The sequence below is a fragment of the Faecalibacterium sp. i25-0019-C1 genome (assembly GCF_042854225.1).
Classification (GTDB): Bacteria; Bacillota; Clostridia; order Oscillospirales; family Ruminococcaceae; genus Faecalibacterium; species Faecalibacterium taiwanense.
Genome location: NZ_AP031428.1, coordinates 1,475,801 through 1,533,471, shown reverse-complemented (window position 1 = coordinate 1,533,471; position 57,671 = coordinate 1,475,801). Strand labels below are relative to the sequence as shown.

General features: G+C 53.2%; 51 protein-coding genes, 2 tRNA genes and 3 pseudogenes (2 of these 56 running past the window's edge). 32 read left to right on the top strand and 24 right to left on the bottom strand.

Translation table 11 applies throughout. The features are described 5' to 3' along the window. The 4 genes from uvrB to ACGHUK_RS07625 form a co-directional block, all read left to right on the top strand. Positions 1-984, top strand: the 3' portion of a protein-coding gene (gene uvrB, locus ACGHUK_RS07640) for an excinuclease ABC subunit UvrB (RefSeq protein ID WP_097775443.1). 1,074 nt of this gene lie to the left of the window's left edge; the window shows 984 of its 2,058 coding nt (coding positions 1,075-2,058); its start codon lies off the left edge, out of view; it ends in the stop codon at positions 982-984. Next, on the top strand, positions 971-3,835 hold the full coding sequence (uvrA, locus tag ACGHUK_RS07635) for an excinuclease ABC subunit UvrA (protein ID WP_097777693.1): 2,865 nt from the start codon (positions 971-973) through the stop codon (positions 3,833-3,835). Before uvrB ends, uvrA begins: the two co-directional genes overlap by 14 nt. A 135-nt stretch (positions 3,836-3,970) precedes the next feature. After that, positions 3,971-4,048 (top strand) — tRNA-Pro (locus ACGHUK_RS07630). Positions 4,049-4,291: 243 nt separating this feature from the next. Next, on the top strand, positions 4,292-4,543 hold the full coding sequence (locus ACGHUK_RS07625) for a DUF6061 family protein (protein WP_371292843.1): 252 nt from the start codon (positions 4,292-4,294) through the stop codon (positions 4,541-4,543). Between the two features lie 38 nt (positions 4,544-4,581). Here the strand turns inward: ACGHUK_RS07625 and ACGHUK_RS07620 are convergent, their stop codons facing one another. Continuing rightward, entirely contained in the window at positions 4,582-5,049 is a 468-nt protein-coding gene (locus tag ACGHUK_RS07620; protein WP_055190980.1) for a MerR family transcriptional regulator, read from the bottom strand. 117 nt (positions 5,050-5,166) lie between these two features. Here ACGHUK_RS07620 and ACGHUK_RS07615 point away from each other — a divergent pair, with 117 nt between their 5' ends. After that, on the top strand, positions 5,167-5,706 hold the full coding sequence (locus ACGHUK_RS07615) for a flavodoxin family protein (protein WP_390573931.1): 540 nt from the start codon (positions 5,167-5,169) through the stop codon (positions 5,704-5,706). Then, the gene (locus ACGHUK_RS07610) at positions 5,706-6,458 is read left to right on the top strand and encodes a carboxymuconolactone decarboxylase family protein (RefSeq protein ID WP_390573929.1); all 753 of its coding nucleotides are present in this window, start codon (positions 5,706-5,708) and stop codon (positions 6,456-6,458) included. Before ACGHUK_RS07615 ends, ACGHUK_RS07610 begins: the two co-directional genes overlap by 1 nt. A 120-nt stretch (positions 6,459-6,578) precedes the next feature. Here the strand turns inward: ACGHUK_RS07610 and ACGHUK_RS07605 are convergent, their stop codons facing one another. The 6 genes from ACGHUK_RS07605 to ACGHUK_RS07580 all read right to left on the bottom strand — a co-directional run bounded on the left by ACGHUK_RS07605 (position 6,579) and on the right by ACGHUK_RS07580 (position 14,923). Further along, positions 6,579-8,216: a recombinase family protein gene (locus tag ACGHUK_RS07605; protein ID WP_227624611.1), complete on the bottom strand. Its 1,638-nt coding sequence runs from the start codon at positions 8,214-8,216 to the stop codon at positions 6,579-6,581. Between the two features lie 83 nt (positions 8,217-8,299). Next, entirely contained in the window at positions 8,300-8,764 is a 465-nt protein-coding gene (locus ACGHUK_RS07600; protein ID WP_112120869.1) for a hypothetical protein, read from the bottom strand. 183 nt (positions 8,765-8,947) lie between these two features. Then, complete coding sequence (locus tag ACGHUK_RS07595) at positions 8,948-9,166, bottom strand: hypothetical protein (protein ID WP_080545308.1); 219 nt, start codon at positions 9,164-9,166, stop codon at positions 8,948-8,950. A 760-nt stretch (positions 9,167-9,926) separates the two neighbouring features. Then, positions 9,927-10,082: a hypothetical protein gene (locus ACGHUK_RS07590; protein ID WP_390508988.1), complete on the bottom strand. Its 156-nt coding sequence runs from the start codon at positions 10,080-10,082 to the stop codon at positions 9,927-9,929. 272 nt (positions 10,083-10,354) lie between these two features. Further along, positions 10,355-13,438, bottom strand: a complete 3,084-nt coding sequence (locus tag ACGHUK_RS07585; protein ID WP_390573926.1) for a glycoside hydrolase family 2 TIM barrel-domain containing protein — start codon at positions 13,436-13,438, stop codon at positions 10,355-10,357. Positions 13,439-13,552: 114 nt separating this feature from the next. Continuing rightward, positions 13,553-14,923: an MFS transporter gene (locus ACGHUK_RS07580; RefSeq protein WP_390573924.1), complete on the bottom strand. Its 1,371-nt coding sequence runs from the start codon at positions 14,921-14,923 to the stop codon at positions 13,553-13,555. Positions 14,924-15,172: 249 nt separating this feature from the next. Between ACGHUK_RS07580 and ACGHUK_RS07575 the strand changes: the two genes are divergently transcribed. The 3 genes and pseudogenes from ACGHUK_RS07575 (at position 15,173) to ACGHUK_RS07565 (ending at position 16,441) form a co-directional block, all read left to right on the top strand. After that, positions 15,173-16,036 carry an AraC family transcriptional regulator gene (locus tag ACGHUK_RS07575; protein WP_005941554.1) on the top strand — a complete coding sequence of 288 codons (864 nt, stop codon included), beginning with the start codon at positions 15,173-15,175 and terminating at the stop codon, positions 16,034-16,036. Between the two features lie 7 nt (positions 16,037-16,043). After that, positions 16,044-16,166, top strand: a pseudogene (locus ACGHUK_RS07570) (Tat pathway signal sequence); the annotation flags it as partial. Between the two features lie 26 nt (positions 16,167-16,192). Next, positions 16,193-16,441: a hypothetical protein gene (locus ACGHUK_RS07565; RefSeq protein ID WP_005941557.1), complete on the top strand. Its 249-nt coding sequence runs from the start codon at positions 16,193-16,195 to the stop codon at positions 16,439-16,441. Between the two features lie 105 nt (positions 16,442-16,546). On the opposite strand, the gene ACGHUK_RS07560 is transcribed toward ACGHUK_RS07565, so the two are convergent. The 7 genes from ACGHUK_RS07560 to ACGHUK_RS07530 form a co-directional block, all read right to left on the bottom strand. Further along, a complete protein-coding gene (locus ACGHUK_RS07560) occupies positions 16,547-18,223 on the bottom strand; it encodes a recombinase family protein (RefSeq protein ID WP_390573922.1) in 1,677 nt (558 codons plus the stop codon). Next, a complete protein-coding gene (locus tag ACGHUK_RS07555) occupies positions 18,210-18,455 on the bottom strand; it encodes a DNA-binding transcriptional regulator (RefSeq protein ID WP_117568913.1) in 246 nt (81 codons plus the stop codon). Before ACGHUK_RS07555 ends, ACGHUK_RS07560 begins: the two co-directional genes overlap by 14 nt. Positions 18,456-18,543: 88 nt before the next feature. Further along, on the bottom strand, positions 18,544-18,741 hold the full coding sequence (locus ACGHUK_RS07550; protein ID WP_117466784.1) for a hypothetical protein: 198 nt from the start codon (positions 18,739-18,741) through the stop codon (positions 18,544-18,546). Next, entirely contained in the window at positions 18,725-19,711 is a 987-nt protein-coding gene (gene mobV, locus ACGHUK_RS07545; RefSeq protein WP_015537326.1) for a MobV family relaxase, read from the bottom strand. Before mobV ends, ACGHUK_RS07550 begins: the two co-directional genes overlap by 17 nt. Positions 19,712-19,713: 2 nt before the next feature. Beyond that, a complete protein-coding gene (locus ACGHUK_RS07540; protein WP_015534241.1) occupies positions 19,714-19,932 on the bottom strand; it encodes a hypothetical protein in 219 nt (72 codons plus the stop codon). A gap of 593 nt (positions 19,933-20,525) precedes the next feature. Beyond that, positions 20,526-21,899 carry a phage/plasmid primase, P4 family gene (locus ACGHUK_RS07535; protein WP_390573919.1) on the bottom strand — a complete coding sequence of 458 codons (1,374 nt, stop codon included), beginning with the start codon at positions 21,897-21,899 and terminating at the stop codon, positions 20,526-20,528. Continuing rightward, entirely contained in the window at positions 21,874-22,494 is a 621-nt protein-coding gene (locus tag ACGHUK_RS07530) for a CHC2 zinc finger domain-containing protein (protein ID WP_390573917.1), read from the bottom strand. Before ACGHUK_RS07530 ends, ACGHUK_RS07535 begins: the two co-directional genes overlap by 26 nt. Before the next feature lie 233 nt (positions 22,495-22,727). Here ACGHUK_RS07530 and ACGHUK_RS07525 point away from each other — a divergent pair, with 233 nt between their 5' ends. From ACGHUK_RS07525 to ACGHUK_RS07505, 5 genes are all read left to right on the top strand, one after another. After that, on the top strand, positions 22,728-23,363 hold the full coding sequence (locus tag ACGHUK_RS07525; RefSeq protein ID WP_390573915.1) for a helix-turn-helix domain-containing protein: 636 nt from the start codon (positions 22,728-22,730) through the stop codon (positions 23,361-23,363). Continuing rightward, on the top strand, positions 23,344-24,006 hold the full coding sequence (locus ACGHUK_RS07520; protein ID WP_117466788.1) for a sigma-70 family RNA polymerase sigma factor: 663 nt from the start codon (positions 23,344-23,346) through the stop codon (positions 24,004-24,006). The genes ACGHUK_RS07525 and ACGHUK_RS07520 overlap by 20 nt, the downstream gene beginning before the upstream one ends. A 562-nt stretch (positions 24,007-24,568) precedes the next feature. Beyond that, entirely contained in the window at positions 24,569-24,928 is a 360-nt protein-coding gene (locus ACGHUK_RS07515; protein ID WP_015534245.1) for a PadR family transcriptional regulator, read from the top strand. Next, entirely contained in the window at positions 24,925-25,383 is a 459-nt protein-coding gene (locus ACGHUK_RS07510; protein ID WP_015537323.1) for a DUF1700 domain-containing protein, read from the top strand. Before ACGHUK_RS07515 ends, ACGHUK_RS07510 begins: the two co-directional genes overlap by 4 nt. Positions 25,384-25,386: 3 nt before the next feature. Further along, the gene (locus ACGHUK_RS07505; RefSeq protein WP_015534247.1) at positions 25,387-25,830 is read left to right on the top strand and encodes a hypothetical protein; all 444 of its coding nucleotides are present in this window, start codon (positions 25,387-25,389) and stop codon (positions 25,828-25,830) included. Positions 25,831-26,418: 588 nt separating this feature from the next. Here ACGHUK_RS07505 and ACGHUK_RS07500 read toward each other — a convergent pair. The 7 genes and pseudogenes from ACGHUK_RS07500 to ACGHUK_RS07470 form a co-directional block, all read right to left on the bottom strand. Further along, positions 26,419-26,727: pseudogene (locus ACGHUK_RS07500) on the bottom strand (23S rRNA (uracil(1939)-C(5))-methyltransferase RlmD); the annotation flags it as partial. After that, a complete protein-coding gene (locus ACGHUK_RS07495) occupies positions 26,726-27,634 on the bottom strand; it encodes a DUF4300 family protein (RefSeq protein ID WP_390573912.1) in 909 nt (302 codons plus the stop codon). The gene ACGHUK_RS07495 and the pseudogene ACGHUK_RS07500, both read right to left, overlap by 2 nt. 347 nt (positions 27,635-27,981) lie before the next feature. Continuing rightward, positions 27,982-28,272: pseudogene (locus ACGHUK_RS07490) on the bottom strand (relaxase); the annotation flags it as partial. A gap of 25 nt (positions 28,273-28,297) precedes the next feature. Next, a complete protein-coding gene (locus ACGHUK_RS07485; RefSeq protein WP_390573910.1) occupies positions 28,298-29,233 on the bottom strand; it encodes a hypothetical protein in 936 nt (311 codons plus the stop codon). A 21-nt stretch (positions 29,234-29,254) separates the two neighbouring features. Then, positions 29,255-29,977 carry an AAA family ATPase gene (locus ACGHUK_RS07480; protein WP_005921747.1) on the bottom strand — a complete coding sequence of 241 codons (723 nt, stop codon included), beginning with the start codon at positions 29,975-29,977 and terminating at the stop codon, positions 29,255-29,257. Between the two features lie 33 nt (positions 29,978-30,010). Continuing rightward, positions 30,011-30,397 (bottom strand): DUF2500 domain-containing protein, encoded by a 387-nt coding sequence (locus tag ACGHUK_RS07475; RefSeq protein ID WP_015536783.1) that lies wholly within the window; start codon positions 30,395-30,397, stop codon positions 30,011-30,013. Position 30,398: 1 nt separating this feature from the next. After that, entirely contained in the window at positions 30,399-30,746 is a 348-nt protein-coding gene (locus ACGHUK_RS07470; protein WP_337679106.1) for a DUF6054 family protein, read from the bottom strand. A 283-nt stretch (positions 30,747-31,029) separates the two neighbouring features. Here ACGHUK_RS07470 and ACGHUK_RS07465 point away from each other — a divergent pair, with 283 nt between their 5' ends. From ACGHUK_RS07465 to ACGHUK_RS07430, 8 genes are all read left to right on the top strand, one after another. After that, a complete protein-coding gene (locus ACGHUK_RS07465) occupies positions 31,030-31,290 on the top strand; it encodes a hypothetical protein (protein ID WP_390573907.1) in 261 nt (86 codons plus the stop codon). Positions 31,291-31,496: 206 nt separating this feature from the next. Further along, on the top strand, positions 31,497-33,284 hold the full coding sequence (locus tag ACGHUK_RS07460) for an extracellular solute-binding protein (RefSeq protein WP_337679105.1): 1,788 nt from the start codon (positions 31,497-31,499) through the stop codon (positions 33,282-33,284). A gap of 25 nt (positions 33,285-33,309) precedes the next feature. Then, complete coding sequence (locus ACGHUK_RS07455) at positions 33,310-35,616, top strand: hybrid sensor histidine kinase/response regulator (protein ID WP_390573904.1); 2,307 nt, start codon at positions 33,310-33,312, stop codon at positions 35,614-35,616. Positions 35,617-35,639: 23 nt separating this feature from the next. Continuing rightward, entirely contained in the window at positions 35,640-35,783 is a 144-nt protein-coding gene (locus tag ACGHUK_RS07450; protein ID WP_390573902.1) for a hypothetical protein, read from the top strand. 43 nt (positions 35,784-35,826) lie between these two features. Beyond that, on the top strand, positions 35,827-36,654 hold the full coding sequence (locus tag ACGHUK_RS07445) for a substrate-binding periplasmic protein (protein WP_390573900.1): 828 nt from the start codon (positions 35,827-35,829) through the stop codon (positions 36,652-36,654). Further along, a complete protein-coding gene (locus ACGHUK_RS07440; RefSeq protein ID WP_390573899.1) occupies positions 36,644-39,220 on the top strand; it encodes a response regulator in 2,577 nt (858 codons plus the stop codon). Before ACGHUK_RS07445 ends, ACGHUK_RS07440 begins: the two co-directional genes overlap by 11 nt. A 455-nt stretch (positions 39,221-39,675) precedes the next feature. Next, a complete protein-coding gene (locus ACGHUK_RS07435) occupies positions 39,676-41,538 on the top strand; it encodes an extracellular solute-binding protein (RefSeq protein WP_390573897.1) in 1,863 nt (620 codons plus the stop codon). 5 nt (positions 41,539-41,543) lie between these two features. Next, a complete protein-coding gene (locus ACGHUK_RS07430; protein WP_390573896.1) occupies positions 41,544-44,492 on the top strand; it encodes a response regulator in 2,949 nt (982 codons plus the stop codon). A 223-nt stretch (positions 44,493-44,715) separates the two neighbouring features. On the opposite strand, the gene ACGHUK_RS07425 is transcribed toward ACGHUK_RS07430, so the two are convergent. The 3 genes from ACGHUK_RS07425 to nth all read right to left on the bottom strand — a co-directional run bounded on the left by ACGHUK_RS07425 (position 44,716) and on the right by nth (position 45,906). Then, a tRNA-Thr gene (locus ACGHUK_RS07425) sits at positions 44,716-44,791 on the bottom strand. Between the two features lie 165 nt (positions 44,792-44,956). Continuing rightward, positions 44,957-45,196, bottom strand: a complete 240-nt coding sequence (locus ACGHUK_RS07420; RefSeq protein ID WP_005941717.1) for a GlsB/YeaQ/YmgE family stress response membrane protein — start codon at positions 45,194-45,196, stop codon at positions 44,957-44,959. Positions 45,197-45,216: 20 nt separating this feature from the next. Beyond that, the gene (gene nth / locus ACGHUK_RS07415; protein ID WP_223387547.1) at positions 45,217-45,906 is read right to left on the bottom strand and encodes an endonuclease III; all 690 of its coding nucleotides are present in this window, start codon (positions 45,904-45,906) and stop codon (positions 45,217-45,219) included. Positions 45,907-46,089: 183 nt separating this feature from the next. Here nth and ACGHUK_RS07410 point away from each other — a divergent pair, with 183 nt between their 5' ends. From ACGHUK_RS07410 to ACGHUK_RS07365, 10 genes are all read left to right on the top strand, one after another. Further along, entirely contained in the window at positions 46,090-47,364 is a 1,275-nt protein-coding gene (locus ACGHUK_RS07410) for a replication-associated recombination protein A (RefSeq protein ID WP_390573895.1), read from the top strand. A gap of 48 nt (positions 47,365-47,412) precedes the next feature. Beyond that, entirely contained in the window at positions 47,413-47,805 is a 393-nt protein-coding gene (locus ACGHUK_RS07405) for a transcriptional repressor (RefSeq protein ID WP_390573893.1), read from the top strand. 134 nt (positions 47,806-47,939) lie between these two features. Continuing rightward, entirely contained in the window at positions 47,940-49,319 is a 1,380-nt protein-coding gene (miaB, locus tag ACGHUK_RS07400; protein ID WP_349935188.1) for a tRNA (N6-isopentenyl adenosine(37)-C2)-methylthiotransferase MiaB, read from the top strand. Between the two features lie 52 nt (positions 49,320-49,371). Then, positions 49,372-49,779 carry a YlbF family regulator gene (locus tag ACGHUK_RS07395; RefSeq protein ID WP_390573891.1) on the top strand — a complete coding sequence of 136 codons (408 nt, stop codon included), beginning with the start codon at positions 49,372-49,374 and terminating at the stop codon, positions 49,777-49,779. 112 nt (positions 49,780-49,891) lie between these two features. After that, positions 49,892-52,507 carry a DNA mismatch repair protein MutS gene (mutS, locus tag ACGHUK_RS07390; protein ID WP_390573889.1) on the top strand — a complete coding sequence of 872 codons (2,616 nt, stop codon included), beginning with the start codon at positions 49,892-49,894 and terminating at the stop codon, positions 52,505-52,507. A gap of 43 nt (positions 52,508-52,550) precedes the next feature. After that, positions 52,551-54,689: a DNA mismatch repair endonuclease MutL gene (gene mutL / locus ACGHUK_RS07385; protein WP_390573887.1), complete on the top strand. Its 2,139-nt coding sequence runs from the start codon at positions 52,551-52,553 to the stop codon at positions 54,687-54,689. A gap of 7 nt (positions 54,690-54,696) precedes the next feature. After that, positions 54,697-55,617, top strand: a complete 921-nt coding sequence (gene miaA / locus ACGHUK_RS07380; RefSeq protein ID WP_097777813.1) for a tRNA (adenosine(37)-N6)-dimethylallyltransferase MiaA — start codon at positions 54,697-54,699, stop codon at positions 55,615-55,617. A gap of 5 nt (positions 55,618-55,622) precedes the next feature. Then, positions 55,623-56,936, top strand: a complete 1,314-nt coding sequence (locus tag ACGHUK_RS07375; RefSeq protein WP_243089035.1) for an HlyD family efflux transporter periplasmic adaptor subunit — start codon at positions 55,623-55,625, stop codon at positions 56,934-56,936. A gap of 110 nt (positions 56,937-57,046) precedes the next feature. Further along, positions 57,047-57,511, top strand: a complete 465-nt coding sequence (locus tag ACGHUK_RS07370) for a cell division protein SepF (protein ID WP_044953672.1) — start codon at positions 57,047-57,049, stop codon at positions 57,509-57,511. Beyond that, positions 57,495-57,671 carry the start of a S4 domain-containing protein gene (locus tag ACGHUK_RS07365; protein ID WP_097782147.1) on the top strand. Its footprint extends 642 nt past the window's final position, so 177 of the gene's 819 nt are visible here — the first part of the coding sequence; the start codon lies at positions 57,495-57,497; its stop codon lies off the right edge, out of view. The genes ACGHUK_RS07370 and ACGHUK_RS07365 overlap by 17 nt, the downstream gene beginning before the upstream one ends.

Genomic DNA, 57,671 nt, shown 5'->3' with positions numbered 1-57,671 from the left:
AAAAAAACGCTGGTGGAGTACGGCTTCCGCCTGCCGTCCGCTTTCGATAACCGCCCACTCAAGTTCGAGGAGGTGGAGTCCAAGCTGAACCAGATGATCTTCGTTTCGGCTACGCCCGGCGACTACGAGCGGCAGAACAGCACGCAGGTGGCGCAGCAGGTCATCCGGCCCACCGGCCTTTTGGACCCGCTCATTTCGGTGCGCCCGGTGGAAGGGCAGGTGGTGGATCTGTTGGGCGAGATCAATACCCGCATCCAGCGGCACGAGCGCGTTCTCGTGACCACCCTGACCAAGAAAATGGCCGAAGACCTGACCGACTACCTTACCGAACAGGGCATCAAGGTCAAGTATATGCACCACGAGGTGGACACCTTCGAGCGCATGGAGATCATCAAGGACCTGCGCCTTGGCTCCATTGATGTTGTGGTGGGCATCAACCTGCTGCGCGAGGGTCTTGACCTGCCCGAGGTGAGCCTTGTGGCCATTCTGGATGCCGACAAAGAGGGCTTTCTGCGCAGCGAGACCAGCCTGATCCAGACCATTGGCCGCGCGGCCCGCAATGCCGAGGGCCTTGTCATTATGTACGCGGATGTCGTCACCGACAGCATGGACCGCGCCATCACCGAGACCGAGCGCCGCCGCGCCATCCAGATGGCCTACAATAAAGAACATGGCATCGTGCCAAAAACCATCGTCAAGGCCATTGCAGACAGCATCGAGATCAGCGATAAAGCGGAGAACGCTAAGCTGAACACCCGCCGCATGGGCAGGATGGAGCGGGAGGCCGCCATCGAGCGCCTGACCCGTGAGATGAAGGAAGCGGCGAAGCTGCTGGAGTTTGAACACGCGGCCTTCCTGCGTGACCAGATCGACCGACTGCGCCGGGGCGAGAACCCGACGGTGGACTCTGCGGCAGAAACGGAGCGCAAACAGAATCATTCACAGACACAACGAAAAGGGAGAAAATACCTTGGCAAACGATAAAATCGTCATCAAAGGTGCCCGCGAGCACAACCTGAAAAATGTTAACCTGACCCTCCCGAGGGAAAAGCTGATCGTCATGACCGGCCTTTCCGGTTCGGGCAAGTCGAGCCTTGCGTTCGACACCATCTATGCCGACGGCCAGCGCCGCTATGTGGAAAGCCTTTCCAGCTACGCACGCATGTTTTTGGGCCGCATGGACAAGCCCGATGTGGATGAGATCACCGGTCTGTCACCGGCAATTTCCATCGACCAGAAAACCACCAGCCACAACCCGCGTTCCACCGTGGGCACCGTGACGGAGATCTACGATTATCTGCGACTTCTGTACGCCCGCGTGGGCGTGCCCCACTGCCCGGTGTGCGGGCGGGTGATCAGCCAGCAGACCGTGGACGAAATGGTGGACGCGGTGCTCAAACTGGACGAAGGTACGAAGTTTCAGGTGCTGGCTCCTGTGGTGCGCCAGCGCAAAGGCACCCAGCAGAAAGAGCTGGATGCTGCCCGCCGCGGTGGCTATGCTCGTGTGAAAATCGACGGCAACCTGTATGATCTTGACGAAGAGATCAAGCTGGAAAAGAACATCAAGCATACGGTGGAGATCGTGGTGGACCGCCTTGCCATGCGCAAGGGCATCCGGGGCCGTCTGGCAGATTCGCTGGAAACCGCGCTGGCGCTTACCGGCGGCATCGCCGAAGTGGACGTGATCGGCGGCGATTGTATGACCTTCAGCCAGAACTTTGCCTGCCCGGAGCACGGCATTTCCATCAGCGACCTGTCGCCGCGGCTCTTCTCCTTCAATAACCCGCTGGGAGCCTGCGAAAAGTGTACCGGCCTTGGCACTTTTATGCGGGTGGACGAGGAACGCATCCTGCCCAACCGGAACCTTTCCATCCGTGAGGGTGCCATCAAGGCCAGCGGCTGGTACTATGCCGAGGGGTCTGTATCCGAAATGTATTACCTTGGCCTTGGCAAAAAGTACGGATTTACGCTGGATACGCCCATCAAAGAGATGAGCACCGAAGCGGTCAATGCGTTGCTGTACGGAACCAATGGCGAAAAAATTGAGATGCACCGCACGAATGAGTTCGGCAGCGGTGTGTATTATAATACCTTCGAGGGCATCGTGGAGAACCTTGAGCGCCGCTTCCGCGAGACCAACAGCGAGTGGATGAAGGAAGAAATCGGCAGCTTCATGTCCGGCGTGGAGTGCCCGGACTGCCACGGCAAGCGCCTGAAACCCGTGGTGCTGGCTGTGACCATCGGGGATAAGAACATCAGTGATTTCTGCGAAATGTCCATCCGGGACGAGCTGAAATTCATTGCTGAGAACGAACCGAACCTGACCGAAAAGCAGAAGCAGATCGGCGGCCAGATCATGAAGGAGATCCGGAACCGCCTGCAGTTTTTGCAGAGCGTGGGTCTGGATTATCTCACGCTGGCCCGCTCAGCAGGCACTCTTTCCGGCGGCGAGAGCCAGCGCATCCGCCTGACCACTCAAATCGGCAGTGCGCTTTCCGGCGTGCTCTATGTGCTGGACGAGCCGTCCATCGGCTTGCATCAGCGCGATAACGACAAGCTCATTGCCACCCTGAAAAATCTCCGCGACCTCGGCAATACGGTGATCGTGGTAGAGCACGATGAAGATACCATGCGCAGCGCGGATTATATCGTGGATGTAGGCCCGGGCGCAGGCGTGCATGGCGGTGAGATCGTAGCCGCTGGCAGCGTGAAGGACATCTGCAAGGCAAAGCGCAGTATCACCGGCGATTATCTCTCCGGCCGCAAACGCATTGCCGTACCGCAGACCCGCCGCACCGGCAACGGCAATTACCTTACTGTACGGGGTGCACGGGAAAATAACCTGCGCAATATCGACGTGAAATTCCCGCTGGGAGAGTTTATCTGCGTTACCGGCATTTCCGGCTCCGGCAAGTCCAGCCTCATCAACGAAATTCTGTATAAGACGCTTGCCTGCGAGCTGAACGGTGCGCGTTCCCGCGCAGGCAAATGCGATGGGGTAGAAGGGCTGGAATTTGTGGATAAGGTCATCGGTATCGACCAGCAGCCCATTGGCCGTACGCCGCGCTCCAATCCGGCCACTTATACCGGTGTGTTCAATGATATCCGCACGGTATTCTCCCAGACACAGGATGCCAAAATGCGCGGCTACGGCCCGGGGCGTTTCAGTTTTAATGTCAAGGGCGGCCGCTGCGAAGCCTGTGAGGGCAACGGTATTCTGCAGATCGAGATGCACTTCCTGCCGGATGTGTACGTGCCCTGCGAGGTATGCAAGGGTGCGCGTTACAACCGCGAAACGCTGGAAGTGAAGTATAAGGAAAAGACCATCTCCGATGTGCTGAACATGACCGTGGAGGAAGCAGTGGTATTCTTTTCTAACCAGCCCAAGATCGCCCGCAAGCTGCAGACCCTGTTGGACGTGGGTCTTGGTTATGTAACACTGGGCCAGAGCGCCACTACCCTTTCCGGCGGCGAAGCACAGCGCGTGAAGCTGGCCAATGAGTTGGCCCGCCGTAGCACTGGCAAGACCGTGTATATTCTGGACGAGCCTACTACCGGCCTGCATATTGCAGATGTGCACCGCCTGATCGAGGTGCTGCAGAAGCTGGTAGATGCGGGCAACACGGTTATTGTCATCGAGCACAATCTGGATCTTATCAAGTGCGCCGACCATATCATTGACCTTGGCCCTGAAGGCGGCAGCGCAGGCGGCGAGATCGTGGCCGAAGGCACGCCGGAACAGGTGGCAGAGGTGCCGGGCAGCTTTACCGGCCAGTATCTGAAACCGCTTTTGGAAAAAGACAAGCTCCTGCAAGAAAAAGAGCAAAATAAATAAAGCGCGTACTTTCGCAAAAATCAGACTTTTTACGAAAAAAGCAAAGAAAATTGTAAAAATCTGTTGACAAAACTGCTGTATCTGAGTATAATATCTCATGTCGCCACGCTTCGGTAGGGAAGCGGCGGTCGATATCCGGGTGTAGCGCAGTTTTGGTAGCGCGCTTGAATGGGGTTCAAGAGGCCGTGAGTTCGATTCTCGCCACTCGGACCAAACAAAAATAATCCGAACTTGTTTCCAATAGGAGATGGGTTCGGATTATTTGTTTTCTTCGGAAAATTAGCGTTTGCGAAGCAATGAAAGCCCCAGTGGGGCTTTTAAGCGACGGAACGGTCTGCGTTAGCAGATGGAGGGGCTTTGCCCCGACAAGTTCCATGCAGGTGTCCGTGGAAGATGAAATCCGAAATCATAGATTGACCGACATAAGCCACAATATGATTTCAGGAGGACATGAACATGAAGTACGATGAAAGAGCTTGCAAATTCAACATGGACACCGGGTGCGTGGAACTGCTGCTCCGGGATGGAAGAAAAATTTCCATCGACTGCACCGGGGTCGAGGATGCGTTGAATGTGACCATGGCGCAGAGGTCGGAATTGGACTATCTCATCTATAATGACCCACTGGGCTATGCTGATTTGATTCTGAAGGGTGACCCGGAGGGATACTTGAAAAACGTAACCGGGAGCCATGGGTTAGAAGATTAAGAAAAATGCCGTTCCAAAAGCAACTGGAACGGCATTTCTTATTTTTCGCCATTCGGCATCTTCTGTCCCCGCAGCTCCTGTCGGATGGCACGGAACTGCTCCGGCACGTCCGCATCGGTCATCGCACCGGGGACATCCACTGTCCCAGCGGCTTTGGCGGCTTCATAGAACCAGCACTTGTATTCCACAGTTTCTAGTGTGTGCTGTAACTGCTGGATTTGCTGGGTGAGCACCTCGCGCTGATGCCGGAACATTTCCAGCCGGGTGTCAATGGTGTCGTCTCCCTGCATGGAAAGCTCAATATACTGCCGGATATCCTTGATGGACATTCCGGCTTTTTTCATGCAACGGATGACCTGCAGCCACTCGAAGTCGTTTTCCCGGAACATCCGAATGCCGCCGGAGGAACGCTCCACAAAGGGAAGTAACCCTTCTTTGTCGTAGTAGCGCAGGGTGGAGGCAGGTACGCCCAGCTTTTGTGCCATTTCACCTACGGTATAGATCATCTGAAACCTCCGTTTTTTCAAAAAGCCCTTGACTTAAAGTGCGCTTTAAGTTGTATGATAAAATCAAACTTTATCAACATCATAATGCGGATGCACTCTGCTGTCAAGGAGGTTCCTATGAGCAAGAAGGTATTGATTTTGTCTGGCAGTCCCCGGAAGGGCGGTAACTCTGATATTCTATGCGATGAATTTCTGCGTGGAGCACAGGATGCCGGGCACAAAGCAGAAAAGATCCGGATCGCTGAGAAAAAGGCGGCTCCCTGTTCCGGCTGCTACTACTGCAGCACCCACGGTGGAGCCTGCGTCCACAAGGATGATATGGCAGACATCCTGCAAAAGATGATCGATGCCGATGTCATTGTGCTGGCAAGCCCGGTATACTTCTACTCCATCAGTGCCCAGTTGAAGACAGTAATCGACCGTACCGTGGCACGGTGGCTTGAGGTCAAAGACAAGGAATTCTACTACATCACCACCATGGCAGACGAGGAAAAAGCCTCTGCGGACACTACGCTGACCTGCTTCCGGGGCTATGCAGACTGTGTGGAAGGTGCCGTGGAAAAAGGCGTCCTTGTAGCAGGTGGTGTTTACGAGCCGGGTGCAGTGTGCGGTACGCCTGCCATGGCACAGGCTTACGAGATGGGGAGGAGCGTATAATGGCAGTAAAACAGACCGCAGGGCGGGATGCTCTGGGCGAATTTGCGCCAAAATTTGCAGAACTTAACGATGAGGTACTATTCGGGCAGGTGTGGAGCCGAGAGGATAAACTCTCCCTCCGGGACCGCAGCCTTGTGACGGTGGTGGCACTGATGGCGCAGGGACTGACGGACTCCTCGTTTCGGTATCACCTGACGGCAGCGAAAAACAACGGTATTACCCGGACTGAGATTGCAGAGATCCTGACCCATGCGGCGTTTTATGTAGGTTGGCCCAAAGCGTGGGCGGCTTTCCGCATGGCCAAGGAAGTCTGGGCAGAGGACGCTGCAGAGGATGCCAAGGCAAAGCACCAGAGTGAAATGGTGTTCCCCATCGGTGCATCCAACGACGGTTTTGCACAATATTTCAGCGGAAAAAGCTATCTGGCCCCCCTGTCCACCGCACAGGTTGGCATTTACAATGTCACCTTTGAGCCGGGCTGCCGGAACAACTGGCACATCCACCATGCCGCAAAGGGCGGTGGGCAGATCCTTGTCTGCGTGGCAGGCCGGGGCTACTATCAGGAATGGGGCAAAGCTCCGCAGGAGCTGCATCCGGGCGATGTGGTGAACATTCCCCCGGAGGTCAAGCACTGGCACGGTGCTGCACCCGATTGCTGGTTCTCTCATCTGGCAGTGGAAGTGCCCGGCGAAGACACCTCTAACGAGTGGTGCGAGCCGGTGCCGGAAGAAACCTATAAGGAGTTGCGGTGATGCGTTTTGACGTACACCCAACCACGATGAAACAAAAACAGGGTGCGTCCACCAGCAGAGTTCCCATAAAACAGTATTTGCAAAAGTTCCCTAAATGGGGAAGATTTGGCGTGACTTCGGTCATGCCTTTTCTTTTGCTTCCAGTTCATCCAGAGGGATGTACCCCAGCCCATCGTACTTGATATGGATGTGCTGCACCCGCTTTCCGCTGGACTTATCCGGGGCATCCACATAGATAGCCGACACCAGTTCACGGAGAGCATAGGGGGTGAGTTCTTCAATATGGACGTACTTGTGCGCTTTCTGGACGAACTTTTCAATATTCTCAATTTGCTGTTCCTGTACTTCGATTTCCTGTTGGATAGAGAGGCCGTCCTCTTCCAGCTGCTTCTGCTCGGCATCGTAACTCTGGCTCATCATGTCGAAGCGGGCATCGCTCAGCTTTCCACTGGCGTTGTCCTCGTAGATTTTCATGAACAGCCGTTTGAGATCTGCGATTCGCTTCTCATTTCGGGCAAGCTGCTTCTTCAGGACAGTCAGCTTTTCGCTGCTTTCCACCCGAAGCTGTTCCTCCATGACCTTGCGGAAGTAGTCTTCATGGCAAAGGATGTAGTCTGTCACCTGCTGGATATGGTTCAGCACACGGCCTTCCAGAACCTTTACCCGGATGAAGTGTCCCTTGCACCTGCTCCCGTTCTTCTTGTGCAGAGAGCAATCAAAGAAGTCTTGACTGAAGTCCCTGTTATTGGACGAACCATATTGCATCTTGGAACCGCAGTCAGCACAGTAGACCATACCGGAGAAAATGCTGCTCTTGCCTGTCCGGGTCATGCGGTGACGCTGATTACGAATCTTCTGAACCTTTTCAAACACATCATCGTCGATAATGCGCTCATGTGTATCCGAGAAGATAGCCTGATTTTTCACAGGATTCAGATGTTTCTTTTTATCCCAGATAGAGTTAGTATAGGTCTTGAAGTTGACTGTGCAGCCAGTGTACTCCCGGCGTTCCAGAATCAAACTTACTGCTCTTTTATCCCAGCGATAAGGGTCTTCCGGGGCAGGTGCGTTTGTACTCCGGCCATGGCTCAACTTGTAGGCGGTAGGAGTCAGAACTTTGTCCACCCACAGTTGGTTTGCAATTTGGGTCGGGCCACGGCCTTCCATGCACATGGAGAAGATGCGCTTCACGACCGCAGCCGCTTCCGGATCAACAAGCCAATGTTTCGGGTTCTCCGGGTCTTTCACATAGCCGTACGGCACATTGACCGTCAGCGGTACTCCACGCTCTCCCTTGGCCTTCTGAACGGCCCGAATCTTGCGGCTGGTATCGCGGGCGTAAAACTCGTTGAACCAGTTCTTAATGCCTGCAAAATCGTTGTTTATGCTGTTCGGGTCAATGGTGTCATAGTTGTCGTTAATGGCAATGTAGCGAACGCCATACTGGGGAAAGGTAAAGTTGGTGTACAGACCAGTCAAGGCGGAATTGCGCCCCAGTCGGGACAAATCCTTTGTGATAACGATTCCTATATGTCCCGCTTCAATCTCGGTCAGCATACTCTGGAAGCCGGGACGGTCATAGTTCGTGCCGGAGTAGCCATCATCCACAAAGAACACCGGGTTCGGAAAGTGATTCTTCTTAGCGTATTCCAGAAGAATAGCCTTCTGGTTCTCAATGGACAGGCTTTCGCCGAGCCGTGCGTCCTCTTGCGACAGTCGGCAGTAAAGTGCGGTGATTTTATTCGTTGCTCCAGACATTGTTGTGTCCTCCTTACTCTGTGGAGCAACTGTCGGTACAGGATTGGTTACCGGGTCAAGTATAGCAGAATTGGACGCAGTTGTCATTCGTCTGCACCCTCATCTTCAAATTTTTGCTGGGCGTTCTTGGCAACAATGCGCTCCAGCTTCTTCAAAAAGGACTCCTTGCCCTCATAGCTGCCGGTCACGGTGTAGGTGGTGTGACCGACTTTCTCCGTGGTGGTCAGTTCTGGAATCCAGAAAGCGGACAGGTTCTTGACATGGAGGTTGCCGTTCTCGTCCACATAAGAGCTGTGTTTCTTCTGCTCTTCGGTCAAGGGCTTCCGCTTGAAATAGATTTCATTTTCGGAGATGTTCACAGTCTCGCTGGTCTGCTCTTTCGGGGCATCATCATACAGCTGTGCGAAAAATGCCAATGCATCTTCGGGTGGTTCTTCCTCCATGAGCTGCTCGAAAACTCGCTGTTCCTCTGCCGAGAGGTTATTCCATGCGGCTTCCAACTCCTGCTCGTTGGCTGCGTTGACGAAGGCTTCGATCTCTTTTTTCATGGTGCATCCTCCTTTGGCTGCGAAAAGCGGATTTTCAAAAAGTATGGGTTTTCGTGAGAGCAAGAATCGTCCCGTGGCCACAAATTTTCAATTCTTGAAAATTCTTGCCCTTTTGGGACAGCTTCTTGTTGGGGCGTGCCTGCCCCAAACCCTGCTTAGGAGTGAGTGCGATATACTAGGAATTTATTTATTGCTTGCATCGGTTTTGTCGTTTCCCTTTTTCTTACGAGACAAACCTAAACAAAGATGCGTCGAGCCAAGGCAAAGAAATGATGAACCAAGACACAACCATACAACAGCCATAGAATTATCATTTCCACTTATGAAGCTAATAAGTGAAGCCATATATAACAGAGCAGAAGCTGCATAGAATAAGATAGATTTCTTGGTTTCTTTTTTCATAAATAATCGCCTCCACAAATCGATTTGTTGAGTCAATTATACCACGTTCTTTATCGAAATTACACCCTCTACATGGGAGAACTTGGCCGATTTACTGCGTACGTGCGTACCCATCTTCCGTATACACGTATGCGGCGATTTGCCCGAAACGCACTCTATACAGCCGTTCCCCCTCGGAGAGCCCACTACACTTTGCAGACCACAGGGATGAAAGTGTCATAGTGGGTTATTACACTTCCGCAGAAGTGCCTTCTCCTCGCCGCAGACAGCCGGGTGTGCCTTTTGTGAGAGCTTTCTGTGCGGCGAATCTACATCGCCCACAGGCGATGTAAGCAGGGATTCCAAAGGGGCGCAGCACCCTTGGCACACGACTTTGGTACAAAGTCTAGTGTGTTACACCTTTCCAGAGGTGTATACGTTCCTGAAATGCAAAAAGTCCCATATCCAATACCTTGACGGTGCGGACATGGGACTTGATGCTTCCTCGGCCTAGCCGGGTACTCGTAACCAATCCTGACAGGCAGTTGCCGTGTCATTTCTCGAAAACTGTTTTACGAATACCCAGCACCCGGACGCACCCTGCCAAAAGCCACAGACGATAGCGATATGTACAACAGGGAGTTCCCCAATGGGAACTTCCTGTTTTTCGTTGTTTGCATGATGAGCCTGCTTTGCCCGCCATAGGCAAGCTCGCGTTTGCGCAGCGCAGCGGAGCAATGAAAGCCCAAGTGGGGCTTTTAAGCGACCGAACGGTCTTGCGTTAGCAAGATGGAGGAGCCTCCGCCCCGACAAGTGACCGCTGTCCTTCCTCGCTGTTCCAGCAGGCAAGGATGGCCGGGTAGAATGCCCGCGCCAGACGGTCAAAGACTTCATCGGGATAAGGGGAAGTATTTGTGGACTTTTTCTTTTTGTTCAAACGCACGCTCCTTTGATCGTCCCACCGTGGCAAAGTCGGGCGAGAAAATCAAAGTTCCAATTTTTATCAGGCGCAGGGGCGCGGATAGTTTCCGCCCTGCACTTGCGGCTGGTGGCTCATTGATGGCTTAAAGCAAAAAGCTCTAGGCTTAACCCCTCTTCTTTGCGGATCTTTCTGATCCGCTCTCCAACAAGGGATGCTAGTTCGGCTGGTTCAGATTCAGGCTGATCTTTCGCTTTTTTCACAGAGAACACATCATTTGCGGGCAATCATCAGATGCCACGGAACGTAAAGGTGAACTCCACAGGCTTGGTTACATCAGGAATATACTCCGGGTGGACATTGGCACCCCAGCTGTCATCGCCGCCAACGCCCATCTGCTCGCCCATAGCACGAATCACCGTGTAATGGACCGGGGGCAGCTCGTAGGGATGCTTGGCACTCTCCATTTCATGGGGAGTGTAGGGCAGCGCAGAGAAGAACATGGGCTTTGCGGCATCCGCGGTAAACAGCAGCCCGCGACCCTTGCGGTCCACTACCTTTGCCCAGCGCACAGCGGTCTTTGCACCGCACTCCTGCGGCACAAGGTACTGTGCCATGTTGTCTACGACCTTGTTCTGGTAAATGCCCAGCTTTGCACCATGCTGACGATCCCAGTAGGTCTCCGCAGGGCCGTTTCCGTACCACTCCACCGTGTCGTAGTCAGCGTCGATTTTGAACAGTACGCCGAACTCCGGCATTGCTGCAAGTCCTTCCACCGGGTCATAGTGCAGGGTGGTCTGGATGCGGCCATCACCGAACACACGGTACTGCAGGCTGCACTCTGCTGCGGGGCTGGTCTGGAGGTTATAGAGATAGGTCACGACCACGCTGTCGGCTTCCACCTCGCAGGTGGGGTTCTGGAGGATGGTACCGCCATGAACAGACGGAATCTCCTTGCCGATGCCCTTGGCGGTAGCGTACAGGCTTGCCAGCTTCCACTGACCGCGAACGCCGCCCATGTTGTTGCCGCAGTCGTTGTCGGTGGGAGCGCGCCAGAAGTTGGGACGGGGAATCTCCTGAATCATCTCTTTGCCGGCATAGCGGTAGGAAGTCAGGCCGCCGTTCAGATCGGAGAACAAAACATCGAAATTCTCACCCCGGACACCGATGTTGTGTGTACCGTGCGTAACGGTAAACGGCGTGACCTTCTTGCTGGGAATGGAACGGACCACAGCGATCACTCCCTGTCCAAAGGCGACTTCGTGACCCTTCTTTGCCCAGCTGGTGTCCTCCTTCAAACGGAAGCTGATGGTCACTGCATATTCACCGGGGAGCGCAGGAACCATAAACGGCAGCGGGAAGCTGGAACGCTCTTCGGGAGCAACATCAATATTGGTCAGTTTCTGCTGCTGATACAGCTTTCCATCACGGTGCAGCAGAGCAATGCAGTCGAAAGCATCCGTAGAGGTGAACAGGTTCTTATTCCAGACTTCGAAGCCAGAGTTGTCGATGGAAATGGCGATGTTCTGATAGCAGAACTTGACCTCCTGCATCTTGGGAGAAGGAGCACGGTCACCACCGTAGGCAATGCCGTTTCCGCTGAAATTATAGTCGGTAGGACGCTCACCGAAATCGCCGCCGTAGGCTTGGAACCACTTGCCGTAGCGGTCTTTTTTCCAGATGGACTGGTCGATGTAATCCCAGATAAAGCCGCCCTGATAGCCGCAGTCCTTCTGGTCGGCAAGTTCCGTGTACTTGTATAAAGCACCGTTGGAGTTGCCCATAGCATGAGAGTATTCGCACTCGATATAAGGCCGCTTATCGCCCTGTGCCAGATACTCTTTAATGTCCTTGACCGTGCTGTACATATGGCTCTCGATATCGGTGGTTTCGAGGAAGCGGGGATCGTTGACCACACCTTCGTAATGCACCAGACGGGTGTCATCAAAGCGGCGGACCATCTCGGCCATCTGGAGCAGGGTCTCACCGCCAAACGATTCGTTGCCCAGAGACCAGATCAGAACAGCAGGATGATTTTTGTCACGCTGGTAAGTGGAATTCATGCGGTCAAACAAGACAGCTTTCCACTCCGGCTTATCATTGGGCAAAACGCCCTCGATGCCGCGAATGCCCGCCTGATGGATGTCCCATGTGCCATGGGATTCCAGATTGTTCTCTGCGATCAGATACAGACCATACTCGTCGCACAGGTCGTACAGTGCATCCTGATTCTGGTAATGGCTGGTACGGATGGCATTGATGTTGTTCTGCTTCATGGTGATGATATCCCGAAGCAGTTCCTCATGGGTGTGTACGCCCACAGCACGACCCGTAATGGAGCTGAACTCATGACGGTTGGCACCCTTGAACACGATGCGCTTGCCGTTGAGCAGCATCCGATTGTTCTTCAACTCGAACTTGCGGAAACCGACTTTCTGCCCGGTCACCTCTACCAGATGGCCTGCATCGTCCAGCAGCTCGATTTCCAGTTCATACAGAGCCGGGTCCTCTGCACTCCACAGGTGGGGATTCTCCACCGCATGGCTGAACAATGCAGAGCCGCCGTTCAGTGCGATTTTTTCGGAGAACACTTCCAGCTCACTGCTTCGCAGGGTCAGACGGGCCGCGCCCTTACCCTCCACCTGCAATGCAACTTCCAGCGTGGAATGAGTAAAATCATCCCCGGCAAACAGCGTTTTGACGGATATATCTTCCAGATGCACGGTGGGGATGGCGTACAGCCACACGCTGCGGAAGATGCCGGAGAAGCGGAAGAAGTCCTGATCTTCGCACCAGCTGGAGGAAGTCCACTTGAACACCTGCACAGCAAGTTTGTTCACGCCCGGCTGGAGATAGGGAGTCAGGTCGAATGCGTGTGCGGAGAAGCTGTCCTCGGTGTAACCCACATAAGACCCGTTCAGCCAAAGAGCCATGCCGCTTTCCACACCCTCGAACTCGATGTGGACGGGCTTGCCCTGCATGGATTCCGGCAGCTCGAAGTATTTTACATAGCTTGCCACCGGATTGAACCGCTGCGGGATCTCACCCGGCTGTACTTCTTCACGGCCATCCCACGGATACTGAATATTCGCGTACTGGGGAATGTCGTAGCCCTCCATCTGGATGTGTGCCGGAACATGAATGTCATCCCAGCCGCTGCAATCGTAATCTGTCTTTTCAAAGCCGGGGATGGCACTGGTGTAGTTCTTTGCGTAGGCGAATTTCCAGATACCGTCCAGCTTCATCGCCAAAGAAGAGGAGCCTGTCCGATATTCTTCGCGGGAAGCGTAAGTACGGAAACTTGCATGAGCATTCAGCACGTTTTCCTTGAAAAAGGTGGGGTCTTTTACTTTTGCAAAATCAAATGCAGCCATAGTATTTCCTCATTTACCTTTTATAATTTTATAATATTTCTCCAGCCTCCCCGGAGGAATCGCTGGATTCCTCCGGGGAACAGCAGATGAAGGAGAAATGATAATGGCTTGTTATCAGACTGCTGCACGCAGCTTTTCACTTGCTTCTTCGACCTTCATACGAGAGAGAATGAAGGTGATGATGGCATCCAGAGCAAACGGAATCACCAGATACATGATCTTCAGCATATTGATGCAGGAATCCGGCTGAACGGTCAGAGCGCTGTCAAAATGGCTTGCTGCCAGCAGCCAGCCGGTGATGGCAGTACCCAGACCGCCGCCCAGCTTCACACCGAGAGAAGTGCAGGAGTACATCGTGCCATCCACGCGCTTATGCTTCGTCAGCCAAGTATATTCAGAGCAAGCAGCAATCACAGCGTTCATATCGCCCTGCCAAGGACCCTGACCAAGAGCTGCGATTGCAGTAAAGAGCAGCATCAAGGTCACATTGCCGCTGCCCATGTAACCAGCTACAGCAACCAGTGCACGAGAAATCGTTGCCAGAGTATAGCTCATTACATTCAGCTTATACATTCCATTCCACTTTGCAACCAAGGTCGGGGTGAACACCAGTGCGATGATCAGAGGAATGTTGATTGCCCAAGAGAATACACCGAACAGATTCTGGTTGCCAAGGATGTAGGTTGCATAGTAGGTGCCCATGCTGATCATGGCACCGTAGATCTGCTGCAAAATGTAGGTGACGCAAATCATCATATAATATTTGTTACCAGCAAGCAGCTTTGCAGCCTGAACCAGATTATACTTTTCGTCCTGCTCGATTTCCTTTTTGTCGGTGGTATCCACCAATTCGCCTTCCGGCAGTTCCTTCACAGAGAAAACGGAGAGGGTGTTGACAAGCAGACCGATGATGGCGTAGATGATTGCAACAGTGCGCCAACCGGCAGCACCACCGCCCAATGCCGTAACAGCACCCAGCGTGATGGACTGGATGAGCAGGCTGGTGGCAAAGGCGAACATGAAACGCCAAGAACCCATCTCGACCTGTTCGGCACTGTTCTTCGTGACGAGAGCAGTCAGTGCAGAGTAAGCAATGTTGTTGGCAGTGTAGAATACAGCGTTCAGCAGAGTATATGCGATCAGGAACCATGCGTACTGTGCAAACTGTCCCAGATTGGTCGGGATGGCGAAAATTGCCACCAGCGTAATGGCACAGCCAATGTAGCCGTACAGCATCCAAGGACGGGCTTTGCCCATCTTAGAATGCGTTTTGTCAATCAAAGAACCAAAGAAAATGTCCGTCACACCGTCCAGCAGTTTGGAAACTGCAATCAGAGTGCCGACAATACCGGGGTTCAGGCCAACGGTGTTGGTCAGATAGATCATGACGAAGGAGGACAGGAATGCATACACCACGTTGCCTGCAATATCGCCTGAACCATAGCCGACTTTATTATACCACTTTAGATAACGTTTCTCAGTCATTGTGCTTTCTCCCATCTTGCTTGTTTTGTGTGGGCGCGACCAATCTGCTGCGCACTTCAGACTGGAATTCTCATTACGCAAGTTGCCCAAATCTCTTGCGTTCCGTCTGAAAATATTATAGAATCTAATGGAACGAAAAGATATAGACAAGATGGAACAGAATATGCACAAAATCAAAGAGTTTGTAATTTTTTGATAGAACATTTCCCAAATCACTGTAAAATCTCTGAAGATGAGGAGGACGCAGGGATGTATTTCAACTCAGGATATTTGAACAACTCCCGTTTGGATTTCAAAGACTACTCAAAGCCGCTGGTCGTAGGCAGCTGCGGCACTTATCGCTTGAAAAAACGCCCTAAGCTACCTACTTTTTGGGCAAAGGGTCGCAGAGACTATCAAATCCTCTATGTGGCATCTGGTAAAGCACACTTCTGGTTCGATGGTGTTGAGGAAGTGGTGACTTCTGGACACATGGTGCTGTATCAGCCGAAAGAAATCCAGAAGTATGTCTACTATGTAGAAGATCATCCAGAGGTGTTCTGGATTCACTTTACAGGATACGATGTCAAAAACATCCTGAACTATCACGGAATACCCTTGGACAAGCACGTTTTTTACAGCGGCACACTGCCGGATTACAAAATGCTGTTCCGAAAGATCATCCGGGAACTGCAACAATGCGAATATGGCTATGAAGACTATATTGCTTCTCTCTTCAACATCATTCTGCTTTTAGTAAGCAGGCAACAGCAGGAAAGTGAGAAAACAACGACAAGCATCCCCGAAGAAATCGAAGCCGCCGTTGCCTACTTTAACGAGAATTATAATACAAAGGTCAGTGTGGACGATTACGCAGAATCGCTGCATATCAGTACGAACTGGTTTATCCGTAATTTTAAGCTGTACATGAAAATAAGCCCTGCACAATACATCCTGTCCCTTCGGATGGTAAATGCACAAAGCTTATTGGAGAACACCGAATACAATATTGGAGAAATTGCAGAGATCGTAGGGTATGATAACCCACTCTATTTTAGCCGGGTATTCAAGAAAGAGTATGGTGTCAGTCCGGCACAGTACCGAAAGAATCTGGAAGAATCCACTGAAAAATGAGAAAGATTCCTTGATTCAGACGTTCCTGCCTGTTGAGATGTACCTGACATATCAAGTTGACGGCGAACCGTTGGAACAGCTCCCGAATGGATACAGCGACCATTATGTGCCGGATGGCTTTGTACGAGATTAGAGTGTATACAAGGAGGTCTCTTTATGTTAGAGCATTTTTTCAAATCGCTAGTTGCAACAGTTTCTGACCCTTACCAATGCAATCGCATCACAGATGCGTTGGCGGCAGCTGGAATTAAATTCTATTGTAAATCCAAAGATGTCAATCGGCATAACACATTTGATCAAGCAAGAATTGGAACCCTCGGCATAAAACCGCAGTATGTCACAGAGGTGTTTGTGGACAAAGAAAATGCTGATATGGCTCTGCACATTATACATACCCTGTCATAAGCCCGGAGTTCCCCTGCGAACAAAACATTCCGATATAAAAAGGACGCTGCCGCCTCTGGGTAAGAGGTTGCAGCGTCTTTTTGGTATCAGAGGGCGAATGATCTGTCAGATTGGACGGCTTCCAACGAATAATATACTTTCGACTATTGTTTCATTTTCCAAGGGCAATTCTTTCACTTCTGTTCCATTCACCGGGACAGGGAAGTTGAAGATAATCTTCCTAATCCAGTTGCCATCCGGCTGCTTTTCCGGGAATAACTCAATCCGCTCAATAAACGCCCGCATGAACTCCTTCCGCTCCACTTCGGAGGCTGCTTCATAGACCTGATCGAATGCCAGCAACAGGCGGTAGATATTATCACCCGAAATCTTCTCCTGCCGGATACTCCGTATCTGGCTTTGCACATCGTCAATCTGGACTTCAATCTCATCTATTGCGCCATATTGCTCGTCATATCGGCGCTGCAAATCAGAAATTTTCCGGTCATAATACGGGTCATTCACATCTAAACCGTCCATCTGCCGTTCCAGTCGGGCCTTTGTGCCTAATGTCTGCCGAAGCTGCGCCTGTAATGCTTCCAGCTGCTTCTCCAAATCGTTCGTATCGACAGCGGAGCCGATTTTCGCCTTGATTGCATCCGCAAACCGTGGGTCACTGACCATAGCAGAGATGATTGACGCTACCATGCGGTTCATTTCCATCTGCTCAATATTCAGCCGGAAGGTACACTCGTGGCCTGTTGGCGTCACCGTATTCTTGCAGTAATAGTAATAGCGGGTCTTTTTGTCCTTGCTGTGGGCTTTCGCAATATTCCCGTACAGGCTTTTGCCGCAGCAGGGGCATTTCAGAATACCGGACAAGATATGTGCGTGGGTAGGGTCATTGACTTTCTCACGCCGGTAAGCATTGATTTTCCGTTTTTCCTGCGCGAGGTTCCAATCTTCTTCTGAAATGATAGCCTCATGCTTCCCCTCGTACACAGGGAACTCCGATTGCTCAACTACGTGCATCTCATTCCGTGTGCCGATCTTCTTCTCTGTCCGGCGTCTGCCATAGGCGATTTTTCCCATATATACCGGATTATCAATGATACTCTTCACAAAGCTGGCAGAAAAACCGGGAATGGTGCCGTTCTGCCTTAACTTCTTCACAAAGCCCTGCCGGTTCAGATATTTTGCCACGCCACTGACACCGTCGTTGGTGTGAATATAGCGGTCAAAGATGGTGCGGATCACGTCCACTTCATCCTCAGCAATCAACAGTTCGCCTTTTTCAAGGCGGTATCCATAAGGGGCAAAGCCACCGTTCCATTTTCCTTCACGGGCTTTCTGCTCCCGTCCGGCCATCGTCTGTGTCCGAATATTTTCACGCTCTATCTCTGCCACCGCAGAAAGGACAGAAATCATCAGCTTGCCGGAATCTTTGGAACTGTCAATGCCGTCTTCCACACAAATCAGATTGACACCGAAATCCTGCATCAGCTGCAAGGAATTCAGAACGTCAGCGGCATTCCTGCCAAACCGGGACAGCTTGAACACCAGCACATATTCCACACCGTCTTTGCAGTCCTGAATGTCTTGCAGCATCCGCTGAAATTCGTGCCTGCCCTGAATATTCTTGCCGGAAAAGCCTTCATCAGAATATTCACCAGCCACTACCATATCTTCGTATTCAGCGTATTTCCGCAGTTTGTCTCGCTGAGCATCCAGACTATATCCGTCCACCTGCATGGATGTAGATACCCGTGTGTAGAGATAACATTTTGTTTTAGTTTTCTTCATGCAGGCCGCCCCTTTCTTCCAGCTCTAAACATTCATCCGTTACTTTCTTCTTCGCCAGACCTTCATTCTGAATGTAGTACTCCAACAAACGGAGTACATATTCCGGCGCATGGCGGTTATCCAGTTCCCATTCTGTCACAGTCCGATAGGGAATCTGAAAATATTTACAAAATTCCTTGCGATTCATGCCAGTGCTTTCCCGCAATTCTTTTATTTTGGTTTTGCAGTCCATTTCATTTACCCCATAAAGCAAAAATACACGTTGCGTATTTATTATAGCATACGCCAAACAAATACGCAACGTGTAAATTTAATTTATATCAAGCGGCTTTGTCAAATTCCTGATACACAGGAACGGGTTGCTTTCCTGATGCCGCAGACTGTGTACGGCCATCCTTCTCAGTCTCCTGCATCTGCCCCAACAGCTGTGGCCCGTACTTCTGCAACAGCCGCGCCATCACATCAACACAGCGGTCAAATGCCGCATTATATTTCGGATCATCATAAACTTTGCTCAATAGGCCGCTCCTTTCCTCTATGGCTGCTCTGCGCATAGATGTTCAAAACTTCTGCCGGTATCTGTTCCAAAATCGCCACGGCACTGTCATAGTCGCGCCGCAGCTTGAGGTCTTCGATCTGCTTTAGGGTGCTGACCTTCTGCGCCGATGCAAGAGATTCTTCCAGTTCGGCATTTTTCGTTTTCAACTTTTTGTTTTCGGATGCTGTTTTCGTGAAGGCTACGCCATATTTCCGCAGCAGTGTGTCCATCTTCTCCACGCTGGGAATATAGGTATCCAGAATCTTGCAGATTTCCTCCGCCCGGCTTTTGGCGTTAAAGGGATTGATTCCAGTGAGCAGATCCTCCAGTTTGCTTTTCTGTTTGGTCAGTCTGGTCATCTCCTTAAATACGCGGGGCGGGATATGGTCGCGCCCGGTCAGGCTGGCGCTCTCGCCACGCTCCAAATCTGGAAACTTCTTGACCATGTGTTTCCAAAACTCATCCTGCCACCAGGTCAGCTTCTTTTTATTGCCCATGATGTCTTTGGCGCTGAGCCTGCCATCCTCCGTCAAAGGGACAAAACAAAGGTGCATATGGGGCGTTTTCTCGTCCATATGCACCACGGCGGATATAATTGTCTCTTTGGACTGATGCTGTTCCAAAAAGTGCAGAGCTTCCTCGAAAAATACCCGAATTTCCGCCCGTTTCTTTCCCTTAAAGAACTCCGGGCTGGCTGTGAACAGCGTCTCGATCATACGGATACTGTCTTTCCGGGTACGGCATCCGGCAGCGGCAATTTGCCTCTCTGACTCGGCCCGGTACTTGCCGGGCGGTTTGACCAGATGGAAGTTGTACTTGCTTCGGCTGGTATCCACATCGGGATTACTGGCGTACTTTTCCTTTGTGCGCTCGTTATGGGCCTCGATATTGCCGATTTCAGGCCCCTTATATTTGGCAAATCGCATAATCGCGTATTGTGCTTTTTCCATACTCAATCCCTCCGTTTCTGCCAGACAATGTCATATCCCAGCACGTCAGCCAACTCCACGGCCTCCCGATACCGCAGCGATTCCCGCTGCAATTTTCCGGAAAGATTGGATACGCTGTCGCTCCACCCATACTCATCGTGCAGCTGGTCAACGACTTCCTGCATGGTGTAACCGGCGCGGATGATCTGCGCCTTGATTTCGTTTCGGATACTTGACTTCATAAAATATATTCCTCCATTTTCGCAAGTGAAGCCCTTTGTCACTTGATAGATAAAACATGATTTTCGGTTGCGTCATAAAAAGAACCGGCTACGCTGGGGAGCGCACCGGCTTTGGTCAATGGTGAAATTTGTGCAAATGCTGTTTTGCGATAGAAATGATTCCCTGCGTATCGTTGGTCAACGGCGGAATATTCGACTTCACAGAAATGCGGGACTTTTCACTGTTCGGGCTGTATTGTCACAAAATGCTGCAATCTGTACGTCGTTCCGTGAGCCGCCATCCGGCGAACTGTATACGGATAAAAGAGAAACATTTCGCTGTTTTGAGATTGCTCTAAAATATGCCTGCAAAATCACCGCTTTTACTGACCGCTTCAGGTGTGGTCAAAATGACCACACCTACTTCACAGCACAAAAGCGCGAAGAATTTCACGGTTCTGGTGGTGGACAAAATATCCATAACCACTTTTACACATCAAAATAGGTGTACCCAAAATGGGCACGACCACTTTATCCAAATGAAGCGCCTCTACAATATATGAGGTAACAGGGTCAATCGCTGCGTACATACGTACCGGCGACCAGATCGGAAATCAATCCCGCCAGTCTTCCGGTACGTACGTACACTGTGAAGCGTCCGTAAACTCGTTTATATGCGGCCTTGCCACTGCCTCGATCCCCATAAAGCCCCATACCCGGCGTCCTGCCGAATTGGTAATCGTGTTGCAGTGTTCCAGATTGTACTTACCGCAGGCTGCCACCAGCGCATCGCTGAAGCTGCGGCGTTTGAGTGCAGTCAGGCTATTTTCCTCGCACCACATCCGGTAAATGTCGTAGCAATCCTTTGAACTGATGGACGCATCCGCTTTCAGCCGGATATAGCCCTCGGATTCCAGAAAATCAAACACGTTATTGTTGTCCCGCTTGACGGCCTCCCGGTTCTCTTTGGTGCGCTGGCTCTCGGTGAACTTGAAGTTGTTCGCTACCAACCGCTGCAATCCCGCAAAAGCCCACAGCAGAATGCCCTCCACCTCGGCCTTCATCTTCTCTGCCAGGTCGGGATCATCCACACGGTCGGCAGGTTTCTCTTTGGCGGTCAGCACCAACTGCCGCCGATAAAAGCCATCACTGCGGTCAAAGAGAGCCTGCAAGTCGCCATTGCTGAATGCCAGCAGCCGGGCGCACATCCATCCCTGATAGCTCTGCTTGCCTTTACGCTCCAAATCCATTTTACCCTGTGCGGTGACGATGGATTTGACATAGTTGGTCTGCCGCAGGGCCTCCATCCGCATATCATCATCGACACACAGCAGAATGTGTTCCAGATCAGCGCGGGCAAAACGGTTCTCGGAAATTTTGCCGATGCTGCCGTCCTTCATGTTGCTGCCGAACAGGGCGGACAGCACCGCGCCGATCTGGCTCTTACCCTCGCCGCCATTGCCCTTAATGACCATCATGCGCTGTCCCTTGTTGCTGGGGATCAGGCAGTAGCCGATATATTCCTGCAAAGTGGGAATGTCCTCCGGGTAAAGAAGCCCATCCAGAAAAGCCAGCCAGCGGGTCGGCGTGGGCGCATCGGGATTGTAGGCCACCGGCAGGCGGCAACACACGATGTCCGGTTTTCCCTCCGTAAAGGAGCCATCCAGAAACAACGTGCCGTTTGCCAGATGAATGCGGTCAGCCTCCGGCGGGAAATCCTCTACCAGCGCCGCCAGCTTCATCAGCTCCACGATATTGCTGATTTTGCGGGGGATATTGCTGACCGCACAGCATTTCAGTTCCTCAAAAATTTCTCCACGCAGTGGCAGCTCATCGGTCACGCGGCCATCAGGCGTGAAAAAAGCCCCGTTTGTGTAGATGATTTTGTGTCTGCCGAGAAAATCATCACAAAACAGGGCTTCATTGATACTCTTGCCGTCAAACCAGATGGGCTGGTTGGCCTCACGCGATTGCTCGTTCTTCGCCACGGTGCTGCACCTCCTTTTCCAGACGTCTGAGCCGCTGCTCCAGCGCGGTGATAGTGCCGTCCTTCAGCAGCATATCCACCGCTTTCACACGCTGCTTCAGTTCCGCAAACATGAGAACGTCCAACAAATCATTTACATACTCGATCATATGACAGGCTTCCACAAAGCGGTCATCCAGTTCATCCTCCGGCGATTGCGGGGCATATTCGACCTTCCAGCGTTCCAGCAGATGCAGATAATCGCAGAGCACCCGCTGGCAGTGTATCTCATCGTTGCGGAAAGCCCGCGCCAGCGGATAGGGCTTTTTCAAAGCCATCGCTGCCGGGGGCTTGTCCGGGTCGATGCCAAAGTCATAGGCCAGCTTCTTTGCGGCCTCGTAGCTGCTCAGGCCGAACAGCCGCGCCACAAAATCGATCACATCCCCGGTAGCCCCGCAGCCAAAGCAATAGAAATAATCCCTGTTCAGCTTCATGCTGGGATGCCGGTCATCGTGGAAGGGGCAGCAGATCATATCGCCCCGGTTGACCTTACAGCCGTAGCATTCGGCGGCCTGCTTCACGGTGACAGCGGATTTTACAGTTTCAAATAAATTCATAGGCTTTGTCCTCCATTATTTATTGACGGTATCTGCCCGTCTGCCTGAATATACGGGGAAAAAGCCTATAAACCGAAAAATCCGCTAAAAGTGCAAGAAATGAAAAAACGCCGCCCTGAAATCTTGCAAAAATGCAAGACCTCAGAGCGGCGAAGCCAGCGGAAAGCATTTGCCCGCGCTGGTTTTATCAGGTATAATGGATAAAGAGAGTTTTCAGAAGAGAGGTGCGTCACATGGAGGGAGCCTATCTGCCCGGCAATATCCGGCAGCGGATGCAGGAGCTTATGAAGGAACATAAAATTACCCAGGCACAGCTGGCGACCCGCATCGGCAGCACCGAGAGCGCCATCAGCCGGTTTGTCAGCGGTAAGACTGATAAGATCAGCACAGAACATTTGCTCCGCATTGCGAAAGTGTTTGAAGTCTCCACAGATTTCCTGCTGGGGGAAGTCAACACGCCCGACCGGACAAATTTTGATATTGAAGAACTGGGCCTGTCGGTGCAGGCGGCCAGAACTGTCAACCGGCAGAAAGTTCCCGTATATCAGGCAGACCTGACGATGATACAGAACACATTTATGGCGGCGCTGCGGGAAGTGAAGAAAGAGATCGGCAACGATTTCACAGCAGCGCAGTCCTTGACCAAGGGCATCACTCAGCAGATGTTTACCGAACTCACCAAAGGGGCGGATGTTCATACTCCGACCATCACGCCCGAAATGATTTCCGCCGCCGTCACCCAGAGCGCAGCGGGGATGGACGGTGTGCAAAAGGAAGCATTAGACAAGTTCGGTCAGGCGCTGACGGAATTTCTCCAATCCACCTTAGACCACGCGCAGGAGAAGCAAAATGCCGACCCGGAGCAATGAGCAGCTGTGCAGACTGGCACAGAAAGGGGATACGGCTGCCCGTGACATTCTGCTGGAAAAGAATCTGGGATTCATCCGAAAAATTGCGCTGGAGCAATACCGAAACATGGGGCTGGATGAAAATGATATTGGAATTGATTTGGATGATTTGATGCAGGAGGGAAGTATCGGCCTGCTGAACGCGATCCCTTTGTTTGATGCCGGACGGGGCATGAAATTTCTGACCTATGCAGCACCGGCGCTCCGCAACGCCATGACGGACTGCATCCGCGCCGCCCTCGGTTTATTTGAGCAACGGATGGTGGATAAGAAAGACGGCCCCGGCTTCCAGAGAGTATATCTGGATGACGTTCTCTCAGAGGATGAACGGATGCTGCGGATCGAAGCCATAGCCGACCCTCACACCCAAACGCCGGAGCAAATCTATATCCAAAAAGAGCAGCTGATAGAATTGTATGCGGCGCTGGACAAGCTGACAGCCAGAGAGCAGACCTATCTGCTGTACCGCTATGGCTTTACCGATGGAATCGAGCACCCGCTGATCGGCGCGGCACTCCATTTCCATCTCAGCGAGAGCTGGACAAAGAAGGTGGAGGGCGAGGCGATGGACAGCCTGCGCGGAAAGCTGCCGTGGTGGTTCTGATACGATGGGAAGCAGCGGCTGACGGGGGCTTTGATATACCTTTGTTCCGCAAATGACACGGCTGACAGACAGTGCTTGCCCGCACCGCCTGCCAGCCTTTTTCTGTCGCTTATGCTGCCCCGCAAGGGGCAACCTTTCCCGCCAGAACGCCGCAACTGTGGCCACACTTTTCAGGGTGTGCTACAATTCCGGCTGCCATCTGCTCCACAAAGGTATAACACACTAGACTTTCCTACGGAAAATCGTGTGCCACGAAACCGCCGGTTTCTTTGGATTCTTCCGGTCAAAGGGGAACACTATCCCCTCTGAACACCCCAGACAAAGGAGAACGCTGTTCCCTTTTGGAATCCCCTTGCCAATAGGGATGCTACCGCCCTATTGAATGATTTAGATAAAAAACAAAATAAAGCATAGTTCGCCAGCACACCGCTATTCTGTCATTACCTTACACAGACATCTTGTAACTTTTTCGTTAAGCCTATTGACTCTGATACTTCGGAAGAGATATAATATAGTTGCTACTTAGCGATCCTAAATAGCAAAGCTAAAGAGAGGCGACGATATGAATAACAAATATGTCCAGCAATTCAAAAAAGGCTCTCTGGAAATGATACTTTTATGCCTAATCGGACGCAAGGAGACTTATGGATATGAAATTATAACTGAATTGAACAATAGTGCGTCTGTTTTGGGATATGCGAAAGAGGGAACCATTTACCCCATTTTGTATCGTTTGCAGGAAGCAGAACTAATCAAATGCCGATTGGCTCCGGCTGCGGCAAATGGCGGCTCAAAAAAGTATTATTCTTTAACGGATAAAGGCAGGAATGTACTTGATGAACTAATCTTATTTTGGTCAAGCTATGAAAACTGCGTAAACGGCTTTATAGAAAGTTATCAACAAGCGAGGGTATCCAAATGAAAGAACAATATATCAAACAGGTTGAAAAGGAACTATCTTTACCACGCAAAATGAAAAAAGAGGTTGTACGTGACTTGAATGAAGTTTTTGCGTCTGCTATGGAGCATGGAGAAACAGAGCAGCAGATTATCCAGCGTTTGGGGACGCCAAAAGAATTTGCAGACAGCACCGCAGAACAGTTTGGCATTGATAACACCAAATCGAAAAAAAGGAACGGTATCATTTCTACTCTTGCTGCGCTTGTTATCGCGGCTGCTGCCTTTTCGGTATATGCTGTTACACAATCAGGAAAAGTACCAGAAGGAGCAATCGGACAAGCCGACGCGACAACAAATATACAGATTGAGGGCGCGTTTGCCTTTGATATTTCGCAAATCCTTTTGGCTATTGGGTTTGCAGCAACAGCTATTGCTCTTTTGTTAATTATCCGAACCATACACAAAAACAGGAGGTAACCAATGAAGAAATATATTTCTGTATTCACAATCATGATTATGATTTTTTTGGCTGCGTGTTCTAATCAAAATACCTCATCTACACCGACAAGCAATGAGAACAATACGCAATCTAATAGTGTTACAAAATTGGACGAGGGTGTTTGGCCTGAGAATGAGTACACAGAGGGGCTTCCTGTTGCGCCTGGTACGGTTGCATGGGCTACACTTGATACAGAACATGAGAATTGTAATATCAACCTTACCGGTATTAGCGAAAACGACTATAACGAGTATATGGAGCTTTTGAACCAAGAAGGCTTTTCCGTAATTGAAAATGTGTCAGAGGAAATCGAGGGAGAAAACTATGTTTCTATCGGGACACTTTTATCAAACGACGAAAAGTGGTTAAGTATCAGCTACATACCCAATAGTCTAACTATCTACATTTCCTTTGACAATAACTGAAAGAGATCACGGAATAGCAAAGCCAGCCGAGCCAGTCAACGGTCAAGATGAACGGCGCAAGCGCCGCCGTTGACAGCCCCGCCCGCCTTTGCAGATAGGCAATCAAGGGACGACAGCAAGGAGTGCTGCCGCCCACAGTATTATCAGAGAGGGAGAATTCTATGAGAAATCGGATTGTAAAAGTGACAGAAGTTGTAGTCAGAAGCGCTTTTTACATCATCTCAAACTATGTATTTGTTAGCATGGGACTATCATTTCATACTCAATGGATTTCAATTCTATTTTTGCTTTCAATGGTATGGTCTACTATTGATTACGGAAAGTCCATAAATGAAATAATCGAAAAAAAGGTAATTGCTGAAATACTATGTATATGTTGCATTGCACTGAGTATAGCGATGGCATATTTTGTGGGATATATTCAAGGAGCATTCGTTTCCCTCTGAAAAAACAGGGCCACAACTTTCCGCTTAATATATCAGTATGGAACAAGTTATCAAAAAGTCATGAATGCTCGTAGCTCACCGGCCCGGCCAGCAAAAGCAGTAAATCTGAAATTGATTTACTGCTTTTTTGCTCAATAGACTCTTAAATCATCTGAAAATATTTCAACGCATCCCTGATCGCCGCTTCCTTCTCCGGCGGACATTTTGGCACTTTGGCATCTTCCTTCTTTGACAGGTTATAATTTTGCCCCACATCCAGCCCGCACTTGCGCTTTATCTGTGAGATGTACAGGGAAGATACCTTCAAACCGGTATGCTCCAACACATACGCCTTGATCTGCTCATAAGTCGCGCCCTTCTGGAAGCCGGACATATCCATATCTTCCAGCGAGAACTCCACCCGCACCTTCTTTGAGTCGATTTCTCCCTTGGAAAGCAAAACAACCGTCTCAGCTTGCGTTTTCCTGTTCGTCAAGAATGCGCCAGCCGTCCATCAGGTCTGAATTTTCCATAATAAAGGTGTGGGCGGTATCCTGTCCCCACGAGTTGTCGTATTTCAGCATCAGATAATCGCTCAACTCGGTTCGATTTTTGAACTTCAGCAAGCGATACGGCTCCTGAAAAGCGACCTTTTCGACGAAATATACCGCATCCGATGTGGGAAGCATAACGCCGACATGACCGATCATAAGAGAATTGTCCGTTTCAGAGAACTGATCGTGCAGAACCACGGAGACGAGACGGATCTTATCATCTTCCACGAAGGAGAGACCGCGTTTCTTCCATTCCTGCTGAATCGTTTTCAAATGGGTAGGAATATCGGTCGTATTGGTGGTTTTAACCGGGGCGAACAGCGCATCAAACTTTTGCCGTTCGTCGCCGCAAAGGGATTCCGGGTCAGAATCCAGTGTTTCATAGTCCATAAACAGGGTGTCCTCGGCTGAGTCAAGGTCTGCCTTGCCCGTGACAGTGATAAAATCACCGAACAGCCCACAAGCGGTAATCCGACAGTTCCAGCCGGGGAAGGTATCGTATTTTTCCGTCCATGCGTCCTGCATGGAGTAAGGATCGTATTTCAGATCCAAAGGCTTGGCGTTTTCAAAACCTGTGGTGAGCCATGCCGGGTCCACAGCATTGTTGAACTTTTGCACATGATCAAAGAAGGTCTGTATCCGTAGGTCAGATACGCCGGCATCCTGCAAAAGCTTGGAAAGAAGAGCCTGTGTATCCGAATCTGCCAAATTGGAGTATTCGATCTGCTGAAGGACAGGCTGAGAAGTTTTTTGAGTGCAGCCCACTGCCAGAAACGCACTGCAAAAAAGTGCAGCGGTGCAGACAAGAAAAGTTCGACGTTTCAAAAATGGTCACCTCGTTGTGTTTTTCGGAAAGTTTCTTTGAGTTCCGGAGTCTCAACCATAAGCGAAGAGAGCAATGGTGGAGATTTCGTAACGAATGGTATCACAGATAAACAAAGAAAATCAATGACTTCTGTCGTATTTGACCATATATAATGTTGAAGTATCCATATCCCATACGGCTAACGCCCATTTGGGGAAAGACAATGCGGCAGTTTTCTGAACGATTTTCTTCATGTCGGACACAACAGGAGTATACCCAAGTTGAAATAAGAATTTTCCGTTTTTTCCGAATGGAAGGTTCAAATCGCTTTCCAGATAGACGGAGGATACCAACTTGCGAAGCGCGGCACGGCGATTTCGGCCAACCTCGTTTCCGCCGCCTTGATGGAATCGCCCATGGCATGATAGCGTTCTGTCGCCGCCGCTGCTCGTTCCCACAGTTCGTCGGCACTGCTGATCTTCTGCTCCTTGCCCTTCGCCGCCGTGTGCTTGCCACGCTTCACCTCGTAGCCCTGCTGTATCAGCTTTTGAAGAAAAACTTCAAAGTCCTTCGGCTGCTCTGCAAGGATGGTGTCGATGATTCCGCACAGGCGGTCACGGTTGCTTTCTCTCGGCGGGTAAACGATCGAGTTGCGCCGAGCACACAAAGTAATCTCTCCAACCCTACAGCTCAGTTTCCACCGCAAGCTGCTCCTGCTTTTCTTTTTCGTCAGCGATTTGGACATCAACATCTTCGCGCATCTTTTTCAGAAGTGCAAGGACTCGCTTGATTTGATCCTTGGTGTTTTCCACCCTGCTCTGTGCCTGATTGATGTGATCCAGAACCGCCCAGTCTGCAAAGAGGCCGTCAAAGAAGAAATCTGCAAATTTCAGAAAGCTGTCCACCGTAACCTGAAGGTCTGCGGTGATCTCAACATCGGCAAGCTCAGTTTTGAACCGCCGCAGTTCCACTTGGAGCTGTTCGATTTGTTCCTGTGCATCGTCCAGTTCCTCATACTTGGCAAGATCGGCCATCAAACCGCCGCCCATTACGTCCCATGTGCTCCAGCCCTCGGCATTGTCGAGGGTTTCCAGAACTTCATTGACCGTATGCAGGGCGGTCTTTCCGGCGTTGATAGCTTCCAGCAGCTCCCGCTTTTGAACTTTCAAAGCGGCAATACGGCTTTCGCTTTCCGCAACCTGCTGTGCGGCAGGGTGGGCAGATGCTTTGATGCTTTTGATTTTTTCGGAAAGAGCAGCTTGATACTGCCTTTCGCAATCGGACAGCCGTGCCAGTCTATTTTGAATCTGATCCAAGTCGGCATCAACGGAAGAAAGGTCATGGAGAGCAGCATCGTACTTAACACGGGCTGCATAGGCTTCCTGCCGTTCCTTGTCCAGCTTCTCATCCATCTTTCCGATGACCTGATAGAAAAATGCGGCAAGGCTGTGTCCCTCCAGACGGTTCACGTCAGCCTGTTCCGCCAGCTTGGATTTTTCCAGCTTTTTCAGGCGATCAGCAAGCGTATCTCTCTGGGCGGTCAGTTCTTTCTGTTTTGCTTCGCAGCTTTTCTTTTCAGCGACCTGCTGCCAAAGTTCTTTCAACGTAGAATCACTCATATGGAATGTCCTTTCCCGGCATTACGTTTCTTCGTTCAGAAGCTGGTTCAAAAAATGCTGCCGATTATTTACAAATGTTTTGGTGATAACGTAGCTGTCCGTATCTTCATACTGACAAGGATGAATCGTGCCATTGTCGAAGCTAAAAATCTCAGCATCAGGCATTCCGAGGAGAATGGGTGAATGTGATACGATAATGAATTGCGCCCCTTCTTGGGCACACCGATAAATGTTGATCAGTAACGTGAGCTGCCGCTGCGGGGATAAAGCGGCTTCCGGCTCGTCAAAAATATAGACTCCATCTGCACCCATGTAGTCCTGCGCAATGGCGAGGAAACTTTCACCGTGTGATTTTTGGTGATAGCCTTTGGAGGGATGATCGTCATCGGAATAGTCGATTTCCTTGGTGGCTACATTATAGAAACTCTCTGCTCGGAGAAAATACCCGAACTTTGGTCTGCGATACCCCTTGGAAATCGTCATAGCCTCACATAGTTCCGAATGGGAGTTGTATGTGGAAAATGAATAGTTCTTCGTTCCACCCTCTGCGTTGAAGCCGTAAGCAACAGCGATTGCTTCCAGAAGCGTAGATTTTCCACTTCCATTTTCGCCAACAAAGAACGTAATGGGCTTATGGAATGTAAAAGTGTCGATTCCACTGATGGCAGGAATCTGACGAACATAATTGTATGGGCGAACTCTGTTCCAGTCGATGGTCAGCCCTTGGATAAACAAATCGTTCATACAGCACTCCATACTATATAATGTAAGAAACACTTAGCTCCGCTCAAACCCAAGATAGCGGGTGCCCTGAAAACTCAGCTTTCCGATGTCGCCCTGCACGAGCAGACCATAATCGCTTCCGTCCACTTCAAATTCCATCCGGTCGCCGCTCTCCACCTGAAAAGTCACATAGTACGATGTAAATGTGCTAGTGTCGTATCCGTGCGCACCGGACATATCTCCGGCATTGGCACTGCTGGAATGCGAAACATCGGTGCGCTTTGCTACCACTGTTGCCGGAACGGTAAGCCGCGGCGAGTGGTTGTTTTTGTTCCATGTGCGGAGATTTGAAATTAGAGCAAAGAAAAACATTCCAATAAAAAGCAGGAACAGGATTGGGAAAATGAAGCTGAATATAGCGTCAAACCATCCAAAAAACATTTTACTCCTCCAAAATTTCTTCCAGCAGGTCTTTTACATCGTTCAGAAAAGATTCTTCTCCGAGGGTGTTCACCTTGAAGAACACCGCTTGACTGCCTCCTGCGGTGATGGCAGACAGCCGAACCGGACTGTCCGCATTCTGGAACATGGTCAGTGTCAGACTCAGGCGGTTGCCGCCCATCATGCTGTACCGTTCAAATACACGGACACTGCACCGGGCATCGCCCTCTTTGAAATCACTGCCTGCCTCTAAATCTGCCGACCAACTGCTGTCTGGGATTTCTTGTTCCAGCTTCCGAAGCAGTTTGTCAAAGTTTTTGTTTCGGATGGTCTTTTCAAAGATTGCCATAATGGTTCCTCCGTTCTGACAATTAAAAATCGGTCCCTTATTTTTGATACGAGCAGAGCCACAGGAAAATTGCGGAGAAATCGCTTGAAGAGAGGAATTTTGTCTAATTTGATTATAGCATATCTTTTGGAAGAACAAAATACTTTATGTACGCCGCCCGCAGGCGGCAATAATCAGTCCGGGGGAAATTCCAGCTCGGCAAACTCCGCATCAGTCAGCAGTTTCAGTTTTTCGATGACTTGTTTCGTGGATAAGCCCCAGCCGGGTGCCGGTGTTGTAGAACATGGAGATAATGCTCAGTCATCTCGGTGTCGGCATGGCCTACATTGCCTCCATGGGCTGGATCTTGTTTATGCAGAAAAAGGGCCTTTGGCAGCAGCTGATCCACGCAGCCGCCGGATGTGAAAAGCTCTTCTTCACACTGGGTGGTTTAGTGTTGATGATGAGCCTGCACATTTTTTCCATTCATGCTAACCATCTACGATTATTTCCTCAATGGGTCGTTTTGCATTTTATGCCATGCAAAAGGCAGAATCAGATATAAAAAGTTCTTTCGTATGTAAAAGTCTTCAAAAACAACTTGAAACACTTTTGTTGCAATGGTACAATAATAATGTTATTTTATGGAAGCTCGGCGCAAAGCCCATGCGGACAGGCTGCGGGTGTGTGGATTTCTATGGGATGTGTAAGAATAGCTAGGGCAGCACTGCGCTACTGCACTTTCCGATAATGTGAGGGAGGTATATTTATATGATGAAAAAGATCTCCCGCCGCTCTTTTTTGCAGGTCTGCGGCATTACGGCAGCCACGGCGGCGTTGACTGCCTGCGGCGGCGGTAAGACCGAAACGGCGAAAAAAGACGATGCGCACGAAGCCATTACCTTTATGGCACCTTATAAGGAGATAGAAGCCTTTATTGAGCAGGTACACAGCGTTTACCCGGAAGTGAACATCGAGGTCGTGCCCTACAGCGGCGATAACACCACCACCTGTTTGCAGAATATGTTTGCGGCGGGCGACCTGCCGGACGTCTGCACCTTGACCTACTACGACCCCCGGATCGATCTGGTCTCCGACAAACTGCTGGACCTTTCCGGCTACGATTTTACGGATAACTATGTGGAGTCCCGTCTGCAGGACGTGTTCGACAACGGTGCCATCTACCTGCTGCCCTCGACCTACAACTGCTACGGCATCACCTACAACAAGACCCTGCTGAAAAAATACGGCTGGGAGCTGCCCAATTCTTTCGCTGAGCTGGAAGAACTGGCTGCAAAGGCCAAGAAAGCAGAGGTCGATCTCTGTCTGCCGCAGATCCAGTATCCGGGCTATGGTTTCCAGTATCTGTGCAACATTGCGGACGCCGATTTCCTCGGCACACTGGACGGCAGGCTGTGGCAGCGGGATTATCTGTCCGGTAAGGCGAATGTCAGCAATACCCCCGGCATGATGCAGGCGATGGCCTATGTCCAGAAGTGGAAGGACATCGGGATGCTGAACGACACCGGCGACGCTCTTGACGACAATGTGACCCGGCAGAGGATGACCGAGGGCAACACCCTGTTTCTGATGGGCGGCACCAACGGCATCGTGGAGGCAGACGGCAACGCCGATAAATACGGGCTGATGCCGTTTCTCTCGGAGGACGGCACCCAGAACGTTTTTGTGCTGAATGTGAACCGCTTCTACGGTCTGAATAAAAAGCTGGAGCAGGACCCCCAGAAGCTGGAAGATGCGCTCAAGGTGATGCGTGTGCTTTCCACCGTTGCAGGCACCAGCGCTCTGCAGCCCGCAACGGCGCTGAAAAGCAGCCTGCTGCCCTTCAAGGACGCAAAAGCGGACGGCACCTACTATGCCGACATCGCCGATGCCCTGAATGCAGGCAACACCGCGCCCTTTATCTATTCCGGCTGGGAAAACACCATCGTGACCACTGGCCTTAAAATGCTGGACTTCATGAAGGGCAATGCCACCATGGAGGATGTGATCCGTCAGCTGGACGAGGATCAGGATAGTGTGGTGAACAACACCCCGGATACCATCACTACCGTTACGGAGGAGCTTTCGCAGGAGGACTGTGCCATGCTGGTAGGCCGCTGCTTTGCACAGGCTACCGGCAGCGACCTTGCGCTGGTGTCGCTGAGCACATGGATCCCCGGCAACCCCACCGATCAGAACCATCACGGCGTAGCGGCCAAGCTGTATGCCAAGGGCATTACGGATTACGACCTTTCGGTGATCCTGCCCACCGGCTGGAACCGCACCATCCAAACCGTTACCCTGACCGGGCAGCAGATCAACGACCTGCTGGCCACGGGCTACGATGCCTACGGCAACGGCAAGGGCTACCCCTATGTGCTGGTAAGCCCGGTGCAGCCGGATGCGGGCAAGACCTATCAGGTTGCCATCTGCGGTGTGAGCGACCAGTTGGCTGCGGAGACCACGGTCACAGACAGCGGCGTGGTGGGCATGGATGCTGCAAAAGCCTTCTTTGGTGCATACACCACCATCAGCCGGGCAGACACTGCATGGAGCTGAACAGAACGGACAGGAGATACCGGATGTGAACAACAAACTATATAAAAAGCTGCTTTGGGGCACCGGCTTTGTCATTGTTGCGGTCATCCTGACCCTTTTTATCATGAGCCAGACCTACATCCAGAACCTTGTCTACCATGAGCGGCTGAACCAGATGGAAGAGGTCACCCACCAGATGTTCCGCAGTCTGGAGGATGTGATCGACACCCACTGGGACGAGGTGAATGTACAATGCAATTATTTGTACTACACTCCGTTAAAGACCGATACCGAGTTCTATCGCTATCTGAAAAAGCTGTCGGAGCTTTCCAATTACCATGAAAGACAGATCGAACTGATTGCCGTGGACTCTGCCGGACATTACTATACCGAGAATGGCGGCATGGGGCTGCTAAGGGAAATGAACTATCTGGCAGACTCTCCGCAGTGGGTCAGCTATGTTTCCAACTCGCTGACCGTGGACGACTCCCGGATGGTGTTCCTGGAACAGCTCTCCACCCCCATCACACTGCAAAGCGGAGAAAAAGAGATCACCCTGCGCTACTTTGGCATTTCGCAGAGCATGACCCAGCTGAACGATTATTTCCGCTGTGATGCCTACGAAAATAACAACAGCGTCTATGTGCTGGATGACGATGGTTTCAAGCTGTTCAACGCCAACGATACCGAACTGCTGAAGGGACACAATGTATACACCGTGCTATCCTGGATGTCCTATCTGCACGGCTCTTCCTTTGCGGTGGCAAAGGAGCGGCTTGACCGCACAGGCTCCTGCTATTCCAACGCCGTGCTGGACGGGACCGAGTATTTCTACGCCCTGAAGCAGATGGAAAACGCTCAGTGGACACTGGCGTTCCTTGTTCCGGCAAAATATGTGGCCGTGAATACGCAGAAGCTGGTCAGCATCGTCATGATCATCATCATCGTCATTGCAATGGTGTTCTCGGTCATAACAGTTTTCGTCGGCTGGTTTCTCCTGCGGCAAAAGCAGCAGCAGGAGCTGCAGGCAGAAAAAGAAGCGAACCTCCGTCTGGAGCAATACAACATCCATCTGACGCAGGTAAACGATGAGCTGCGGCAGGCACAGGACATTGCCGCAGAGGCGTTACAGTCCGCCGAGCGCGCCAGCAAGGCTAAGACGGACTTCCTTGCCAACATGAGCCACGATATCCGCACCCCCATGAACGCCATCATCGGCATTACCACGCTGATGAAAAACGAGCTGCACCAGCCGGAAAAGCTGGCCGAACATCTGGACAAGCTGGAAAATTCCGGCCAGCTGCTGCTGGGCATCATAAACGATATTCTGGACATGAGCCGCATCGAGAGCGGCAAGACCACCCTGAATGTGGAAAAAATGAATCTGCCCCAGCAGATCAGCCAGCTGGACAGCATCATCCGCCAGCAGGCAGGCCAGCGCCGCCAGACCTTTACGGTAAACACCCATCTGCAGCACGAAAACGTGCTGGCAGACCCCAACCGTCTGAATCAGGTGCTGATGAATATTCTCTCCAACGCAGTCAAGTATACGCCCACCGGCGGGCATATCCGGTTTGAGGTGGACGAGCTGCCCCGAAACGAGCACTACGCCCGATACCGCTTTGTGGTGCAGGATGACGGCATTGGCATGAGCGAGGCCTACCAGAAGACCCTTTTTGACCCCTTTACCCGCGAGGAACGCTCCGGCACCAACAAGGTGCAGGGCACCGGCCTTGGTATGGCCATCACCAAGAACATCGTGGACCTGATGGGCGGCTCTATCAATGTGGAGAGTACCACCGGCAAGGGCACTCGCTTTGAGGTGGTGCTGGAATTTCCCGTTGATGCCGAAGCAGATACGGTGCCAGAGGCACAGGTGCTCCCGGAGGAAGAGGAAGAAACTTCTCCTCTGTCCGGCATGAAGTTCCTCTGCGCCGAGGATAACGCCATCAACGCCGAAATTCTGGAAATGCTGCTGGAAGCCAATGGCGCAAGCTGCACCATCTGCTCCAACGGTCAGGAAATCGTGGATGCCTTTGCCAGCGTAAAGCCCGGCGAGTACGACATGATCCTGATGGATGTGCAGATGCCTGTGATGGACGGCTTGGAAGCCACCCGCCGCATCCGCAGCGGTGAAAACCCGCTGGGCAGGATCATTCCCATCCTTGCCATGACCGCCAATGCCTTCCTTGAGGATATGCAGAAGAGCAGGGAAGCCGGCATGGACGAGCACCTGTCCAAACCTGTGGATATCGCTGCGCTGGAGCAGACGGTAAAACGCTTCCGTGTTATCCCCCCGAAAATAAATAGCGGACAAGCGCGTTTCTGCAGAGGAAGCACACAAACGATGTGAATGATGCAGGAGAAGATTAGAACGTGAATACACTTTCCGAGATCGAGGAATATTACAAAGCGCGTGAGCAGCAGCTTTTGGAAAAACTTCATCAACAGGAACCCGCTTCTGCTGCAATGCCTGACGGATATCCAAGCTGCCCTGAAAGAAGAATTACAGCAGCATAACTGAGCTGCGGATGCAATCAAAACAGGAGTATAAAAAGCCCGAATGAAACACAGAATCTCACGCCGTGCATTCCTGAACGGATGCACGCTGCTGGCGGCAGCTGCTGCCGTAAGCAGTCTGACTTCCTGCGGAGAAGAGGAAGCGAAAGACAGCGGTCTTGCACAAATCGTTGTGGGAAGCGACAGCTATCCACCTTATATCTATCTGAATAATGACGGTGTTCCCACCGGGATCGATGTGGAAATCGCCACCGAGGCGTTCCGCCGCATGGGGTATGCTGCCCGGTTTGAAACGATCAACTGGGAGCAGAAAACAAATCTTGTGGAAAGCGGCGCCATCGACTGCATCTGGGGCTGCTTTTCCATGGATGGACGCGAAGAGGTATACCGCTGGGCGGGGCCTTACATGGTGAGCCGTCAGGTGGTTGCGGTGGATGCCGACAGCAGCATCCGATCTCTCAGCGACCTTGCCGGCAAGACCGTCGCCGTGCAGAGCACCGGCAAGCCGGAGGAGATCTTTCTCAGCGGCTCCGACCCGCGCATCCCGCAGACGGTGGAGGTGCTCAGCATCGAAAACCGCAGTGTGCAGTACGCAATGCTGGCCTGCGGCTATGTGGACGGCATCGCCGCCCACGAGACAGGCATCCTGCAATATATGAAGGACAATGCCGTAGACTTCCGCATTTTGGAGGAACCGCTGCTGGTCACCGGGCTGGGCATCGCCTTTGCCAAGAACGACACCCGCGGGCTGGACAGCCAGCTGACCGATACCCTTGCGCAGATGCGCGCGGATGGCACGCTGGAGCGGATCATTGACCGATACCTTGAAAATGCTTCGCAGTATCTGGAGGTGGACACAATTGGCGCGTAAAAACAGAACCACCCCGGATAAAAGGATATGGACAGCCTATCTGATCATCGGCGTGCTCTTGATGGCCGGTGTTGCTTTTTTCTCCAGCTGGCGGGCAATGCGCACAGCAGAGGAACGCTTTTGCCAGACCCTTGAGTTTGTCAAATCCCAGTCCACCAGCTTTGAAAAGCACAACGATACCATCACGGCAAAGGCACTCCGCCGCACGGCGGTCGCAGTCCATCAGCTGGCAGAGAATCCTGCGCTTGACCTCTCCGACCCGCAGTGCCTGAACAGGCAGACAGAAAAGCTCTGGCTCACCGGCATTTCGGTTCTGGGACCGGATGGCACGCTCCGGTGCGAGTCCACGACCAACGGCATCGGCTATGACCGGTTTGGCGACCAGCTGAAAAATGACGCTGTTCTGGACGTTTTATCTTACCCGCGAAAGACCTATGTGAAGCGCGTCCTGCTGGAAGATGGCTCTGCTGTGGATGTTGCGGCGCACCGGGCAGAAAGCACAGAGCTGCTCCTGCTTGCCTACCGGTACACCCCGGCGGAATTTGTGGAGGAAACGGCGCTGTCCATCCAGAGCATACTGGATGGCTACCCGGCAGAAACCAGCGGCACGCTGTTCATCGTGCAGAACAATCAGGTCGTTGCCGCAAACCGCCCGGAGCTGATTGGGCAGGATGTTGCAGGCAGTCCGCTGGCGCAGGGGATCCGCAAAGCCGGGGCCGCAGAGAAGCTGACCCATACCCGGGACTGGAACGGCTCCGGCTGCTATTTCGGGATGTTCTGCCATGGCAGATCCTTCGATCTCTATGCGTACACGGATGAAAAAATAATCTTCCGGGAGGCGCTTTTGCTGATCCTGACGGTTCTGGTCGGCTACATCCTGCTTGTAATGATCCTTCAGCTGCTGCGCCGCCGCTCCGTGCAGGAGATGGAGCTGCAGAAAAAAGAGCAGGAGAGGAAGTATCAGACCCAGCTGGAGGAACAGAACCGCAAGCTGGAGATCGCGCTTCAGCACGAGGGGGCGGCAAACCGCGCCAAGCGGGAGTTCCTGTTCAATATGAGCCACGATATCCGCACCCCCATGAACGCCATCATCGGCTTCACTTCGCTGGCTGCGACCCATATCGACAATAGGGAACAGGTGCTGGACTACCTCAAAAAGATCTCCACCTCCAGCCAGCATCTGCTTTCCCTCATCAATGATGTGCTGGATATGAGCCGCATCGAGAGCGGAAAGGTAAAGATCGAGGAAAAAGCGGTGCATCTGCCGGACCTCGTCCACGATGTGCGCTCCATCATTCAGCCCAATGTTTCGGCAAAGCGGCTGTCGCTTTTTATTGATACCATAGATGTGGAGAACGAGGATATCATCACCGACCCGCTGCGGCTGAACCAGATCCTGCTGAACATTTTGTCCAATGCCATCAAGTTCACTCCCACAGGCGGCATGATCAGCATTCGCATTGCTGAGAAAAACGGTGCGCCTGCGGGCCGGGCCTGCTATGAATTCCGCATCAAGGACAACGGCATCGGCATGAGCGAGGAATTCCAGAAGCACATCTTTGAGGAGTTCGCCCGTGAGGAAAACTCCACCGTCAGCGGCATTCAGGGTACCGGCCTCGGCATGTCCATCACCAAGAACATTGTGGACCTGATGGGCGGCACCATCGCCATTGAGAGCGAGCCGGGCAAGGGCAGCGAGTTTATCGTGAATCTCTGCTTTGCGCTCAGCGGACAAAAGGTGGAGCTCAGGCAGCTCCCGCAGCTGGAAGGGCTGCGTGCACTGGTGGCGGACGACGATACCGACACCTGCCTGAGCGTCAGCACCATGCTGTCCAAGATCGGGATGCGGCCGGAGTGGACGATCTCCGGCAGGGAAGCGGTGATCCGCACCCGGTATGCCATGGAGCAGGGGGATGAATTCAGCGTTTACATCATCGACTGGCTGATCCCCGATATGAACGGCATCGAGATCGTGCGGCAGATCCGCAAGGTGATTGGAAAAAGCTGCCCCATCATCATCCTGACCGCCTACGACTGGGCCGATATTGAAGAGGAAGCCCGCGCTGCCGGTGTTACCGCCTTCTGCGAAAAGCCGCTGTTCCTCTCGGAGCTGCGCAGAGTGCTGGCAGAGCCGTTCGGTGCAGAGCCTGCCTGCAGGCCGGTGCAGCTGAACGCAGAGGCCTTCAAAGGGAAAAAGATCCTGCTGGTGGAGGACAACGAGCTGAACCGTGAGATCGCAGTGGAGATCCTGAAGGAAGCGGGCTTTGAGGTGGAATCTGCCGAGGATGGCGAGATCGCCGTCCGGAAGATGAAGCAGGCGGCAGACGGACAGTATGACCTGATCCTCATGGACATCCAGATGCCCAACATGGACGGCTACGAGGCAACGCGGCAGATTCGTGCGCTGCCGGATGCCGCAAAGGCTGGCATCCCCATCTTTGCAATGACGGCAAATGCCTTTGAGGAAGACCGTCAGAACGCACTGAAGGCCGGTATGAACGGCCATATTGCAAAGCCGCTGGATATTCCGCACCTGCTGCAGGTCCTTGCAGATGTACTGAAATAAATAGCGCCCAAAAGCAAAATCACCCACAGCAAGCGCCACAGAGGTTTTGAATCTCCGGAGAGCAAATTGCTGCGGGTGCTTTATTTTTTTATGCCTGAACGGCAGTTTCTGTGATGTTTGGTGTAGCAATTTAACTGTACCACAGAACGACTCATTCGTCTTTTTTCACTTTGTGACACATCTATTGTAATCCTACACAGCTTTTATGGTTCAATATATGAAATTTTATTGAAAATTTTTCATGGTAGTGGTAAAATATTTTTATGTCTCTGTCATTCTGTGCCCCTTCGCGGTAGAGGGAGAGCGCAAAACAGAAAAGACGCAAAAATTGCGGCATCCTTTCCGTGGGTGGGTTTTACAGCGCACACTCTTGCGGGCGGTGATGTATGATCAGTAAGCCAAAGCAGCCAACCGCAAAACGATAGCTGCCCAAGAAGTGTGAGGAGAAGGATCGGATGAAAACAAAAACATTGCGCCGCCTATTTTCCATGCTTGCGGCACTGGTGATGGGGCTATCCCTGTTCACCGGATGCAGCGAAAAAAATGCGGAACGAACACAGGAGCAGGAAGACGCTCAGACTATTCAGGTGTATCTGTGGAGCACCAGCCTGTACGAAAACTATGCCCCCTATGTCCAGTCCCAGCTGCCGGACGTGAACATTGAGTTCATCGTCGGCAACAACGATCTGGATTTTTACAAGTTTTTGCAGCAGAACGGCGGTCTGCCGGATATCATCACCTGCTGCCGCTTCTCGCTGCACGATGCGGCACCGTTGAAGGGCAGCCTGATGAACCTTGCCATGACCAATGAGGCGGGCGCTGTGTACAACACCTACCTCAACAGCTTCAAAAACGAGGATGGCAGTGTGAACTGGCTGCCGGTGTGCGCGGATGCCCACGGCTTTGTGGTCAACCGCAGCCTTTTTGAGCAGTACGATATTCCCCTGCCCACCGATTACGCAAGCTTTGCAGCTGCCTGTCAGGCTTTTGAAAAGGTAGGCATCCGCGGCTTTACCTCCGATTATACCTACGACTACACCTGCATGGAAACCCTGCAGGGGCTTTCCGCTGCCGAGCTTACCACCACCGCGGGGCGCAAGTGGCGCACTACCTACAGCGACCCCGCCAGCACCGCGCGGGTGGGTCTGGACGACACCGTATGGCCGGGGGCGTTTGAGCGGATGGAGCAGTTCATTCAGGATACCCACCTTACAGCAGATGATCTTGCATTGAATTACGACGATGTGACCGGGATGTTCCGGAACGGAGAAGTTGCCATGTACTTTGGCAGCTCTGCCGGCGTGAAGATGTTTCAGGATGAGGGCATCGACACGATCTTTCTGCCCTTCTTCAGCCAGAACGGCGAACCGTGGATCATGACCACCCCCTATTTCCAAGTTGCCCTGAACCGGGATCTGGAGCAGGACACCGCGCGCCGTGAAAAAGCCATGAAGGTGCTGAACGTCATGCTCTCCGAACAGGCGCAGAACCGCATCGTCTCGGAGGGGCAGGACGTACTGAGCTACAGCCAGAACGTTCCCCTGCGCCTGACCGAGTATCTGAAGGACGTCCGCAGCGTGGTGGAAGAAAACCACATGTATATCCGCATCGCCTCCAACGATTTCTTTGCCGTTTCCAAGGATGTGGTCTCCAAAATGATCGCAGGCGAGCTTACCGCTGAGCAGGCGTATCAGGCCTTCAATGCCCAGCTCCTTGCCGATGAGGAGCCTGCCGATAACGAGACCGTGCTGACCTCCGGGAAGGCCTATTCCAACGTATTCCACGCAAACGGCGGCAGCGCTGCCTTCTCCGTGATGGCAAACACGCTGCGCGGCGTGTATGGCACCGATGTGCTGCTTGCCACCGCAAACAGCTTTACCGGCAGTGTGCTGCAGGCGGATTATAACCAGAAAATGGCAGCTTCCATGATCATGCCGAACGGTCTGATGTCCCGCCAGCGCACCATGACCGGTGCGGAGCTGAAAGAGACCGTCCACGCCTTTGTGGAAGGCTGCGAGGGCGGGTTTGTGCCCTTCAACCGTGGTTCTCTGCCAGTGGTCAGCGGCATTGCTGTGGAGGTAAAAGAGAATAACGGCAGTTATACCCTGATCGGCATCACCCGGAACGGGCAGCCGCTGGGAGATAACGACACCGTTACCGTGACCTGCCTTGCAACGGAAAAGCAGATGGAAGCGCTGCTTGCGAGCGATAGCGGCACGTCTGTGGGCGAAGATACGTGGGTAAAGAACACATGGCGCGATTATATCTCCGGCGGCGCAGCGCTTGCAGAGCCGGAAAACTACATGACACTGAGGTGAGCGGAATGGCAGACGAAAAGCACGAATCCAAACGCAGCTGCTATTCCCGGCACAAGTGGCTGCCTGCCGCCGCTGCCATCCTTCTTTTGGTCTTTCTGGCAGCCGGTTTCAGCTTCCGGTACATCTCGTTTATGTCGCAGACCATCTATCAGGAAAGCACCTCGCATCTGGAAGAGGTGCTGTATAAATCCAATAGTATGCTGAAAGAGATGGTGCGCAAAAACCTGACCTATCTGCATCTGTGCAACGGCTTTCTGAAAAACACCTCGAATGAGGATGAAATTCAGGCCTATATCGAGGAAGCACAGCAGGCAGCCGGATTTGTTGACTTCTACTTTCTTTCCTATGACGGCAACTACATGACCGTGACCGGGGGAACCGGCTACCTTGGCCTGCAGACCAATCTGGACGAAAAGCTCTCCGATGGCGAGGATATCGTCGTAAATACGGCGCTGCCCGGCAAAGCCCCGATGCTTGCGTTCATCTGCCCCGAAACGCAGGGCAGCTACCGGGGCTTTGCCTACGATGCTGTTGCCATCACCTATTATAATGACGCTGTGCTGAGATTGCTGGACAGCTCTGCTTTTCAGGGCAATGCCAGCAACTATGTGATCTACCCGGATGGGCGGGTGGTGATTGACAATTCCGTAAACCGCAAGGAAATCATTTACAACTTCATTGCGATGCTGCGCGACCATTCCGACCTTTCCGAGGAACAGATTCTTGCCCTTTCGGATGATTTTGCGCAGGGCCGCAGCGGAAACCTGCGGGTCAAACTGGGCGACACCAGTTATTATCTGGTCTACGAGGATACCGCGGTCCAGAACTGGACGATGGTGGGGCTTGTGCCGGTCAGCATTGTCAATGCCAGTCTGGATAAGCTGTGGTTCCACACGGTGCAGATCGTGGCGGGCATCGCCTTTGGCCTTGCTGTGCTGATCATCCTGCTGATCCTGCGCAGAAGCCATACGACCCTGCGCCGGAAGGACACTGAGATCCTGTACCGGGACGAGCTGTTCCAAAAGCTTTCGCTGAACGTGGACGACGTTTTCCTGATGCTGGACGCAAAGACCTCCAAGGTGGATTATGTCAGCCCCAACGTCGAACGGCTGCTGGGCATCCCGTGGAAAGAAGTGCGGCAGGATGCCCGTGCTCTGGCAGCGCTGCACCCGAAGGATGACCCGGATCGCGACAAGAACTTTCTGGAAGGACTGCTCAGCGGGCAGCAACGCGAATGGGATTTCGAGTTTGAGCATCGGGAGACCAAAGAGCGGCGCTGGTTCCATAACATCGCCATGGGCAGCGAGGTAGAGGGCAGGACCAAGTATATCCTTGTCTTGTCCGACCGCACCGCCGACAGGCAGGTGAATCAGGCACTTTCGGATGCCGTTGCAGCGGCCGAGACTGCCAACCGCGCCAAAAGCACCTTCCTTTCCAATATGTCCCACGACATCCGCACCCCCATGAACGCCATCATCGGCTTTACCACGCTGGCACTCAGCAACATTGACGATAAAGACCGGGTGAAGGATTATCTTGCCAAGACCCTCGCTTCCAGCAATCATCTACTTTCCCTCATCAACGATGTGCTGGATATGAGCCGCATCGAAAGCGGAAAGATCCATCTGGAAGAAGTGGAAGTCAACCTTTCGGATGTGCTGCACGACTTAAAAACCATCGTCAGCGGGCAGATCTACGCAAAGCAGCTAGAGCTTTATATGGATGCCATGGATGTGACCGATGAGGACGTTTACTGCGATAAGACCCGGCTGAATCAGGTACTGCTGAACCTGCTGTCCAACGCCATCAAGTTCACCCCGGCGGGCGGCACGGTCTCGGTGCGGGTGCGGCAGCTTGCCGGAGCGGTGCGCGGCTGCGGGCAGTATGAGTTCCGCGTCAAGGACAACGGCATCGGCATGAGCCAAGAGTTCGCCAAAAAGATTTTTGAGCCGTTTGAGCGGGAGCGCACCTCCACGGTAAGCCGGATCCAGGGCACCGGCCTTGGCATGGCTATTACCAAAAACATCGTGGATATGATGGGCGGCACCATCGAGGTGCAGACGGCGCAGGGCAAGGGCAGCGAGTTTATCATTCGTGTGCCCATGCGTGCGCAGGCAGAGCACCGTCCGGTGGAAAAGATCACCGAACTGGAAGGCCTGAAGGCACTGGTGGTGGATGACGATTTCAACACCTGCGACAGCGTGACAAAGATGCTGGTCAAGGTGGGCATGCGTGCCGAGTGGACCCTTTCCGGCAAGGAAGCGGTGCTGCGTGCACGGCAGTCCATCGAAATGAGCGACGCCTACCACGCCTATATCATCGACTGGCGCTTGCCGGATATGAACGGCATCGAAGTCACCCGCCAGATCCGCAGCCTGAACGATGATACGCCCATCATCATCCTGACTGCCTACGACTGGTCCGACATTGAGGTGGAGGCAAAGGCTGCCGGTGTGACCGCCTTCTGCTCCAAGCCCATGTTCATGTCCGACCTGCGCGAGACCCTGATGAACGCCATCGGCCAGACACAGACGGATGAGGCGCAGGAGCTTCTGCCGAAAAAGAACACCAACTTCAAGGGCAGGCACATCCTGCTGGTAGAGGACAACGAGCTGAACCGCGAGATCGCGCAGGAGATCCTGTGCGAGTACGGCTTCCGGGTCGATACGGCGGAAAACGGTGCCGTGGCGGTGGAAAAGGTAAGCACTGCCGCACCGGGCAGCTATGATCTGGTGCTGATGGATGTGCAGATGCCGGTGATGGACGGCTATACCGCCACCCGGCAGATCCGCGCACTGGGCGACCCTGCACTGGCAAAGATCCCGATCCTTGCCATGACTGCCAACGCATTCGATGAAGACCGCCGCAATGCCTTGGAAAGCGGCATGACCGGCTTTTTGTCCAAACCCATCGTGATCGGCGACCTTGTGCAGGAGCTGCGCAAGATCCTGTGACCAACTCATCATTGACAAACCTACATTGTGAACTCAAGGAGCCTGTCCAAAAGAAAGCATAAAAATGCATATAACGCCCTATGAAATGGTGTCACGGGGCGTTTTATTTTGTCTTGTTTTGTGGGCGATGTTGCGGTTTATGTTGCGGTTTTGCGAAAACTTGCGAGACTAAATAAAAAAATCCCACGAAATTACGATTCTAAACGTAAATTCGTAGGATTTTTGGAGCTACTGACCTGATTCGAACAGGCGACCTGCTCATTACGAGTGAGCTGCTCTACCAGCTGAGCCACAGTAGCAGATAAAATTTTCTTGCATGTTCTGCAACGAGAAATATTCTATCATACTTCCTGTGCGCTGTCAAGATTTGATTTTGCGGCAGAACAGGTGCAAATAGTCTGTGACGCAAAAATATAACTGCCCTCCGAGAAAAACTCGAAGAGCAGCCTTGCACACAAGAATAATCAGTTGAACAACTTACGGCCGATCCAGATGCAGATGCAGGCACCCACAACGGAAACGAGGATCTCACCCACGATGCCGGTAGCACTCAGACCAATCAGGCCGAACACGATGCTGCCTACAAAACCGCCCAGAATGCCCAGCACGATATTGCGCACGGTGGAAGTTTCGCTGCCCATAATGCGGCCGGCGATGTAACCAGCCAGAGCGCCGATCAGCAGACTGAAAATAAAACCAAACATAATATTCTACCTCCTGAGTTTTAAAGCTCTGCGCTCTGCCCGGCGGTTTCCCGGGCAAAGCGGCAAATATCCTTCAAACAACATTTTTCGCATTCTGGTTTGCGCGCATTGCACACTGCCCGACCATGCATCACAAAGCGGTGGCACAGGTCGCTGCCTTCTTCCGGAGGAACGATCTTCCACAGGGCCATTTCCACCTTCTGCGGTTCCTTGATGCCGTCCACAAGGCCGATCTTGTTGCACAGCCGGATGCAGTGGGTGTCTGTTACGATAGCAGGCTTGCCAAACACATCGCCCATGATAAGGTTTGCGCTCTTGCGGCCTACGCCGGGCAGGGCGAGCAGCTCTTCAAAGGTGGTGGGCACCTGACAATCGTATTTATCGCGCAGCACCCGCATACAGGCGGAGATGTCCCGCGCTTTGGAGTGTCCCAACCCGCAGGGCTTGACGATGGCTTCAATGTCTTCGGGTTCCGCAGCAGCCAGCGCAGCAACATTGGGATATTTGGCAAACAGGTCTTCCACCACAATGTTCACGCGGGCATCGGTGCACTGGGCTGCCAGACGCACGCTGACCAGAAGCTGCCAGGCGTGGTCATAATCCAATGTACAGCCGGCATCTGGGTATTCTTTTTTTAACCGGTCAATCACTTCCAGCGCCAGCGCCTTTTTTGCAGTAAGGTCTTCTGGTGCTTTTTTGCGAACAGGCATTTCATCCACTCCTATCGACAAAAGCTGATACGATAATACCATGTTTTGCGTTTTTTGTAAACTGCGGGCAAAAATTATCTGAGAATGATTTTCAGATAAAACCTTGCTCTTACTGCCAAAATGCGATATACTATAGAAAAATGCTGGGGGAATCGCGCCTCGGTACGGGAGGAGGAAAACACGATGAACGAACCACTGGCACAGCGTCTGCGGCCCAAAACACTGGCAGATGTCTGCGGTCAGCAGCATCTGTTGGCACCGGGCAGGGTGTTCCGCCGTACCATCGAGAGCGGACGCATCCCGAACATGATCTTCTACGGCCCGTCCGGTACCGGAAAAACGACGGTGGCACGCATCATTGCAGAAAACAGCGGTATGACGCTGCATAAGCTCAATGGCACTTCCTGCGGCACCGGGGACATCAAGGCGGTGCTCAAGGATATCGGCACGCTGGCAGGTGCGGGAGGCATCCTGCTGTATCTGGACGAGATCCAGTACCTGAACAAAAAACAGCAGCAGAGCCTGCTGGAATGCATTGAGGACGGCTCGGTGACGCTCATTGCATCCACCACCGAAAATCCATACTTCTACATTTATAATGCGCTGCTGTCCCGCTGTACGGTGTTTGAGTTCAAATCACTTTCGGCAGCGGATGTGGAGCGTGGGGTGCACAATGCACTGAAAAAGCTTTCGGAAGGGGAGAGCACAAAGGTCTGCATGGACGAGGATGCCTGTGCCTACCTTGCCGAGAGCGCAGGCGGCGACCTGCGCAAGGCGCTGGGCTGTCTTGATTTTGCGGTGACGGCAGCTCCCATTGAGGATGGGGAAAAGCACATTACGCTGGAAATGATCCAGCAGGTCACCCGCCGCACTGCCATGCGGTATGACCGGGAGGGCGATGATCACTACGACATCGTGTCAGCCTATCAGAAGTCCATGCGCGGCTCCGACCCGGATGCGGCGCTGCATTATCTGGCCCGTCTGCTGGAAGCAGGAGATCTGCCCTCGGCCTGCCGTCGCCTGATGGTATGTGCCTGCGAGGATGTGGGCCTTGCCTATCCACAGATCATCCCCATTGTGAAGGCGGCAATTGATGCCGCCAACATGGTGGGCCTGCCGGAAGCACGGCTCCCGCTGGCAGATGCCGTCATTCTGGTGGCCACCAGTCCCAAGTCCAACAGTGCCCATGATGCCATCAATGCGGCCATTGCGGATGTGCAGGCGGGCCGTACCGGGCCGATCCCGCGCCAGCTGCAGAACAAGCACTACGACGGTGAGGATGCGCTGGTAAAGGGACAGAATTACAAATATGCCCACGATTACGCCCACCACTGGGTGGAGCAGCAGTACCTGCCAGATGCCATCAAGGACGTAAAATATTATACCTTTGGCGATAACAAAAATGAGCAGGCGTCCCGTGCCTACTGGGCAAAGATCAAGGGCGAAGAGAACGTCTGAGCCACGCCTTACACCCAAAATCCAAAAACAAAGAAAAAGGAGAACGATATGCGATATTCCAAACAGCGTGAGCTGGTCATGCAGACGGTGCAGAACCTGTGCGACCACCCCACCGCCGAGGAAATTTATGATGCTGCGGTCAAGGAATGCCCGGGCCTGAGCCTTGGCACCGTATACCGTAACCTGAATAGTCTGGTGGATGCGGGCCGGGTGCGCCGGGTGTCCATTCCAGGCAAGGCTGACCGCTTTGACCACACGCTGCCCTGGCACAGCCATCTGTACTGCACCGTGTGCGGCAGCGTGACCGATGCCGAGGTGGACGAAGAACAGGTGATGAAACTGGTGAGAAACCAGAAGGGCCATGTGCAGGACTGCGCTGTTGTGCTGATCGGCGTATGCGAGGCCTGCTGCGAGAAGCAGGCGCAGGAAAACGCCCACTGAACCATAAAATTTGCACGGAACCTCTTGCCCGAAGCGTATAAACAGGGTATACTATAGAGAAGGCTCTTTTCAGAAAGTGCAAGTAGATTTTCGCCGCACAGGGCACTTCGGCCCGGCGGAGAAGGATGGTTTGATTGGAATACATTAGTTTTGAACATAATAACATCGCCGCTGAGCTGGTAAAACAGGCCTATGATACGCCGCCGCTGGCCTTTGTGCACAGCTATGGCTGTCAGCAGAACGTGAACGACGGCGAGCGGATCAAGGGCGTGCTGATGGACATCGGCTATGGCCTGTGCGATAAGCCCGAGGATGCAGACCTGATCCTCTTCAACACCTGCGCCGTGCGTGAGCATGCCGAGCAGCGTGTGTTCGGCAACGTAGGTGCCCTGAAGGGACTCAAGGAAAAAAAGCATGATCTCATCATCGGCCTGTGCGGATGCATGGCCAACCAGAAGCACGTGGTAGAAAAGCTGCGCCAGAGCTATCCTTACGTTGACCTTGTGTTTGGCGTGGACGGCATCGACACCCTGCCGCAGCTCATTGCCCAGAAGCTGCAGAAGCATAAGCGTGTGCTGATGGAGCCCGCCCAGCGCCCGGTCATCGTGGAGAATATCCCCATCCGGCGTGAGAGCGAGTTCCGCGCATGGCTGCCCATCATGTACGGCTGCGACAACTTCTGCACCTACTGCATCGTGCCCTATGTGCGCGGTCGCGAGAAGAGCCGCAAGCCCGGCGATATCCTTGCCGAGTTCCGCGGTCTTGTGGAGGCAGGCTATAAGGAGATCACATTGCTGGGACAGAACGTCAACAGCTACGGCAAGGGTCTGGAAGAAAAGGTGGACTTTTCCGATCTGCTCAACCTGCTGTGCACGGTGCCCGGCGATTACCACATCCGCTTTATGACCAGCCACCCCAAGGATGCCAGCCACAAGCTGATCGACACCATTGCCGCCCAGCCGAAGCTGTGCAAGCACCTGCACCTGCCGGTGCAGTGCGGCTCCGATGAACTGCTGAAGAAGATGAACCGCCACTACACGGTGGAGCAGTATCTTGAGCTCATCGAATACGCCCGCAAAACGGTGCCCGGCATCACCTTTTCCAGCGACATCATCGTTGGCTTCCCCGGCGAGACCGAAGCAGACTTTGTAAAGACGCTGGAACTGGTGCAGAAGGTGGGCTATATGCAGCTGTTCACCTTTATCTATTCCAAGCGCACCGGCACCAAGGCCGCCGATATGCCGGACCCCACCCCCCGCAAGGAAAAGACCGACCGCATGACCCGCCTGCTCAAGGTTCAGGACGAGATCGCCATGGCACTGGTCAAGGCGCAGGTTGGTCAGACTGTGAAGGTACTGGTAGAGGGCTTTGGCCGCAATGAGGGCACCCTCTCCGGCCGTCTGGACAACAACCTGACGGTGGAGTTCACGGCAGACGCTTCCCTGATGGGCAGCTATGCCAACGTACATCTCACGGGCGCACGGGCGACTGTGCTGCTGGGTGAGCTTGCCTGAGTGATTCCGGGGCAGTGCCCCTGAACGTATAAATAAGAAGGAGACCTTTCAAATGGATTGCATTGATCTTTTCAAGCGCGCAGCCGTTGCGCTGCAGACCGATAGCCGCTACCTCGTTCTGGATCAGACCCGCAAGGCAAACGATAAGGACGAAGAGCTGCAGAACCTGATCGGCGAGTTCAACCTCGCCCGCATGGATCTGAACAATGAGATCGGCAAGAGCGAGCGCAACGATGCCCGCATCGCCGAACTGAACGAAAAGGTGAACAGCCTGTACGGCCAGATCATGGGCAACGAGGGCATGGTGGCTTACAACGAGGCCAAGCGTGACTGCGAGAACCTCGTGAACTATATCGATGCCATCATCAACACTGCCATGAATGGCGGCGACCCCATGACGGTACAGGAGCCTTCTACTTCCTGCACCGGCAGCTGCTCCACCTGCGGCGGCTGCCACTAAAACCGGCAAAAACAAAACGCGGCTGTGCAAAACAGACCGCGTTTTGTTTGCAAAAGCGGTTACAAGCCGCAAACTTGTGCACAGAACCATAGAACGGGAGAGAGGGTAAACCATGGCAGAGCTGTCGCCCATGATGCAGCAATATCTTGAGATCAAAAAACAACATAAGGACGAAATTCTGTTTTACCGCATCGGCGATTTTTATGAGATGTTCTTTGACGATGCCCTGACGGCATCCAAGGAACTGGATCTGACCCTGACCGGCAAGCAGTGCGGCATGGAAGAGCGGGCACCCATGTGCGGCGTGCCCTTCCACAGCTACGAGGGCTATGTGGCGCGGCTGATCGCCAAGGGCTACAAAGTAGCCATCTGTGAGCAGGTGGAAGACCCGGCCAAGGCCAAGGGCCTTGTCAAGCGGGACATCATCCGCGTGGTCACACCCGGCACGGTCATTGAGAGCAGTATGCTGCAGGATGACCGCAATAACTACATTGCCAGTATCTTCCTCAAAGGAAAGAAAGCAGGTTTGTGCTTTGCCGATGTCTCTACCGGCACGGCCCATATCACAGAGCTGAATGCAGATAAAATCGCCCCGGCGGTCATTACGGAGCTGTGCCGCTACCATCCCAGCGAAGTACTGATGAATCCGGGTCTGCTGGACTGCCGCGAGGTGACGGCGTACATCAAAAAGAATATGACTTGTTCGGTGGAGCTGATCGAAGAGGAGCGCTATGCACCGGGCCTTGTGACGGCATCGCTGGAAAACCAGTTTGGCCGCGACTGGGCGCAGACCACCGGCATTGCAGCGGACGGCCTTGTGCGCTTTGCCATGGCGGCACTGCTGGAATATCTGCACGATACCCAGATCAAGGGCGTGGAACGTCTGAAAACGGTCATAACCTATAATAAGGCCCAGTTCATGCGTCTTTCGCCCGTGACCCGCGCCAATCTGGAGCTGACCGAGACGCTGCGCGGCCGCGAAAAGCGGGGCACGCTGCTCTGGGTGCTGGATAAGACCAGTACATCCATGGGCAAGCGTATGCTGCGCAGCTGGATCGAGCAGCCGCTTATTTCCAGTGCACTCATCAACCACCGCCTGAACGCTGTGGAGAGCCTTGTCAAGCAGACCATGGCCCGCGGCGACCTGACCGAAGAGCTGGGTTACATTGCGGATATGGAACGCCTGATGACCCGCACGGTTTACGGCTCTGCCACACCCAAGGAGATCTATACGCTGGCCCAGACCTGCGACCGGCTGCCCGGCCTGCGCAGGCAGGCTGAGGCCTGCGGCTGCCCGGAGCTTGCTGAACTGGCAGTACAGATCGATCCGTTGGAGGACATCAAGGCCCGTATTTATGCGGCGGTGGACCCGGAAGCGCCCTCTACCCTCAAGGATGGCGGTGTCATTGCCAAAGGCTACCATGCCGAGGTGGACGAGCTGCGTTCCATCCGCGACAATACCAAGGGCGTTCTGGCGCAGCTGGAAGCCCGCCTACGGCAGGAGACCGGCATCCCCAAGCTGAAGATCGGCTATAACCATGTGTTTGGCTACTTCATCGAGGTAAGCAACTCCTATAAGAGCATGGTGCCGGAGACCTACATCCGCAAGCAGACCCTGACTTCCGGCGAACGCTACATCACGCAGGAACTGAAAGAGCTGGAAAGCAAGATCCTAGGTGCCCACGAACGGCTCATCACGCTGGAGCACCGCCTGTTCAGCGAACTGCTGGAAAGCATCAGCGCTCAGCTGGACCGCATCCAGCGCACGGCCAATGCGGTGGCCCAGCTGGATGTGCTCACGGCGCTGGCGCAGGTGGCAGCGGAAAACAACTACTGCCGTCCCATCGTGGACGACAGTGACGAGCTGACCATCACCGAGGGCCGTCACCCTGTGGTGGAGCAGATGCTGAAAGGCAGCATGTTTGTACCCAATGATACCACCCTGAACTGTGGTGCAGACCGCTGCCTGATCATCACCGGCCCCAACATGGCAGGTAAATCCACGTACATGCGCCAGAATGCACTGATCGCGCTGATGGCGCAGATCGGCTCCTTTGTACCGGTTTCCAGCTGCCATGTGGGTGTGGTGGATGCCATTTTCACTCGCATCGGTGCGTCGGACGACCTGTCTGCCGGTCAGTCCACCTTTATGGTGGAGATGACCGAGGTAGCGGAGATCCTGAAAAATGCCACCGCCAAAAGCCTTGTGGTGCTGGACGAGATCGGCCGCGGCACTTCCACCTTTGACGGTATGAGCATTGCCCGCGCCGTAGTGGAGCACATTGCAGACCCCGCCAAGGGCCTTGGCTGCAAGACTCTGTTTGCCACCCACTACCACGAGCTGACCGAGCTGGAAGGCGGCGTGGACGGCGTAAAAAACTACAATATTGCAGTAAAAAAACGCGGCGAGGACATCACCTTCCTGCGCCGCATCGTGCGCGGCCCGGCGGATGACAGCTACGGCATCGAGGTGGCAAAGCTGGCAGGCCTGCCCGGCAGTGTGACCCGCCGCGCCCATGAGGTGCTGCGCGCGCTGGAAGCAACTGCACCTAAAAATAAAGTAGAGCAGATGGATTTTGATGCCCTGCAGGAGTATAACTCTCCGGCTGTGCCCAGCGAGATGATGGACAAGCTGGAAGCTCTGGATGTGGAAACACTCACCCCCATTGAGGCGTTGAACTTCCTCTACGAGCTGAAAAAGACCCTGAAGGGCAGCCTGAACAGATGAAACTGCTCTACCTGACCCAGACCATACAAGGAGGGAAAACACCATGGCAGTGATCCATGTTCTGGATAAGCACACAGCCGAGCTGATCGCAGCCGGTGAGGTGGTCGAGCGTCCGGCATCCGTTGTTAAGGAGCTGCTGGAAAACTCCATTGATGCCGGTGCCACGCAGGTGACCGTCAGCATTGAATCCGGCGGCGTCAAGCTAATCGAGATCAGCGATAACGGCACCGGCATCGAGGCAGAATATATCTCCACGGCGTTTATCCGCCACGCCACCAGCAAAATTGAAACACCGGACGATCTGACCAACATCCATACGCTTGGCTTCCGCGGTGAAGCACTGGCATCCATTGCCAGCGTGGCCCGTGTAGAGCTGACCACCCGAACCGAGGTGGACGAGTTTGCCACAGTCTACCGCATTGAGGGCGGGGAAGAGGTCTCCCGTGAGCCGGGTGCCAGAGCTGTGGGCACTACCATCCGGGTAAAGGATCTGTTTTACAACACGCCTGCCCGCATGAAGTTCCTCAAAAAGGACTCCTCCGAGGGCACCTTTGTGTCGGATACAGTTACCCATGTAGCGCTCAGCCACCCGGAAGTCAGCGTCAAGTTCATCCGTGAGGGCAAGCTGCAGTATGTCACGCCCGGCGACGGCCAGCTGCGCGGTGCAGCCTATGCGGTGCTGGGCCGGGAGTTCAGCCGGGACCTCATTGAGCTGAAAAATCAGGAGGGCGTGTACCGCATCACCGGTCTGGTCACCCCGCCCAAAAGCTGCCGCGCCAGCCGAAGTATGCAGCATTTTTACATCAATGGCCGCTATGTGCGCAACCGCACCATGATGGCCGGTATGGAGATGGCGTTCAAGGGTACCATGATGCAGGGCAAGTTCCCGGGCGGCATTCTGCTGCTGGAAATGCCGGCCGACCTTGTGGATGTCAATGTGCATCCGGCCAAGATCGAAGCCCGCTTTGCCCGCGAAAATGATGTCTTTGATGTGGTGTATCATGCCGTCAAGCTGGCCTTGGCTCAGCCCGGCACCGGTGAACGGCTTTTTACCTTTGAAGCAGACAAAGAAGAAAAAGCTGAAAATTCAAAAAAAGACACTGATATAATCAAAAATGATGTAAAGAATAATAGCTTTACAGGCCTTTCTGCGATCATTCGGGGACAAGCAGACCCGGGCGTTCTGCCACAGCAGCACTGGGAACCGGCAAAACCCGCCGCAGCACCGCAGCAGCCTGCCCCGTCTGCTGCAATGCAAATACCGACAGCACCCAGTGTGCCGCGCTGGAAAGGCAGTGCTCAGAACGAGGATATGCTGGATCCGTTCGTGACCCTTCACAGCCCGAAGCTGGAAACGACAAAGGCACCAGAGCCGTTCCGTGCGGCGGCAAGTGAAACGCAGCTGGATGTGGAACCGGAATTTGGTGAGACAAAACTGCATTCGCCTCAGGACCATATGGCAGCGTGGAACCCTGCGCAGGAAGCACCAAAGGAAGAACCTGAGAGTGCACCCTGTGTAGAAACAGAACCGGATGCGCCGGAAGCGGCAGAACAGGAAACTGTACTGGCCGAGCCGGAGCAGATGAACTTTGATCCGACGGCGGATCAGCCGGAACCGCTGCGCTATGTGGGCGAGGTGTTCAGAACATATATCCTTGCAGAACGCGGCGACGAACTGTGCCTGATCGATAAACACGCTGCCCACGAGCGCCAGCTGTACGAAAAACTAGCCGCGAACTATGGCAATGTGCCCAGCCAGATGCTGCTGGAGCCTGCTGCCATCGACCTTGCTGCGGAGGAAAAGCAGGCCCTGCTGGATAACATTCCTCTGCTGGAAAATGCGGGCCTTGAGATCGCGGACTTTGGCGGCAATACCGTGGTGCTGCGCGCGGTGCCCGCAGATGTGGAGCCGCAGAATGCCGAAAGCCTGCTGGTGGAGATCGCAAATAAGCTGCTCAAGGGCGGCCATGATGCGCTGAACGAGCACACCGAGTGGGTGCTGCATTCTATCTCCTGCCGTGCAGCCATCAAGGCGGGGGACAAGTCCTCGCCGCAGGAACTGCTGGCGCTGGCCGAAAAGATCCTTTCCGGCGAGGTGCCGCCGTTCTGCCCGCATGGCCGTCCCTGCGTACTCAAATTGACCCGGAAGGAGCTGGAAAAGCAGTTTGGACGCATCGTATAAACATCCCGTGGTGGCCGTCGTCGGCCCTACCGCAACCGGAAAGACAGCGCTGGGCGTAGAACTTGCAAAACATTTTTCCGGCGAGGTCATCAGCTGTGATTCCATGCAGATCTATAAAGGTCTGGACATAGGCACGGCAAAGGTAACACCGGAGGAGACCTGCGGTATCCCGCATCACGGCGTGGATATCCTTACGCCGGACAAGGCTTTCAGCGTGGCAGACTTTACCGCCATGGCCGGAAAGCTGGAAGAAGAGATCTCTGCCCGGAAGAAGCTGCCCATCCTTGTGGGCGGCACAGGGCTGTATGTTCAGAGCTTTCTGTATGGGGTGCGCTTTACAGAGGAAAAAGCACCTGCCGGTCTGCGGGAGCAGCTGGCGGCGGAACTGGCTGCAAAAGGCGGTGCTGCCATGTACGAAGAACTGAAGCAGGCCGACCCGGAAGCTGCTGCGGCTATCCACCCGAACAATCAGGTGCGGGTGCTGCGCGCACTCGAGCATTACCGTGCCACTGGCAAAAAGCTGAGCGAACAGAAAGCGGAGTCTCTCCCACCGGAGCGGCCCTACCGCAGCCTGATCCTCGGTCTGGATTTCCCAGAGCGCGCGGTACTTTACCGCCGCATTGACCTGCGTGTGGACAAAATGCTGGAAGCGGGCCTTATAAAGGAAGCGGAGCATGTCTGGCAGAACCGGGAAAGCTTCCGCACGGCAGCGCAGGCCATCGGATACAAGGAGTTCTTTCCGTATTTTGAGCAGACGGCTCCACTGGAAGCCTGCACGGAAAAGCTCAAGCAGGCGTCCCGCAACTATGCCAAGCGCCAGTTGACCTGGTTCCGCCATATGGACGGTGTGGTCTGGCTGGATGCCGGTGCACCGGATGCAGTGCAGACTGCCATCCGCAAAACTAGCGAATTTTTAGCGAAAGGATGATCGATATGCCGGATGAGACCCAGAAGGAACGCCATGCGCCGCATGTGCTTACCACTCTGGCAGGCGTGCTGATCGCGTTTCTGCTGCTGGCAGCAATTTATGTGGTGTATCAGGCCGCACATATCCTGTTTCCGCAGAATGTTTATGAGACTGCGCTGCCTGCGGTCATTTCGGATACGGTGGAAGCCGACGGAGTTCTGCTGTTCGACGAAAGCTATGTGGCAGGCAGCGGAAACCTTGGATATCTTGCTGCCGACGGCGAGCGTGTTTCAGCGGGCACTGCAGTGGCAGAGGTGTACAGCAACGCTTCGCAGGCTTCGCTGCGCCTGCAGCTGAACCAGCTGAATGATCAGATCGACCTGCTGCAGAAATCGCAGAACACTTCTGCGCTGCAGCTGGATACCCTTTTAAAAGAACGTTCTTCTGCGCTGTATGACCTGCTGGATACGCTGGACGACAGCGATTATGAAGCGGTGGATGATGATGCCAATGCCTACCTGCTGGCCCAGAACAAGCTCTGGGTGGTAACGGGCGAAGCTGCAAACTTTACCGATCAGATCACTGCGCTGGTCCAGCAGTCCCAGAGCGTGCAGGCGCAGCTGGGCAGCCCGGCGCAGATCACTGCACCGCAGACCGGCTATTTTGTGCGCTCTTCCAGCAGCGGACGGCTCAATGCCAGTGCCGATGATATCCTTGCACTGAACGCACAGGAGCTGCAGGGCTATCTGCAGTCCGACCCAGTGCTGGCACTGGACGGCTGCGCCGGTAAGATCGTGGCAGGGTTCACATGGCGCTATGTGGGCGTGTGCACTGCAAAGCAGGGCGAAAAGCTGCTGGGTCAGAACGGCAAGCCGCTGAGCACAGCGGTGGAGATCAGCTTCCCGGGTCAGGTGGAGAACAGCCTCAAGGCCACCGTCACCGAGGTGGAGATCGATCAGGACAGCGGCCTTGCCCGCTTTGTGCTTGCCTGCAACTCCATCAACGGCGATGTGCTTTGCCTGAACCGGGCTGCAGCACGCATCTCGGTAGGAGAGCGCAGCGGCCTGCGGGTGCCTGCTGCGGCTGTGCACTATTTAAAAGAGGATGGCACCGAGGCACAAACGCAGGGCGAAAACTACATTCCCGGTGTGTACGTGAAACTTGGCAACATTGCCCGCTTCTGCCGGATCGACCCGGTGGACGCAGACCATCCCCTCATCACGGACGGCGATTACATCCTTGTTCTGCCCGAAGGGACCGAGGGCTCGGTCAGCAAGGTGAGGCTTTATGACGAAATAATCGTTTCCGGACAAAATTTGTATGATGGAAAGCTTTTGTAGTTATTGACATCTGAGGCAAAAAATCCGATAATAGATAAAGCTATTATTTGCATCTATTTGCAAAGAACGCCAGGCAGCGCCATGCTGCCCGAATGAAAGGAGCAGATTGTATGTCTTTGCTTGACAGCATTAAGAAAGGTCTGTTTGACCAGGAAGACGATTACGAGGATCAGTACATTGACGATGGCCCCCAGATGGTAAACAATAACAATGGCATCGGCCTTGGTGCTGACGACGAAAATGAAGAGCCTGTTGAGGGTGCCAAGAAGAACGGAAAGGTGGTCAACATCAATGCCACCACTCAGCTCAAGGTCGTTCTGGTCAAGCCTGAGCGTTTTGAGGATGCCAGTACCATTGCTGACCACCTGAACAACAAGCGCACCGTGGTGCTCAATCTGGAGTCCACCAACAAGGAAGTGTCCCGCCGTCTGGTGGATTTCCTGTCCGGTGTTGCATATGCAAACAATGGCCAGATCAAGCGCGTGGCCAACAGCACCTTCATCATCACTCCGTACAACGTGGATATCATGGGTGATCTGCTGGACGAGCTGGAGAACAATGGCGCGTTCTATTGATCCGCAGCCCAAGGCGGCGCGCGGGTTCATCCCTGCGCGTACCGATGAAGAACGCTATCTCATGCGCCATATCGAGGACTTGGCCCACACGGCCTTTTCCCGGGACATTGCGCGGTATTCGGCTTTCCTGAGTGACCGCGAGCAGGACTTGGCCCGCGCG

Coding starts and splice junctions, on each gene's coding strand:
- ACGHUK_RS07525 (WP_390573915.1), top strand. CDS start 22,728: ATGGAGGGAGCCTATCTGCCCGGCAATATCCGGCAGCGGATGCAGGAG.
- ACGHUK_RS07485 (WP_390573910.1), bottom strand. CDS start 29,233: ATGAGTGATTCTACGTTGAAAGAACTTTGGCAGCAGGTCGCTGAAAAG.
- ACGHUK_RS07420 (WP_005941717.1), bottom strand. CDS start 45,196: ATGTTTGGTTTTATTTTCAGTCTGCTGATCGGCGCTCTGGCTGGTTAC.
- ACGHUK_RS07580 (WP_390573924.1), bottom strand. CDS start 14,923: ATGACTGAGAAACGTTATCTAAAGTGGTATAATAAAGTCGGCTATGGT.
- ACGHUK_RS07585 (WP_390573926.1), bottom strand. CDS start 13,438: ATGGCTGCATTTGATTTTGCAAAAGTAAAAGACCCCACCTTTTTCAAG.
- ACGHUK_RS07430 (WP_390573896.1), top strand. CDS start 41,544: ATGGCAGACGAAAAGCACGAATCCAAACGCAGCTGCTATTCCCGGCAC.
- ACGHUK_RS07505 (WP_015534247.1), top strand. CDS start 25,387: ATGAAGAAATATATTTCTGTATTCACAATCATGATTATGATTTTTTTG.
- ACGHUK_RS07620 (WP_055190980.1), bottom strand. CDS start 5,049: ATGATCTATACCGTAGGTGAAATGGCACAAAAGCTGGGCGTACCTGCC.
- ACGHUK_RS07615 (WP_390573931.1), top strand. CDS start 5,167: ATGAGCAAGAAGGTATTGATTTTGTCTGGCAGTCCCCGGAAGGGCGGT.
- ACGHUK_RS07515 (WP_015534245.1), top strand. CDS start 24,569: ATGAATAACAAATATGTCCAGCAATTCAAAAAAGGCTCTCTGGAAATG.
- ACGHUK_RS07540 (WP_015534241.1), bottom strand. CDS start 19,932: ATGAAGTCAAGTATCCGAAACGAAATCAAGGCGCAGATCATCCGCGCC.
- ACGHUK_RS07610 (WP_390573929.1), top strand. CDS start 5,706: ATGGCAGTAAAACAGACCGCAGGGCGGGATGCTCTGGGCGAATTTGCG.
- mutL (WP_390573887.1), top strand. CDS start 52,551: ATGGCAGTGATCCATGTTCTGGATAAGCACACAGCCGAGCTGATCGCA.
- ACGHUK_RS07510 (WP_015537323.1), top strand. CDS start 24,925: ATGAAAGAACAATATATCAAACAGGTTGAAAAGGAACTATCTTTACCA.
- mutS (WP_390573889.1), top strand. CDS start 49,892: ATGGCAGAGCTGTCGCCCATGATGCAGCAATATCTTGAGATCAAAAAA.
- ACGHUK_RS07405 (WP_390573893.1), top strand. CDS start 47,413: ATGCGATATTCCAAACAGCGTGAGCTGGTCATGCAGACGGTGCAGAAC.
- ACGHUK_RS07530 (WP_390573917.1), bottom strand. CDS start 22,494: ATGAATTTATTTGAAACTGTAAAATCCGCTGTCACCGTGAAGCAGGCC.
- ACGHUK_RS07560 (WP_390573922.1), bottom strand. CDS start 18,223: ATGAAGAAAACTAAAACAAAATGTTATCTCTACACACGGGTATCTACA.
- nth (WP_223387547.1), bottom strand. CDS start 45,906: ATGCCTGTTCGCAAAAAAGCACCAGAAGACCTTACTGCAAAAAAGGCG.
- ACGHUK_RS07600 (WP_112120869.1), bottom strand. CDS start 8,764: ATGAAAAAAGAGATCGAAGCCTTCGTCAACGCAGCCAACGAGCAGGAG.
- ACGHUK_RS07460 (WP_337679105.1), top strand. CDS start 31,497: ATGATGAAAAAGATCTCCCGCCGCTCTTTTTTGCAGGTCTGCGGCATT.
- mobV (WP_015537326.1), bottom strand. CDS start 19,711: ATGGAAAAAGCACAATACGCGATTATGCGATTTGCCAAATATAAGGGG.
- ACGHUK_RS07445 (WP_390573900.1), top strand. CDS start 35,827: ATGAAACACAGAATCTCACGCCGTGCATTCCTGAACGGATGCACGCTG.
- ACGHUK_RS07575 (WP_005941554.1), top strand. CDS start 15,173: ATGTATTTCAACTCAGGATATTTGAACAACTCCCGTTTGGATTTCAAA.
- ACGHUK_RS07370 (WP_044953672.1), top strand. CDS start 57,047: ATGTCTTTGCTTGACAGCATTAAGAAAGGTCTGTTTGACCAGGAAGAC.
- ACGHUK_RS07605 (WP_227624611.1), bottom strand. CDS start 8,216: ATGTCTGGAGCAACGAATAAAATCACCGCACTTTACTGCCGACTGTCG.
- ACGHUK_RS07480 (WP_005921747.1), bottom strand. CDS start 29,977: ATGAACGATTTGTTTATCCAAGGGCTGACCATCGACTGGAACAGAGTT.
- ACGHUK_RS07410 (WP_390573895.1), top strand. CDS start 46,090: ATGAACGAACCACTGGCACAGCGTCTGCGGCCCAAAACACTGGCAGAT.
- ACGHUK_RS07520 (WP_117466788.1), top strand. CDS start 23,344: ATGCCGACCCGGAGCAATGAGCAGCTGTGCAGACTGGCACAGAAAGGG.
- ACGHUK_RS07435 (WP_390573897.1), top strand. CDS start 39,676: ATGAAAACAAAAACATTGCGCCGCCTATTTTCCATGCTTGCGGCACTG.
- ACGHUK_RS07465 (WP_390573907.1), top strand. CDS start 31,030: ATGGAGATAATGCTCAGTCATCTCGGTGTCGGCATGGCCTACATTGCC.
- ACGHUK_RS07565 (WP_005941557.1), top strand. CDS start 16,193: ATGTTAGAGCATTTTTTCAAATCGCTAGTTGCAACAGTTTCTGACCCT.
- ACGHUK_RS07375 (WP_243089035.1), top strand. CDS start 55,623: ATGCCGGATGAGACCCAGAAGGAACGCCATGCGCCGCATGTGCTTACC.
- ACGHUK_RS07470 (WP_337679106.1), bottom strand. CDS start 30,746: ATGGCAATCTTTGAAAAGACCATCCGAAACAAAAACTTTGACAAACTG.
- ACGHUK_RS07625 (WP_371292843.1), top strand. CDS start 4,292: ATGAAGTACGATGAAAGAGCTTGCAAATTCAACATGGACACCGGGTGC.
- ACGHUK_RS07595 (WP_080545308.1), bottom strand. CDS start 9,166: ATGAAAAAAGAAACCAAGAAATCTATCTTATTCTATGCAGCTTCTGCT.
- ACGHUK_RS07555 (WP_117568913.1), bottom strand. CDS start 18,455: ATGGACTGCAAAACCAAAATAAAAGAATTGCGGGAAAGCACTGGCATG.
- ACGHUK_RS07475 (WP_015536783.1), bottom strand. CDS start 30,397: ATGTTTTTTGGATGGTTTGACGCTATATTCAGCTTCATTTTCCCAATC.
- ACGHUK_RS07395 (WP_390573891.1), top strand. CDS start 49,372: ATGGATTGCATTGATCTTTTCAAGCGCGCAGCCGTTGCGCTGCAGACC.